Origin of the sequence: Sporosarcina cyprini, from assembly GCF_022048975.1 — a bacterium.
In the GTDB taxonomy this organism is placed as follows: Bacteria; Bacillota; Bacilli; order Bacillales_A; family Planococcaceae; genus Sporosarcina; species Sporosarcina cyprini.
In genome coordinates this window covers 57,672-114,964 of record NZ_JAKMHX010000024.1, presented here as the reverse complement: position 1 = coordinate 114,964, position 57,293 = coordinate 57,672, and the positions used below count along the sequence as shown (strand labels likewise).

Annotated in this window: 44 protein-coding genes, 1 pseudogene and 2 riboswitches (1 of these 47 only partly in view); of the genes and pseudogenes, 32 read left to right on the top strand and 13 right to left on the bottom strand. The window is 45.0% G+C overall.

Annotated features, from left to right (window positions below; all coding sequences use genetic code 11):
* A partial coding sequence (locus L7D49_RS10250) for an IS3 family transposase (protein ID WP_238080187.1) occupies nt 1-310 on the bottom strand: 310 nt, incomplete at its 3' end.
* Between the two features lie 11 nt (nt 311-321).
* The gene (locus tag L7D49_RS10245; RefSeq protein ID WP_238080188.1) at nt 322-612 is read right to left on the bottom strand and encodes a helix-turn-helix domain-containing protein; all 291 of its coding nucleotides are present in this window, start codon (nt 610-612) and stop codon (nt 322-324) included.
* A 469-nt stretch (nt 613-1,081) separates the two neighbouring features.
* On the opposite strand from L7D49_RS10245, the gene L7D49_RS20350 reads away from it, so the two are divergent.
* The 11 genes from L7D49_RS20350 (at nt 1,082) to L7D49_RS10190 (ending at nt 21,285) form a co-directional block, all read left to right on the top strand.
* The gene (locus L7D49_RS20350) at nt 1,082-6,772 is read left to right on the top strand and encodes a S8 family serine peptidase (RefSeq protein WP_336246385.1); all 5,691 of its coding nucleotides are present in this window, start codon (nt 1,082-1,084) and stop codon (nt 6,770-6,772) included.
* Nucleotides 6,773-6,891: 119 nt separating this feature from the next.
* Nucleotides 6,892-7,509, top strand: a complete 618-nt coding sequence (locus L7D49_RS10235; protein WP_238080738.1) for a 3'-5' exonuclease — start codon at nt 6,892-6,894, stop codon at nt 7,507-7,509.
* Nucleotides 7,510-8,039: 530 nt separating this feature from the next.
* Entirely contained in the window at nt 8,040-8,987 is a 948-nt protein-coding gene (locus L7D49_RS10230; RefSeq protein ID WP_238080737.1) for a nuclease-related domain-containing protein, read from the top strand.
* Between the two features lie 423 nt (nt 8,988-9,410).
* Nucleotides 9,411-9,734 carry a YhdT family protein gene (locus L7D49_RS10225; protein WP_238080736.1) on the top strand — a complete coding sequence of 108 codons (324 nt, stop codon included), beginning with the start codon at nt 9,411-9,413 and terminating at the stop codon, nt 9,732-9,734.
* Nucleotides 9,731-11,173 carry a sodium/pantothenate symporter gene (gene panF, locus L7D49_RS10220; RefSeq protein WP_238080735.1) on the top strand — a complete coding sequence of 481 codons (1,443 nt, stop codon included), beginning with the start codon at nt 9,731-9,733 and terminating at the stop codon, nt 11,171-11,173. Before L7D49_RS10225 ends, panF begins: the two co-directional genes overlap by 4 nt.
* Nucleotides 11,174-11,695: 522 nt before the next feature.
* Nucleotides 11,696-12,619, top strand: a complete 924-nt coding sequence (locus L7D49_RS10215) for a DMT family transporter (RefSeq protein WP_238080734.1) — start codon at nt 11,696-11,698, stop codon at nt 12,617-12,619.
* Nucleotides 12,620-12,689: 70 nt separating this feature from the next.
* Nucleotides 12,690-13,772, top strand: a complete 1,083-nt coding sequence (locus tag L7D49_RS10210; RefSeq protein WP_238080733.1) for a CAP and S-layer homology domain-containing protein — start codon at nt 12,690-12,692, stop codon at nt 13,770-13,772.
* Between the two features lie 157 nt (nt 13,773-13,929).
* Entirely contained in the window at nt 13,930-15,075 is a 1,146-nt protein-coding gene (locus L7D49_RS10205) for a S41 family peptidase (protein ID WP_238080732.1), read from the top strand.
* A gap of 139 nt (nt 15,076-15,214) precedes the next feature.
* The gene (locus L7D49_RS10200; protein WP_238080731.1) at nt 15,215-16,504 is read left to right on the top strand and encodes a nucleotide sugar dehydrogenase; all 1,290 of its coding nucleotides are present in this window, start codon (nt 15,215-15,217) and stop codon (nt 16,502-16,504) included.
* Between the two features lies 1 nt (nt 16,505).
* Complete coding sequence (locus L7D49_RS10195; protein ID WP_238080730.1) at nt 16,506-17,219, top strand: WecB/TagA/CpsF family glycosyltransferase; 714 nt, start codon at nt 16,506-16,508, stop codon at nt 17,217-17,219.
* A 514-nt stretch (nt 17,220-17,733) separates the two neighbouring features.
* On the top strand, nt 17,734-21,285 hold the full coding sequence (locus L7D49_RS10190) for an S-layer homology domain-containing protein (protein ID WP_238080729.1): 3,552 nt from the start codon (nt 17,734-17,736) through the stop codon (nt 21,283-21,285).
* A 633-nt stretch (nt 21,286-21,918) separates the two neighbouring features.
* Here L7D49_RS10190 and L7D49_RS10185 read toward each other — a convergent pair.
* Complete coding sequence (locus L7D49_RS10185; protein WP_238080744.1) at nt 21,919-22,572, bottom strand: response regulator; 654 nt, start codon at nt 22,570-22,572, stop codon at nt 21,919-21,921.
* A gap of 55 nt (nt 22,573-22,627) precedes the next feature.
* Nucleotides 22,628-22,710, bottom strand: a riboswitch (cyclic di-GMP riboswitch).
* Nucleotides 22,711-23,296: 586 nt separating this feature from the next.
* On the opposite strand from L7D49_RS10185, the gene L7D49_RS10180 reads away from it, so the two are divergent.
* The 5 genes from L7D49_RS10180 to L7D49_RS10160 all read left to right on the top strand — a co-directional run bounded on the left by L7D49_RS10180 (nt 23,297) and on the right by L7D49_RS10160 (nt 27,183).
* Nucleotides 23,297-23,911 (top strand): TasA family protein, encoded by a 615-nt coding sequence (locus L7D49_RS10180; RefSeq protein WP_238080728.1) that lies wholly within the window; start codon nt 23,297-23,299, stop codon nt 23,909-23,911.
* Between the two features lie 130 nt (nt 23,912-24,041).
* Nucleotides 24,042-25,268 carry a putative sodium/potassium/calcium exchanger gene (locus tag L7D49_RS10175; protein ID WP_238080727.1) on the top strand — a complete coding sequence of 409 codons (1,227 nt, stop codon included), beginning with the start codon at nt 24,042-24,044 and terminating at the stop codon, nt 25,266-25,268.
* Entirely contained in the window at nt 25,210-25,827 is a 618-nt protein-coding gene (sipW, locus tag L7D49_RS10170) for a signal peptidase I SipW (RefSeq protein WP_238080726.1), read from the top strand. The genes L7D49_RS10175 and sipW overlap by 59 nt, the downstream gene beginning before the upstream one ends.
* 36 nt (nt 25,828-25,863) lie before the next feature.
* The gene (locus L7D49_RS10165; RefSeq protein ID WP_238080725.1) at nt 25,864-26,523 is read left to right on the top strand and encodes a CalY family protein; all 660 of its coding nucleotides are present in this window, start codon (nt 25,864-25,866) and stop codon (nt 26,521-26,523) included.
* Between the two features lie 60 nt (nt 26,524-26,583).
* Nucleotides 26,584-27,183 carry a class D sortase gene (locus L7D49_RS10160; protein ID WP_238080724.1) on the top strand — a complete coding sequence of 200 codons (600 nt, stop codon included), beginning with the start codon at nt 26,584-26,586 and terminating at the stop codon, nt 27,181-27,183.
* A gap of 234 nt (nt 27,184-27,417) precedes the next feature.
* Here L7D49_RS10160 and L7D49_RS10155 read toward each other — a convergent pair whose 3' ends face one another.
* Nucleotides 27,418-29,409 (bottom strand): S9 family peptidase, encoded by a 1,992-nt coding sequence (locus L7D49_RS10155; protein ID WP_418895874.1) that lies wholly within the window; start codon nt 29,407-29,409, stop codon nt 27,418-27,420.
* 557 nt (nt 29,410-29,966) lie between these two features.
* Nucleotides 29,967-30,049, top strand: a riboswitch (cyclic di-GMP riboswitch).
* Nucleotides 30,050-30,119: 70 nt separating this feature from the next.
* Here L7D49_RS10155 and L7D49_RS10150 point away from each other — a divergent pair.
* The 4 genes from L7D49_RS10150 (at nt 30,120) to L7D49_RS10135 (ending at nt 33,250) form a co-directional block, all read left to right on the top strand.
* The gene (locus L7D49_RS10150; protein WP_238080722.1) at nt 30,120-30,755 is read left to right on the top strand and encodes a response regulator transcription factor; all 636 of its coding nucleotides are present in this window, start codon (nt 30,120-30,122) and stop codon (nt 30,753-30,755) included.
* A 466-nt stretch (nt 30,756-31,221) separates the two neighbouring features.
* Nucleotides 31,222-31,644 carry a hypothetical protein gene (locus tag L7D49_RS10145; RefSeq protein WP_238080721.1) on the top strand — a complete coding sequence of 141 codons (423 nt, stop codon included), beginning with the start codon at nt 31,222-31,224 and terminating at the stop codon, nt 31,642-31,644.
* Nucleotides 31,645-31,692: 48 nt separating this feature from the next.
* Nucleotides 31,693-32,463, top strand: a complete 771-nt coding sequence (locus L7D49_RS10140) for a hypothetical protein (protein WP_238080720.1) — start codon at nt 31,693-31,695, stop codon at nt 32,461-32,463.
* A 61-nt stretch (nt 32,464-32,524) separates the two neighbouring features.
* Nucleotides 32,525-33,250, top strand: a complete 726-nt coding sequence (locus L7D49_RS10135; protein WP_238080719.1) for a hypothetical protein — start codon at nt 32,525-32,527, stop codon at nt 33,248-33,250.
* A gap of 39 nt (nt 33,251-33,289) precedes the next feature.
* Here the strand turns inward: L7D49_RS10135 and L7D49_RS10130 are convergent, their stop codons facing one another.
* The gene (locus tag L7D49_RS10130) at nt 33,290-33,772 is read right to left on the bottom strand and encodes a VanZ family protein (protein WP_238080718.1); all 483 of its coding nucleotides are present in this window, start codon (nt 33,770-33,772) and stop codon (nt 33,290-33,292) included.
* Between the two features lie 310 nt (nt 33,773-34,082).
* Between L7D49_RS10130 and L7D49_RS10125 the strand changes: the two genes are divergently transcribed.
* From L7D49_RS10125 to L7D49_RS10115, 4 genes and pseudogenes are all read left to right on the top strand, one after another.
* Entirely contained in the window at nt 34,083-35,327 is a 1,245-nt protein-coding gene (locus tag L7D49_RS10125) for a CAP domain-containing protein (protein ID WP_238080717.1), read from the top strand.
* A gap of 41 nt (nt 35,328-35,368) precedes the next feature.
* Complete coding sequence (locus L7D49_RS10120) at nt 35,369-35,827, top strand: S-layer homology domain-containing protein (RefSeq protein WP_238080716.1); 459 nt, start codon at nt 35,369-35,371, stop codon at nt 35,825-35,827.
* Nucleotides 35,790-35,885: pseudogene (locus L7D49_RS20435) on the top strand (hypothetical protein); the annotation flags it as partial. The gene L7D49_RS10120 and the pseudogene L7D49_RS20435, both read left to right, overlap by 38 nt.
* A 213-nt stretch (nt 35,886-36,098) precedes the next feature.
* Nucleotides 36,099-36,362, top strand: a complete 264-nt coding sequence (locus L7D49_RS10115) for a hypothetical protein (protein ID WP_238080715.1) — start codon at nt 36,099-36,101, stop codon at nt 36,360-36,362.
* A gap of 723 nt (nt 36,363-37,085) precedes the next feature.
* Here the strand turns inward: L7D49_RS10115 and L7D49_RS10110 are convergent.
* The 3 genes from L7D49_RS10110 to L7D49_RS10100 all read right to left on the bottom strand — a co-directional run bounded on the left by L7D49_RS10110 (nt 37,086) and on the right by L7D49_RS10100 (nt 42,306).
* Complete coding sequence (locus tag L7D49_RS10110) at nt 37,086-38,621, bottom strand: hypothetical protein (protein WP_238080714.1); 1,536 nt, start codon at nt 38,619-38,621, stop codon at nt 37,086-37,088.
* Nucleotides 38,622-38,626: 5 nt separating this feature from the next.
* Nucleotides 38,627-40,300, bottom strand: coding sequence for a hypothetical protein (locus L7D49_RS10105; RefSeq protein ID WP_238080713.1), 1,674 nt, complete (start codon nt 40,298-40,300; stop codon nt 38,627-38,629).
* A 191-nt stretch (nt 40,301-40,491) separates the two neighbouring features.
* Nucleotides 40,492-42,306, bottom strand: coding sequence for an outer membrane protein assembly factor BamB family protein (locus L7D49_RS10100; RefSeq protein ID WP_238080712.1), 1,815 nt, complete (start codon nt 42,304-42,306; stop codon nt 40,492-40,494).
* 192 nt (nt 42,307-42,498) lie between these two features.
* Here L7D49_RS10100 and L7D49_RS10095 point away from each other — a divergent pair, with 192 nt between their 5' ends.
* Entirely contained in the window at nt 42,499-44,007 is a 1,509-nt protein-coding gene (locus L7D49_RS10095) for a DUF5050 domain-containing protein (RefSeq protein ID WP_238080711.1), read from the top strand.
* A gap of 171 nt (nt 44,008-44,178) precedes the next feature.
* Complete coding sequence (locus L7D49_RS10090) at nt 44,179-45,585, top strand: tetratricopeptide repeat-containing diguanylate cyclase (protein ID WP_238080710.1); 1,407 nt, start codon at nt 44,179-44,181, stop codon at nt 45,583-45,585.
* A 76-nt stretch (nt 45,586-45,661) separates the two neighbouring features.
* Here the strand turns inward: L7D49_RS10090 and L7D49_RS10085 are convergent, their stop codons facing one another.
* From L7D49_RS10085 to L7D49_RS10075, 3 genes are all read right to left on the bottom strand, one after another.
* A complete protein-coding gene (locus tag L7D49_RS10085) occupies nt 45,662-46,195 on the bottom strand; it encodes a hypothetical protein (protein WP_238080709.1) in 534 nt (177 codons plus the stop codon).
* Between the two features lie 798 nt (nt 46,196-46,993).
* On the bottom strand, nt 46,994-48,124 hold the full coding sequence (locus L7D49_RS10080; RefSeq protein ID WP_238080708.1) for a M24 family metallopeptidase: 1,131 nt from the start codon (nt 48,122-48,124) through the stop codon (nt 46,994-46,996).
* Nucleotides 48,125-48,142: 18 nt separating this feature from the next.
* Complete coding sequence (locus L7D49_RS10075) at nt 48,143-49,540, bottom strand: sodium:solute symporter family protein (RefSeq protein WP_238080707.1); 1,398 nt, start codon at nt 49,538-49,540, stop codon at nt 48,143-48,145.
* Between the two features lie 145 nt (nt 49,541-49,685).
* Here L7D49_RS10075 and L7D49_RS10070 point away from each other — a divergent pair, with 145 nt between their 5' ends.
* Nucleotides 49,686-50,558: a LysR family transcriptional regulator gene (locus tag L7D49_RS10070; RefSeq protein WP_238080706.1), complete on the top strand. Its 873-nt coding sequence runs from the start codon at nt 49,686-49,688 to the stop codon at nt 50,556-50,558.
* A 180-nt stretch (nt 50,559-50,738) separates the two neighbouring features.
* Here L7D49_RS10070 and L7D49_RS10065 read toward each other — a convergent pair whose 3' ends face one another.
* Nucleotides 50,739-51,647, bottom strand: a complete 909-nt coding sequence (locus L7D49_RS10065; protein ID WP_238080705.1) for a LysR family transcriptional regulator — start codon at nt 51,645-51,647, stop codon at nt 50,739-50,741.
* A gap of 136 nt (nt 51,648-51,783) precedes the next feature.
* Here L7D49_RS10065 and L7D49_RS10060 point away from each other — a divergent pair, with 136 nt between their 5' ends.
* Genes L7D49_RS10060 through L7D49_RS10040 form a run of 5 tightly spaced genes read left to right on the top strand, consistent with a single transcriptional unit; the run spans nt 51,784 to nt 56,913 of the window.
* Nucleotides 51,784-52,764 carry a Bug family tripartite tricarboxylate transporter substrate binding protein gene (locus L7D49_RS10060; RefSeq protein WP_238080704.1) on the top strand — a complete coding sequence of 327 codons (981 nt, stop codon included), beginning with the start codon at nt 51,784-51,786 and terminating at the stop codon, nt 52,762-52,764.
* Between the two features lie 16 nt (nt 52,765-52,780).
* Complete coding sequence (locus L7D49_RS10055; RefSeq protein ID WP_238080703.1) at nt 52,781-53,224, top strand: tripartite tricarboxylate transporter TctB family protein; 444 nt, start codon at nt 52,781-52,783, stop codon at nt 53,222-53,224.
* Nucleotides 53,225-53,252: 28 nt separating this feature from the next.
* The gene (locus L7D49_RS10050; protein WP_238080702.1) at nt 53,253-54,737 is read left to right on the top strand and encodes a tripartite tricarboxylate transporter permease; all 1,485 of its coding nucleotides are present in this window, start codon (nt 53,253-53,255) and stop codon (nt 54,735-54,737) included.
* Between the two features lie 17 nt (nt 54,738-54,754).
* Nucleotides 54,755-55,906 carry a M20 family metallopeptidase gene (locus L7D49_RS10045; RefSeq protein WP_238080701.1) on the top strand — a complete coding sequence of 384 codons (1,152 nt, stop codon included), beginning with the start codon at nt 54,755-54,757 and terminating at the stop codon, nt 55,904-55,906.
* A 59-nt stretch (nt 55,907-55,965) separates the two neighbouring features.
* Nucleotides 55,966-56,913: an AEC family transporter gene (locus L7D49_RS10040; protein ID WP_238080700.1), complete on the top strand. Its 948-nt coding sequence runs from the start codon at nt 55,966-55,968 to the stop codon at nt 56,911-56,913.
* Nucleotides 56,914-57,105: 192 nt separating this feature from the next.
* Here the strand turns inward: L7D49_RS10040 and L7D49_RS10035 are convergent, their stop codons facing one another.
* On the bottom strand, nt 57,106-57,293 hold the end of the coding sequence (locus L7D49_RS10035) for an S-layer homology domain-containing protein (RefSeq protein WP_238080699.1). 5,305 nt of this gene lie beyond the right edge of the window; 188 of the gene's 5,493 nt are visible here — the last part of the coding sequence; its start codon lies off the right edge, out of view; its stop codon occupies nt 57,106-57,108.

Genomic DNA, 57,293 nt, shown 5'->3' with positions numbered 1-57,293 from the left:
GAGGCTTCCTGCGTTGTGTCTTCAGCGGCAGATTGTACATCTTACGCATTCGGCGAATCCTCTTGATGTTCACCACAACACCGTACTGTCTGTAGAGTTCATTTTTGAACCTCACATCCCCCAAGTTTCCGCCGTGCGTAACATAGAGGGATAACATCTGATTCAACAAGGGCTTGTCCCGTTCCGCTTGTGTCTCCGTCTTTTCTTCTGACAGTAATTTATAGTAATAAGAACGGCTGAGCTTGGTGATGCTTGTCAGCAGACTGATCGGATATCGGTCCTTGTAGGCTTCAATAAACTCAAAATCCATCTGTGTTGCGTTCACCCCCTTTTCAATTGTAAAAGCTTTTTTAAATAGAGAATCTCTAGTTTCAGCCGTTCGTTCTCTTCCGCCAAATCTTCCTGCTTTATTCTTCCTTTGTTCATCTGTCCGCGGGTATCCCGCAGGGATTCAAACGATTTGGTATCCTGCACAATTTTAGCCCACTCATAGATTCTTCTCCGGTTTGATATGTTGAACCGTTTTGTGAGAGCACTCGCTTTGTGGCCTTCAAAAAACAATTCTACTACCTCTTTTTTCTCTTCAAATGTGTAGTTTCTCTTCTTACCCATAGTAGCAGCACTCCTATCTAACGTAGTTTCAGTATAGTGTGCGCTTTATAGATTGTCTCTTTAGATGGTATTATCTCACCCAGTCAAACCCGCGCAAAGAGTGCCCATACCCGCGCATACAGCCCCCGCACCCGCGCATACCCCACCCGCACCCGCGCATAACGCCCCCAATTCCAGCTATCCACTAAAACAGATTCAATCTATTAAAATAGTTCACTCCACAACCTAAATCTCCCAAAACCCTCCTTCCTCCCCTCCACCAAATGTCCCAAACTACCTCTCTAGTTAAAAAGTTGTCAATCCAACATTATCCATAAAACCTTAGCGCTACCCGAACTTTCCTGTTCCCATTCTTTCGAACGATATTTCAGAAAAATCAACAAAAACGGCACTAGGCGGTATTTTCAATCTATTTTAAATGTGCTATCTTTTGAGAGCACGACCAATTCATGTCAAGGGGGAAATAATATTGGAGAAAGCTAGATTTATGAAGCTGTTCAGTTCATTTCTGGCGTTCGTCCTGGTTCTCTCGCTACTCATGCCGTATGCTGCATCAGCGAATACGGTAGATGAACTGCAGAGTCTGACTGAGTCGACAGAGACAGCAGACAAGGCAGAAGGGGCAGCGAAGAAACCATTTAAAGAGGACGCGTACAGCGAAAGCATTATGCAGCAAAAGTCGGCGATTGCCGAACAGCTGAACCTGCTTGGCGGGGATGCGAAGCTGCATGAACAGCTGCAAAACGTATCGGGACAGCAAGAGGTTCCAGTCATCATTCATTTATCCGAACGATCCGTGGCTCTTGAAAAGGGGATCAAGAAGCTGAAAGGTCAACAACTTTCCAGCACGGAAGCAGCGGCTATTAAGCAAAAAGCACGCACGCAGCAAATTAATGCCAAGAAAGAAATGATGATCAAAGGCATTACGTTCAAAGAAGGATTTTCTTATGACACCGTCCTAAACGGCATGTCAGGCAAAGTAAAAGCTGACGACATTCCGAAATTGCTTGAGGTGACAGGCGTTAAGCTAGTAGAGCCTGACACGACGGTCTATGCATACGAGCTTGGCAAAGCAAATGCCAACTCCAAATTGAACAATCTTAAAAAGCCGGTTCCTGGCGAATCCAAATTGGAAGAGAAGGCAAAACCGGGTCTCGGCAGTCCAATTCCAGGGCAAGTAAGCCCAGCGATGGACACGAGCATTTCATTCCTCGGCATCGAACAGCTTTGGAATGAAGGAATCGAAGGACAAGGCATTAAAGTGGCTGTCCTCGACACGGGAATCGATAAAGATCACCCGGATTTCCAAGGCATTTATAAAGGCGGCAAAAACTTCGTACCACACAACGGCACAGATTATGCACGCCCTCGCGCAGATAACGACGGTTCTGAAACATCACCGGCCGATCGTCCATCACACCGTCCTGAATTCGATTCAGACGGCCGCGCATTCTACACATCCCACGGGACGCACGTTGCAGGAACAATCGCAGCGATCGGCAACAACCCGTACGGCATTAAAGGGATCGCACCGAAAGTTGACCTCTATTCCTACCGCGTTCTTGGCGCATACGGCAGCGGCTCCACTTCCGGCATCATTAAAGCGATCGAAACAGCAGTCATCGAAGAGATGGATGTCATCAACCTTTCACTAGGCGGCGGCTCCAACTCTGAAACAGACGGCGCTTCATTCGCAATCAACAACGCAATGCTAGCAGGCACAATCGCAGTCGTGGCAACAGGTAACTCTGGGCCAAACCGCGGTACAATGGGCACGCCAGCTACTTCACGTCTCGGAATTGCAGTCGGAAATACGACGAATCCGGAAGCTCACTATGACGGGCAAGTGAATATTACAGCAGGCGACTACAGCCTATCGAAAACACTTAACTTAATGGGTACGACATTTGGACAAGACCTTGCAGCACAATTGAACGGCGAATATGAAATCGTCGCAGTTCCTGGCGTAGGTAAGCCAGCGGACTACAACGGGCTTGACGTAAGCGGCAAAGTCGCACTCGTCTCCCGCGGCGAAATTGCATTCGTTGATAAAATCGCAGCAGCGAAAGATAAGGGTGCTGTCGCCGTTATCGTCCACAACTTTGCGGGCGGTTCCAACGCACCGGGTCCATCCGGCACGTTCCTTGGCGATTCATTCGACTTCATTCCGACATTTGATATGTCCCAAACGGACGGCGAAGCAATCCGTACAGCGCTTCAGCAAGCGAATGGAACAATTTCCTTCGGTTCATTCAATGTCACTTTGACAGAAGGGGACGAAGTGAACAACTCCAGTTCCCGCGGACCATCGAGACCGAACTTCGATATTAAACCGGACGTTACGGCTCCAGGAACGAACATTATGTCAACAATCCCGATGTATAAAGCGGATTTCCCGGATGCATCTTATGAAACAGCATTCGACCGCAAAACGGGTACATCGATGGCAACTCCGCACATCGCAGGAATCGCGGCACTCGTCCAACAAGCGAACCCAAGCTGGTCGCCATTCGACGTGAAAGTTGCGCTTTCCAACACAGCGAAAGTGCTTGATACGAAAAAGTATGATGTCTTCGCACAAGGCGCGGGTCGCGTTCAACCATACGCAGCGGCTCATCCGAACATCCTCGCTTATGCGATCGACACAGCGAACAACGACGGACAGATCGTCGAGAACCTAAAAGGGACAGTTACATTCGGCCCGCAAAAACTTGACCAAAACCTATCCGTCACGAAGCAGATCCGCGTAAAAGCGATCAATGGCGGCGGCACGTACAATGCGACAGTCGAAATGACAAAAACATTCGGCGATGCAACGGTTACAGTCGACAAGCCGACATTCACACTGTCCGGCGAGCAATTGCTCAATGTCACATTGACAGCTTCAAAGAGAAACACAACGGCTGGAGATGAAGTGCTCGGCTACATCCATATTACGGGTAACGGAGCTAACATTTCATTGCCATTCGCAGCTGATTTTGGCGGAATTTCTGCTACGGAAATCAGAGATATGAATATTAACGAAACGGATCTTTCCTTCAACGGCGACGGTGTGAAAGACGAAGCGATGCTTACGTTCAAGATCACAGGCGACGTGGGAATGAACTTCATTGAAATCTGGGATATCATGGATCCGGAAGGCGGCGTCTACGGTGACGGCTACATCGGTTACTTGCACGCAGGCCAATCGCTTGGCGCAGGCTCCTACCAGCTTCCGATCAGAGGCCAGTACAGCCCATGGTCCGGCGAACCGCAAACGACAATTCCAGATGGCTTGTACACAATTGACTTTACTGCACAAACAGCATCCGGCAACCCGCCAGTCATCAGTGACTACGTCGGCCCGGTCGTTGTGAAATCCGAAGCAGGCACGATCACTGGCGCTATCGAAGGCACAACAGCGACTGGCCAAATCGATGATGCCTATATCGGATACCAGCAAGAACTTGAAAACTATGGCTTAGGCTATGACATTAACACGAAATTGAAAGCGTCTTACGAAGTGAAAGAAGGGGAAGAAGTCGTAGCATCCGGCCAAGCGAAACTAGCACAGGACGGCGCGTACACATTCGAGCTTCCGGAACTCAACAAGGCGAAACACTCCGTCATCGTGAAATACGAAGACGCAGCTGGCAATAAAGCCCAAGAGATCATCTACAACGCAGGCGACCAAGTGGAAGACGAAGTCGACTACACGGTAAGCTTTGAAGCGGTAGAACTTGAACTTGAAGGTACAGAGCAGCTGACAGTAACAGAAACAATAACAAAAGCGGACGGCACGAAAGAAGAGAAGGACGTAACAGCAGAAGCGGAATTCGTCTCTGCGGATGAATCCATCGCAACTGTCGCAAACGGCCTCGTAACTGCGGTTGCACCAGGTACGACAGAAATCACCGTCACGTACAAGGAATTCACGAAGGCAATCCCTGTCGAAGTGAAAGAGCCTGCACAAGGTGAAGAGAAAGTCACGTACTCCGTGAACAAAATGAGCGTTAAACTCGGCGTGGACCAAACGGAGCAACTCATCGTCACTAAGACGACTGAAAAGCCGGATGGCACAATCGTTGAGGAAGACGTGACAGAAACAGGCAAATATAACGTCGTCAACAACACAATCGCGAAAATCAACAAAGGCCTCATCACAGCAATCAAACCGGGCAAAACAAAAGCACGCGTAATGATTCCTGGCCAAGAGACGATTTTCGTTGATATCGAAGTAACTGCACAAGCGAAAGATATCATCTCGTACTCTGTGAACAAAAAGAACTTGGTCCTAGGCGTCGGCCAGCAGGAGCAACTCTATGTTACACAGAAGACAGTAAAACCAGACGGCACGGTTGTTGAAAAAGACGTCACAAGCCAATTGCGCTATAACGTCGTCGACAACACGTACGCAACTGTTGTGAAGGGCACTGTCACAGCAAAACAAGCAGGATTGACGCAAGTGCGGATCCACAGCATCCCTGAACACGAAGACATCTACGTCTACTTGGAAGTAGTGGAGCTGCCGCAAAACATCGTCACGTATTCTGCGAATAAAACCCACCTGACAATCGGGGAAGGCCAGCAGGAGCAATTGTATGTCACAGAAACAACAGTAACTCCTGATGGTGAAGTGTTTGAACGCGATGTCACGGGCGCAGCTAAATACAGCGTCATCGATAACACGGTTGCGACAGTGAAAAAAGGACTTGTCTCCGCTGCAAAAGCAGGCAAATCTCAAGTCCGCATCGTAATCAATGAAAAAGAAACGCTTTACGTGTACTTGGAAGTAACAAAAGCACCACAAAACAAAGTCTCATACGAACTAAGCCAGACAGAATTAGTCATGGCAGTCGGCGAGCAGCTACAACTGAAAGTAAAAGAAACAACAGTGACACCGGAAGGCAAAACGACAGAGCGTGACGCGACAGTAGACACAACGTTCGAAGTAGTCAATGACGCAATCGCATCTGTCCAAATGGGCCTCGTCACAGCAAAAAAACCAGGCAAAACGCAAGTCCGTATCGTCCTTCCGAGCGGCGAAGCAATCCTCGCTTACTTGGAAGTGACGGGTGCAGCAGCAGCTCCTGACAGCGTCACATATGCTGTGAATCAAGAGCAATTTGCCTTGAACGCAGGCGACACGGCTCAGGTAGCAGTAACAGAAACGACAACGAAAGCAGATGGAACAGCAACTGACCGCGATGTGACAGGCGAAGCGACATTCACAAGCGGTGACGCGAGCATCGCAACAGTCGAAAACGGCACGATCACAGCGATCGGCGCTGGCACGACTACAATTACTGCGACATTCAAAGACTTCACTGCGACAATTGCAGTAGAAGTGGCAGCAGTTCCAGAGGTTCCAACTGATACAGTCGAGTACTCTGTGAATAAAACAGATGTTAACCTTGGCGTGGGCGAACAGGATCGTCTCCTCGTCCTCGAAACGACAACTAAACCTAACGGAGACGTTACAATGCGCAATATCACTGACGAAGCTTCCTTCGAAGTGGCAGACGCAAGCATTGCAGCGATCGACCGCGGAACAGTCGTCGGTCTTGGCATCGGCAACACAACAATTGCAGTGAAATACGCTGAGTTCTTCCAACTCGTGAACGTTTCCGTCGAAGGAGCACCGGTAGTTCAATCACCGGCTCAAAAAATTACGATGGACAGTATCGCTGCAGAACTTGACAATAATAAAAAGAATCCAATCACAATCGACCTCTCTTCAGCAGAAGCAACAGTGGAAGTCGAGATTGATGCTTCTGCATTAGAAGCCATTAAAAAATCGGAGAAAGACCTCATCCTTCAAAAGGATGGAGCGGTCATCACGTTCGAAGATGACGCAGTCGAAGAGCTGCTTAAGCAAACTCGCGGCGACGTTACGATCGTCATCACGAAATCGGACGCAAGCCATATTGATAAAGCAATTTCCGATATGTACTCACTGGAATTCTTCAGTGGTTTCGGAGACAGCAAGCAACTATTGGGTAGCTACAAAGAGGATATTGAAATCATCCTCCCGGTAGATGCATCCAAAATTGTGAGTGAAAACAAAGTTGCGGTCCTAAACGTCATAACAAACAAAACTTCTAATGCGAAGTACAAAAATGGCCAATTCACATTTAAAACCGAAAAAGCCGGAAGCTTCGTAGCAATCAACAAAAAATAATCCTAAAACAGCCTTTCCCTTAAATTGAGGGAAAGGCTGTTTTTCAGTTTAAGAGCCTAGGAATCGTGTATACTATCTATAACACTAGTAGGTCCAGGAGTGAAAGGAAGTGTCTACACATGACCGGTAAAGCCGAACAGCTCATCGAGCAGAAGACAGCCAATAATAACCGTTCCCGATACGGCAGCCAAAAGAAAAAATACAAAACGACGACCAAACCGCAAACCGACTATATCGTGCTAGACTTCGAGACGACCGGTTTCCGGGCAGGCGCCGACCGAATCATCCAAATTGGAGCACTCAAATTCATCAACCACGAGCAAGTCGAATACTTCAATACGTTCATCAATCCAGAGCGCTACATCCCGCCCAACATCACACGACTCACCGGCATCTCGAACGAAATGGTCGAATGGGCCCCGACAATTGAAAATAAAATCGGCGACCTCATCGAATTTATCGACGACCTGCCGATCATCGCGCACAACGCCGCCTTCGACATGAGCTTCCTTTACGCTCTCGACAACCTAGAAGGCATCGAAATCCCGGCCTATACCGTAATCGACACCGTCAAACTTGCGCGCAAAACGATCACGGCCACACCGAATCACAAACTGACAACACTCACAAAATACTTGCAGCTCGAACACGACGCCCACGACGCAATCGGCGACTGTCTCGCAACTGCCGCCATCTACCAATACTGCACCAACGCCAACGACCCTCACACCGCCTGAGGAACCTTCGTTGGTTTTTTATTTACATATAGGAGTAAATACGTCCCCATATTACCCACCCGCGAACCAATTCTCTGTCTCCAACAAGCCAGGCCGCGCATAAACTCCAGCTAGCCGCGCATACCCACCCCGCACCCGCGCATACCTCTTCAAAATCCGAGCATAACCATCCCATACCCGCGCAAACCGAACCAAAAGCCGCGCATAACACGTGTCCACCCGCGCATACTCAACCTCGAAAACTCCACAAACCACTCATTAATAATAGTCCCCTATGAATCAAACCCTAAATGGTCAAATGCATTCCTCGCGACATAGCAGTATCAACAAATTATCCCAAATCCGCGAATTGAATATGAAAACAATAAAACTATTAAAACTTATGGAACGTTCAAATCCAGGATTTGCCCCCGAAATGCCCGTGAAAACTTCGTTTTGCCCCAAAACAGCCCCTGATAATTCGAGCTTCATCCAAACCCTTCCAATCAATATAAACAACTATTAAACTATAAGAGAGGGAGGTGAATCGAATGATATACAAAAAACGGACAATGCCTACTAGATTACAAGCTCTTCTGGCTCTGGAGCGGCGACTTCCCCTTAATCACCCGCTCCAACGGCAAATCGCCCAGCACAAATACGAACGCCAAGCAGGGTACGCCGGAGAACTGGAATACGACAAATACCTAATTGAGTTCAAACCCGACTATTCACACGCCATACTGCATGATGTCACACTGCGACAAGATGGCATTTACTTTCAAATGGACTCAATACTAATTACCCCTGGTGAAGTCATCCTCTCGGAAATCAAGAACATTGCAGGTCGAGTCATTGTCAAACCCAATCCGCTGCAATTCATTAGAGAATCCCCGACAGGCGAGCGAACTACGATGCGAAATCCCGTTACGGAACTGGAACGGAAAACGCAATTGCTGAAAAAATGGATGCTTGAGCGGGGAATCAAAATGCCTGTTCGTTGCTTGGTCGTCTTTGCATACGAAAATGAATTAGTGATAGAAGCCAAATCCCCCGTAGATATTCTATTCACATATGAAGTTCCGATCTACTTAAGGCAGCTCGAAGTCAAACAGCTCATATCCACCCGTCAACTTCACAACATCGCGCAGACGATGAATCAAAACGATTGCCCATTCACCCCAACCCCACTAGTACAAACATACAAGCTAGATTCGAAAGAAATAAAACCTGGTATCCATTGTCCGAAGTGCAATCACACGGGCATGCATTGGATCAAAGAGGCATGGCACTGCCCACAATGTCGCTATCGTAATAGAGCTGAGCATACCGAAGCCATAGTAGATTGGTTCTTATTAATGGACCATAAACTGACGAATCAGCAATTCTGCAATTTTGTTGGTGCGCCCAATCGGCATATTGCTAGAAGAATGCTAGTAAGAAGTGGCGTGCAACTTGTAGGTAAACGTAAAACTGCTTACTATATTCGGAAGGAATAGAGAAGGGGAGAGGAAGAAAAGAGACGAAAGCTACTATAAATGTTCTCCACATATCCTCCAAAGACTCGTTGCGCTCCGTTGCTGGGAGCGTTTTTTAGTATGTCAAAATCATTCAGCGCGAATTAACTAACTCTAATAGAAGAAACTAGCCGCGCATACGGTTCACGCACCCGCGCATACGGGTCCCGCAGCCGCGCATACCCCCTCCGCACCCGCGCATACCAACCCTCCACCCACGCATAAATCCTCCACACCCGCGCATAACCAATCCAAACCCCTCCACCCACAAACCAACCCACAAAAATCCCTCTCCCAAACCCCTTCATATCCTGTATAATCAAACCCAGAGACCATAAAAATCAACCAGAAACAGTAAAACGCTGCACCACACCATACCCAATTCAAACAGAAAGGAGCAACGACATGACCCGCAAACAAACGAACCCCGCCCAAGCGACCGACCCGCGCTTTAAAATCGCGCATAGGGAAGCAATCATCGGCATCGCACTCGCCATCTTCAATTTCATCTGGTGGTTCGGCTTCGCCTACGGACTCGGCTCGCGCCCGCCGGAAGAGTACACCTATATCTGGGGCTTGCCTGACTGGTTCTTCTATAGCTGCGTGCTCGGCTTCATCATCATGTGCATTCTCGTCATCATCATTACGAAATTTGTCCTAAAAGAAGTTCCGCTCGATGCGGATCCAAGCAGCATCGACCAACCAAAGGAGGGGCCGGCAAAACAATGAATATCGAAGTCATCATCCCGCTCGTCATCTTTTTAATCGGGATATTCGCAATCGGCTTCATCGCCTCCAAACAAATGAGCGGGGAGGGGGGCTTCCTGCAGCAATACTTCCTCGGCGGACGGGAACTCGGCGGTTTCGTTCTCGCCATGACGATGGTGGCCACGTACGGAAGTGCCTCCAGTTTCCTCGGGGGACCCGGCACTGCTTACACGGTCGGCTTCGGGTGGATCCTCCTCGCCATGACCCAAGTCGTCACGGGTTATTTCGTCTTGCTTATCCTAGGAAAGAAATTCGCCATCCTCGGCCGCAAATATAACGCCGTCACGATGATCGATTTTCTAAAAGCTCGTTACAACAGCCCGCTCGTCGCCATTCTTTCCGCCATCGCAATCATCGTCTTTCTATTTTCCGCGATGACCGCGCAATGGGTCGGCGGGGGACGGCTCATTGAGTCGCTCACCGGGCTCCAGTACACGACGGCGCTCTTCATTTTTGCGATATCCGTCCTCGTCTATGTGACGATAGGCGGGTTTCGTGCGGTCGCGCTCACCGACGCGGTTCAAGGCGCTATCATGGTCGTCGGCACACTCGTCCTACTCATCGGTGTCATCATCGCGGGTGGCGGCGTCCCGGCAATCATGCAGGATTTACTCAATGAAAACCCGCGTCTCGTCACGCCGTACGGAGCAGACGGAACGCTGACCGCCGCCTACGTCTCCTCTTTCTGGATTCTCGTCGGCGTCGGGGTCGTCGGACTTCCGCAAATGGCCGTCCGCGCCATGAGCTACAAAAGTTCTCGCGCCATGCACCGGGCACTCGTCATCGGCACGATTGTCACCGGCTTTATCATGCTCAATATGCACCTGATTGGCGTCTTCGCACGTCCCATCATGCCGGGCATCGATGTCGGTGACAAGGTCATCCCGCTCGTCGCGCTCGAAGTCCTGCCGCCATGGCTCGCCGGCATTGTCCTGGCAGCTCCGATGGCCGCGATCATGTCCACCGTCGATTCGCTCTTGCTGCTCGTCAGTTCAGCCATCGTCAAGGACGTCTACTTAAACTTCATCAAACCGGAAGCGAGCGAAACAACGGTCAAACGCATGAGCTTCGGCGTCACAGGCATTCTCGGCATCATCGTTTTCCTGCTCGCCCTGCAGCCGCCCGAGCTGCTCATCTTCCTGAACCTGTTCGCCTTCGGAGGACTCGAGGCCGCCTTCATCTGGCCAGTCGTCCTCGGACTGTATTGGAAATATGGCAATAAATACGGCGCCATCTTCAGCATGGTTACCGGCATCGCCGCCTACATCGCCATCCATTTCTACAACACGGCGAACGGCAACCTGCTCGGCGTTCACACCGTCACCTTGCCCGTCCTCCTGTCACTCGCCGCCTATATCATCGGCAGCCTGGCAGTCAAACGGGAGGCGTATCAGTTTTAAATGAAAAGCGGATTCCCTATCACTCGGGGGATCCGCTTTTTAATAATTATTATTCAACCACTAGATTGTCAAAACACCAGCCCGTCCGCACATCTCCCTCCTTCAAATCTCGAAAGCATCTACCAAATCTAGTTTCTCTATTAATCAACCCTAGTTTGTCAAAACCATTCTATGCGAAGGATAAATTCTCCAACAAATCATCCTCCCGCGAGTCCTCACACGCCATCCATTACTGCACCCACGCATACCCGGCCCGTACCCGCGCATACCGTACTCCAACCCGCGCATACCAATCCCACACCCGCGCATACCCGGTTCGCACCCGCGCATACCGATCTGACACCCGCGCATACCAGTCTCATACCCGAGCATAACGCTTCCATACCCGTGCATAAACTCCACCACCACTACTTCACCATCCAACTCACTCCGCAAAACCCATCCCAAAAAAACCAAACCTTCCCACCCCACACCCCATCCTGTATAATCAACCCAAACACCACACGAAAGGCGGCGCGCCCCATGCTCAAAATCTACATGCTCCTCACCACCGTCATGCTCATTTGGGGACTCAACCTACCCCTCGTCAAATACTTGGTCGGCTTCATGGATCCCGTCACCATGACCTCCTTCCGCATTCTGCTCGCGGGCATTACCGTATTCGCCATCCTCACCCCTCTAAAACTAGTACGCAAGCCAACGAAACAAGAATGGCTCTACATACTCGGCGGGGCGCTGCTCAACGTCGTCCTGCACCATTACTTCATGAGCGTCGGCCTGTCCCGCACGTCCGCAACGAACACGGGGCTCATCCTCGGCATGGGGCCAGTGCTGACCGCCATCTTTACCGCACTACTTTTGCGCAACAACCCGTCCAAAATCCAGTGGATCGGTGCCGTAATCGGGTTTGCCGGCATCGGCTCCGTCGTCCTCGCGGGCGGGGAAGGGGTGAGCGGCCTCGCACTCGGGGATGCCTTCATCTTTTTCAGCATCCTCGCCCAAGTGCTTTCCTTTATGATCATCGCGAAAGCGGCAAGGACACTGGATCCCAGGTTGCTCACCGCGTACATGCTCGTCGTTGGCAGCTTCCTGCTTATGCTCATCAGCTACGTTCAGGAGCCCGGACAGATCAAAGCATTTGCCTCGGCACCGCCGCGCTTTTGGATTGCCTTTGCCGCCAGCGGCATGATCGGGACGGCAGTCGGGCACATGCTGTATAACTACTCCGTCGGGAAGGTGGGGCCAGCGAAAGCCGCTATTTTTATGAACTTGAACACCTTGTTTGGGCTCCTCGGATCTGCTATCTTCCTCGGAGAAGTCATCACCGGGCGGCATCTAGTGGGCTTCCTGTTCATTATTATCGGTGTCATCCTCGGCTCCGGCGCGGCGGAAGAATTACGAAAAAGAAAACAAAATCATGAATCTATCACAAAAGAGCCGGGCTAACCCTGGCTTTTTTTACTCTACTAATTCCCCTCAAATCTAGTATAATTACAGAAAAAGAGGAGGCAGACGTATGAAACTACGAATCTCAGCAACCGCACTCGCAGCAACTCTTGCACTTGCAACGCTCACCACTTCTGCGCAAGCCGCGACATTCAAAGATGTTCCGAAAAATCATTATGCATATGAAGCAATCGACGCCCTCTCTGATAAAGGAGTGCTCGGCGGCTATCCCGATGGAAATTACGGCATCAACCAGCCCGTCACCCGTGCCCAAGCGGCTAAAATCATCGCGCTCGCAACCGGCATGAAACCGTCGGCAAACTTCCAGCCGGATTTCCAAGATGTCTCCCCGGCGCACGGCTCCTACCAGCATATCCGGGCGCTAACAGAACGTGGGATTTTCAACAACGGCGAAAACTTCAACCCAAACGCGCCGCTCACCCGCGGACAGATGGCAAAGATCATCTCCCTCGCCTACGACATTATCGTCGATGACAACGATCTGATTTCCTTCCAGGACGTGAATCGGCTGAACGGCTATAAAGGATACATCATTACAATCGCAGAACTCGGGATCACAACGACTGCGGAAGGGGAAGCGTTCAAGCCGAATGACCACGTCACCCGCGCCCAAATGGCTGCCTTCGTCAAGCGCGCTATGGACTTCGACGCCAAGCGCAAATCCGGGGAAATCTATTACGATAAAACGCAGCAGCGCTATGTCGATAAGATCTACTCGACTCCTGAGCCGCCACCAGCCGTCAAAGATGACACATTCGCGGCCGACACCATTAATCTAGTAAACAAAGAACGAGCTTCCCAAAAGCTGACCGCATTGAAAGTAGACAGCGCGCTCAACAAACTCGCCCAGATGAAAGCTGAGGATATGGTGAAGAACAAGTACTTCGCCCACATGTCCCCAACATACGGCTCGGTCGGCACGATGCTTGATACGTACAAATACAGCTGGACTGCCTACGGAGAGAATATCGCGAAAGGCTACACCACTCCGGGTTCAGCAGTCGAAGGGTGGATGAACTCCAAAGGCCACCGCGACAACATCATGCAATCGAAGTTCACTAACATTGGCGCCGGCTTTGCGAAAGACGCAGACGGCACGACATATTGGGTCCATATCTTTTCAGCGAAATAAAACAGGGAAGGGGGCGGCACATGCTGCTTCCTCTCCTTTCACCTTCTCCTCACAGAAAAATTGCTAATTCTACCAAACTATTTTCCTCTAACATGTCTTTAAACCAGCAAAGCGGGTATAATCAATAACAAGGTCTATATGATAAGGAGGAACCGGCGTGAAACAACTGCAAGCCATTCTATTCGCATTCATTGCCATATTACTATTCTCCCCGGCTGCTGAAGCGGCACGGGTCGACGACATCAAATTCTTCGTTGAAAACTATTATTACGGCAAAATCCCGGACAACCTCGACTCGATGAAGACCGTCGATGAAGTGATTGACGCGCTCGACGAATACTCGCGCTACCTCTCGCCGGACGAATACACCTTCTACATGGCGGCAGTAGGGGCGGATGATGTAGCGGCTGTACATCTGGACGAGCCTGCCATTTCTTCTTCCATGCTGTACGGCAATATCGGGTACATTAAAATCCAAACGTTCTCCGCCAAGCTGAATCAGGAGATCATCGACCAATGGCTCGCCCTGAAAAAGCAAGGCGCGACCAAATTAATTCTCGACCTCCGCTATAATGGTGGCGGCTACGTAGATAGCGCCGAAAAATTCCTCGGTCATTTCGAGGGCGTGAAAGACGCGTACTACGTCACAACGCGGGAAGGCAGCCAAATGGTGAAGCCAATCCCATCCAAAGTGAAATTCCCGAAACAGACCTACATTCTTGTCAATAAATACTCGGCTTCCGCTTCAGAAATCGTGGCGGCTTCCGTTATCGACCAGAGCGCAGCAACTGTTGTCGGCGAAAAGACGAAAGGGAAGGGAACCATCCAGACCTTCTTTGAATTCGAGGACGGCAGTGCCTTGAAACTGACAGTCGGTGAGTTCACTGGACCGAAAAAGACGAAGATTCACCAAAAAGGAGTGCAGCCGACGATCGAAACGAAACCTGGCAAAGAGCTGACGACAATCCATGAACGGCTCCTGCATGATCACTTTGCCAGCAAGAAATACAAACCGCTCGATGCACTCGACAAAGTGGCGGCCGCTAAAACGTTCTATCTCCATTTCACGCAGCCGATGAACCTTCGCGCAACTCAGACGTCCAATAAGGTAGAACTCGTGAAAATGGGGGGCGTTGCGGTTCCGGTGAAGACAAGCATGAACAAAAACGGCCAGCTTGAAATAACGCCAGTGAAAAAGATGCAGCGTGGCGGCACTTACATGCTCGTCGTCCATCCCGGTCTGCCAGCCACATCCGGACGGACAACTAAGCAAGGTGTCTATTCACAAATTACGGTGCAATAACGTTTACTATAGGGCGGGTGTGGACCAAACACTTGGTTCAGGCCCGTCCGCTATGCTATAATCATCTACTGTGTAATGTGGAATCCAACAAGCGGTGAATAAGCCGCAAAAGCAGTCCCACAAAGAAAGGAACATACCAATGGATAAGAAAATCTGCGTTGTCGGCCTCGGCTACATCGGCCTACCGACAGCCGTCATGTTCGCCAACAGCGGCGTTCAAGTACATGGTGTCGATATTAACGAAACAGCTGTCAACATGATTGCCAATAAGCAATTACATATAGAAGAGAACGGACTCCAGGAACGTCTCGAGCGTGCAATCGACGAAGGGAAATTCACCGTTTCCACGACGCCGGTCGAAGCCGATGTCTACATCGTCGCCGTCCCGTCTCCGATCAATCCGGACAACACAGCAAACCTAGAATACATCCGCCAGGCAACGGCATCCATCGTGCCATTTGTGAAGCCGGGCGCACTCGTCATCTTGGAATCGACGGTTCCACCAAAAACTGTCGAAAACATTATGCTGCCGGAGCTTCGCAAATCAAACCTGACACTGGGCGAGGACTTATTTGTTTCCCACTCGCCGGAGCGCGTCATCCCAGGCAAGATTTTCGAAGAACTCGTAAACAACGACCGGATCGTCGGCGGTATTACGCCGGAATCTGCGCAAATGACGAAAGATCTTTATAAAACATTCGTCCAAGGAGAAATCCATTTGACAGACGCAACGACTGCGGAACTCGTCAAAGTAATGGAAAACACCTATCGTGACGTCAATATTGCGTTCGCTAATGAACTTGCGAAAATCGCTGAAACAATCGGCGTGGACATTTGGGAAGCAATCCGTTTCGCGAACTTCCATCCGCGTGTAAACATTCACATGCCAGGGCCTGGTGTCGGCGGACACTGTATCGCAGTTGACCCATGGTTCCTCGTAGAGCTGAACCCGGCAGAAGCGCAAATCATCCATAAAGCCCGTCTTACAAACGACGGCATGCCGGAATTTGTTGCAGAAAAAACGAAGGGCTTGCTTGATGATCAAAACATTAAAGACGGCAAAGTCGCTGTACTTGGCCTAGCATTCAAAGGCAACGTCGACGACATGCGCGAAAGCCCGTCGCTTACTGTCATTAAAGAATTGCAAGCTCGCGATATCGATGTGAAGTCTTTTGATCCTCATATCAAAAACGCGAAGCACGCAACACAAAAGGATACACTGGAAGAAGCATTGGCGGACGTCGACTTGATTATCCTGACGACGGATCACGATGAATTCAAACAACTGAACCCGAACCATCTTGTAACGAAAACACCGAAGCCGTTTATTTTGGATACGAAAAACGCACTGGACCGGAACAAATGGGAGCAAGCAGGCTTCCATTACTACAAGCTCGGCGACGGCTCTCCGGCAGGTGTCTTCAGCTAAGATGAAAGAACAAATACTAGGCGTCAGTGTCAACACGGAAAGCTATGACGAACTCATCCCGAAGGTTTTCCAAAACATTGAAGACAAAAAGAAATCACTCGTCGTCGCCATCAACCCTGAGAAACTCATGAAGGCGAAAGACGATCCCGAACTGAAGGCGTTGCTGAACCGTGCGGAATTCCAAATTCCGGACGGGATCGGCGTCATCATTGCGTCAAAAATGAAAAAAGGCAACATCCGCTCTCGTGTCACGGGCGTCGACATGATGGACCGCGTCGTAAGGGAAGCGGCACGTACTGGTAAACGCATTTTTCTATATGGCGCCAAACCAGGCGTAGCTGACCAGGCAGCCGCGAAACTAGTGGAAACCTACCCGGATCTCATCGTAGCCGGCACGCAAGATGGCTACGAAAAGGATACGGATAAAGTGATTCAGACGATCAACGAAGCAAAACCGGATATCCTGTTCGTCGCCATGGGCTCCCCGAAGCAGGAACTATGGATCGAACAATACCGGGATCAGCTTCATCCGATTCTCTACCAAGGAGTCGGCGGATCGTTCGACGTGCTCGCCGGCAACATTAAACGTGCACCGGCCGCCTTCCAAAAAGTCGGTGCCGAATGGCTGTACCGTCTATTGAAGGAACCAAGCCGCCTTAAAAGGCAAATGGTCCTTCCAAAATTTCTATTAGAAATTCTAACAGGAAAAAAATAAAACCATACTTGTAATCTACTAAATAGGATGATAGAATACGTAAGTGTAAGGATAATTTCCTCTGTAGCATATATAACAAACGCCACGCAGGACGAAAACGGTTGGTTGACCGCACAAAAAGCCTGGAACAGCTCCCATCTGTTCCAGGCTTTTTGCATGCCCATAATTAACTCCCCCAAGATCCAAATACTTATTATTCCAGTCATATTCCTGATCTTTCCTGCATAACGTCAATACGAAGACAAGCACTACAAATCTATGTCAAAAAACACAACCTACTAACTTCGACAGAAAAAACATAGAAATACTTGATATATATTTGAAATACGATAGAATAGTAGAAGCGGCGGATAAATTCAGAGCATTTCTACTCTATGAATCTGGAACATTACTAATTTGTAATTGACATCCAAGCCGTGAATATCTATACTTTATTGTGTAATGCCTTCTACTTCCATTTTGCCGTGGGGTAGTTGACAAATTATTTTTTTCAATAAGAGGAGGAAATTATTCAATGGCTAACCAACCAACGAAGTATCGTAAGTTTGTAGTTGGCGCTGCATCAGCTGCTCTAGTAGCATCTGCAGTTGCACCCGTTGCAAGCGCGAAAACATTTTCTGACACAAAAGGGAACACACACGAAGCAGCAATCGACGCACTATCTGATGCTGGCGTAATCACAGGTTACGAAGATGGATCTTTTAAGCCAAACAAAACTTTGACACGTTCTGACGTTGTTAAATTGATGGGTAAATGGCTTGTCTCTGAAGGCTACGAAGTACCTGGAGACTACAAAACAAATATGCGTTTCTCTGACTTGACTGCTTCTTCTAACGATGAGCTTTTGAAATATGCTGCAGTTGTTAAAGACAACGGCGTATTCAACGGAAGCAACGGCCGCCTACTTGCTGGCGACGACATCACTCGTGAAAACATGGCAGTAGTTCTTGTTCGCGCGTTTGACACAGTTAATGATATCAATCTAGTAGAATACGTTGAAGGTCAAGACTTCAAAAAAGAAGTAACAGACCGTAACTCTGCTAAATCTGAAGCACGCACTGCTATCGATGTTCTAGATTTCTTCGACATCACAACAGTTGCTCAGTTCAACCCTAAAGCAACTACAACTCGTGGACACTTTGCTACATTCCTTCACAACTTCTTGAAAGCTGATCTTTCAAAAGTAACTGGAACAGTTGCAGGTGTAGCTTCTATTACAGCTATTAACAACACACACGTTGAAGTGAAATTTGTTGAAAAGGTAGAAGATCTTGCAGCACTTAACTTCAAAATTGAAGGCCTTGATATCACAAACAAAGTTATCAAGCAAACTGATGCAAACACTGTAGTATTGACTACAGCTCCTCAAAAAGCTGGCGAAACTTACAAAGTGTCTGCAAATGATAAAGAATTGGGTTCATTCATCGGAGCAACTGCGGTTATCCCAACATCTATCCAAATTACAACTCCTTCACTACAAGGTACAATTGGTAAAGATGTAACAGTACAAGCTAAAGTTGAAGTTGCAGCAGGCGAAAAGAAAGATGGTATTCCAGTTACTTTCAATATCGCTAATGGTGCAAACAATCAATTGAACGAGAAAATTGAAGTTGTTGCTTATACTAACGCTGAAGGTGTAGCTTCTTATACTTACACACGTTACTATGCAATTGATGACAATGTTACAGCTTATGCTACTCAAAAATCAGACAAATCTTCAGTAGGTAAAGTTTACTGGGCAAATGCAAAACAGTTAACAATCACTGAAGCTTCAGAAGGTAACACACTTGTAAACGGTGCTAAAAAAGTTTACGAAATCAATGCACCTGGAAAAGCAGGTCAATACGTTTTTGTAGCATTTGAAGAGAACTTGAATGTTACTCCAGACAAGGCTGAAGGAAAAGCTACAGTTGAAGGAGTAACAACTTATGTTGTTGATAAGAACGGAAATGTCCTTCTTGGAAATGCAAGCTATCCTTATCAATACACAACTGGCGGTACTGCAGTAACAGCTGTTAAATTAGACAGCAACGGTAAAGCAAACTTAGTTGTATCTGGAAAGAACGCAACTGTAACACCTATCGTATATTCAGGTGAGTATGGTTTTGCAACAAATACAACTAATTTGAATAAGGTTCCACTTTATTCAAAAACTGCTTTGCAAGATAAAGGTGCTACAGTTAAGTTTGAACTTAAGCATGAACTTGGTTTGAAATTAGAAGCAGCTGGTAGCTCTAATGCAGCAATCTGGTTAAACGATGTTGAGACTGGTGGACGTAACTATACTGCAACTTATACAGATAAAGATGGTAAAGTTGCATCTCCAGGAACAACAGTACGTGTTGCACTTCCTAATACAACACCATCCGTATTTGTTTTAGATAAAGATGGAAACGAGGCTGCTTATACCTCTGATGCAAAATATAAATACTATGATTTGAAAGTTGGTAAAGATGGGCAAGTGACGTTTACTGTTGCTTCTAAATCTGTCAACGCTTATGTTTCACCAGTCGTATTCATCGAAAATGGTGACGCTGCTGGATTAGATGCTAACGATCTTCAAGCAACTGGTGAAATCACATACTTCGTAAATGAAGTAACATATAACGCTGATTTAGATGATGGTTTTGGCGGAACAATTCCATATCTTGCTGGTGAAGTTGCAACTGCAACATACACATTAGTTGATCAAAACTACAAACCACGTTCTTACACTCAAGATACAGTAGTTTCGTTTGAAATTAAGGCAGGTACAGGTAATGTTACTGTTAATACATCTGCTGGTACAAAAACAATTCTAGCTGGTACGACTGGTACAGTTAAAGAAACAATTACAGCAGGAAATGTTGATACTTCTATCAGAGTTTCAGCAGCAGATCCGTCTTCAGTGTCTATCAATGCTACAGGTTCAAGAGCTGGCGTTGTTTTACCAACAACAGAAACATTGAACCTTAAGTTCTCACAATATGGTTCTGCACCTATTACTGGTACAGTTTCAAGCATTGATACAACTAATAAAGTTCTAACAATCAATGGTGTTGTTTATAGTTATGCTACTGCAAAAGAATATCAGATTGCAGGAAGCAAAGTAACCCAAGCTGCATTTGTTAAAGAAATTACAGCTGGCGTTTCCAAAGTTTCTGTTACAGTAGATGCTGAAGGCAAATTGACGTTTAATGTTCTAACTTCTGGTTACTCGAATGTTGTTTCAGCAGTAAATAGCGCTACAACATTAAACCAAGTTAAAGCTGCATTGGCTGGATATCCGTCTTATGAAAAGTTGACTGATGCTGATAAAGATACTATGGCGGCAGCAATTCTTTCAGATCTACAAGGTGGAACTACATTCACAGCAGCTTCATTGGAAAATAAAGTAGCAGCTGCGATTAAAATTACAGCAACAGCAACTTATGCAGCTGGATCAGCAGCAGTTACTGGAGCCAAAGCAACAGGCGTTTATACTAATGCCACAACACCAGCAAATACCTTAACTGTTGAATCAGCAGCAGGAGATACTGCTTATAACGGTGTTAAAGTTGTATTTGAAAAAGCTACAACTGTTGGTAATACTGTTACTACATCTTATGATGGAACATCAAAAACACTAAAAGTAATTCTTCCAGTTTCTGATGCTGTAAATGGAACTCTTGATGCAGCAGCTACTATAGCAAATGTAGCAACTGCAATTACTAATGATACTTCTACTTCACTTACTGCTACGGCTGCAGGATTTGCTGGTACAGAATCAGCATCAGAGTTACTTGGTAAGACAATTACACTAAGTGGTGCTACTGCATCTACTCCAGCTGTTGATGGAACATTGACTTTAACATTCTCTGAAGCCATTACGGCATTCACTGGTATTGTTCTAAATGACGGTGCTACAACAGCAATTAATAATTCACAGGCTGTGCTTTCTGATGACGGTAAAAAAGTTGTAATCACTTTGACTACTGCACAAGAAGCAGTGGTAGCTGCTCCAACTACAACAGCTATTACAACTGTCACTGTTACTCCTGAAGTAACAGGTCAAACAGTTACAGTTCCTGTAACAATTAAGAAATAATTAATAAATGGTGCAAGTCACCAACACAATTCAGATAAATGGTCTGAATTATAGAACAGCCAACTATCCTTCGGGACGGTTGGCTGTTTTTCTTTATTTCTGTCTAAGTCTTTACCAATCCACAGCAGTTAACTTCTTAGAAATCAGCTTCTGAACTGTATGACTTCAATAACTTTCTACTTAGATTTCTACAATAGTAACTATCTATTTTTTCTAGATCAACAATTTAGGCTAGAATAGTATAAGGATCCATTTTATTTGCGATACAGTACCGTATTAGTGGAAACCGGCATGGTATCTCGGACAAATGGACAAGAACCTATATTAGTCCAAGGAAGTAAATAACCTTGTAAGACTTCTTTAAGTTAGTCCCCTGTATTCTCTATTAAATAGATGTATTTTGAGTTTATTATTATAATCATATGAACAGAAAATACAGAGGAATATATTTGGTTTTAGGGAAAGGAGCTGAAATAAACAAATGAATGAGAAATCATATCATTCGAGTCGCTGATATTATTTAACAACAAAATATAGTGCCTACACTTTTGAGCGTAGGCACTATAAGGTATACCGGGCGAGAGCAGTATATAGAAGTTGAAAGGGTATAAATTAGAATTTAGAATTCAAAATTTATATCAAAACATCATGCCTAGCAGGCACCAACCCCGTATAATTCGCATAAAGCGCAGCCTTAGTGCGATCCCCAAGGTTCAATTTGGCCAATACTTGACTGACATGCTTTTTGACTGTGTTCTCCGTAATGTACAAGTTAGCCGCAATTTGTTTATTCGACAGACCCATACCGATTTTTTCTAATACTTCTTTTTCCTTAGAAGTCAGTTGAGCGATATTCTTATCATCTAACTGGGGATTCTTTTGGGATTCAAGTAACAGATCGATAATGTCTGGATCGTAATACTTCCTTCCTCTTTGAATGACGTGAACCGCATAAATTAATTCCTCTGGATAGGCATCTTTTGAAATATAACCATCCACGTCCATTGATTTAGCATGCTGAAAAGTCAGTGCATCTGTGGAGTGCGTCAGGATGGCAAATTTGCAGGTTTCCCCAAGTTGCCTCGCTTCTGTGATGACATCCATTCCACTCTCATTTTCTAGTTGAAAATCTACAATCGCCAAATCGGGTTTTTCTTTTTCAATCAGATAAAGTGCTTCTTGCTTGTTTCTTGCTTCACCGCAAACTTCGATTGTGCCATGCATGGACAGTATGGAGACCATGCCTTTTCGGATGAGCGTTTGATCATCTACCACTACTACTTTCATCAATGTAGAGAGCCCCCTTACTCAAGATTGAAGGACGTTTTTATCGGACGTCCTTATGTAATGAGGCCGGTTGCACCACTGACTCCCTACATCCCAGGTGCCCAGATAGAGGATGTAGTTCCTAGTCTCCCACTAGTCATTTGTTTCTACATATTAAGTATAAGTTGTCTTTGTTGCGGAACTTGTCAGTTTATTAGAAGCGCGAACCATCTATTTTTGATTGCTTTTGGTTCATTTCGTCTCTTTTTGTCCATTCTGCACTTCAAATGGACTAGTACTTATAGTTTACATGAATAAACAGAAAATGGAATGGCACGAAAGTGTGCCTTTAGCGTCACTCGAAAGACGAATGGGAAGAAGCCAAAAATTACCCATTGGAGGTGCGAGAAATAGTTTCTGGCTGTTTATACTAAACGTAGTTCCATTCTCATAGCGAATGAAGCGAAGTCCAAAGGGGGAGATGGTCTGTAGAAGGTGATCCTATGTCAAGATTGATACTACAAGAATGCTTGTGACGTTGATGACGGTACATGGCATAAGTAGATCAGATTCAATTGCTCCTCTGAGTGGATATAGAGTCTACTTGGGACTAATAGTAACTATTAGGAGCTAAACTAACTGCCAGGCTATGAAATGGTACATGAAACTACTTTGGCTTACTTGCGAGAAAGATGGATGGATTGTAAGAAAACAAAAACTAGGAATCTTAGGGAGGCTAATAAGTATGAATCTTAAAAAGAAGTTAGCAATGGGTATCGCAACGGGTGCTTTGGCTGTAAGTATGATTGGCGGAGGAACGTATGCTTATTTCAATGATGTGGAAACAAGCACAAACACGTTTGCAGCAGGAACATTGAATTTATCACTAAATCCTCAAGAAATAATAAATGTTGATAATATTAAGCCGGGCGATTGGATGAATAGATCCTTTAAGCTGAAAAACGATGGATCTCTTGATATTGCCAAAGTGCTGCTGAAAACAAATTATGAAGTCACAGACAAAGAGGGGAACAATGTTGATGATTTCGGGAAATATATTCAGGTGAATTTCATGTGGAATGTAGATAAATCAGCTTTAGGACCAATTTTAGATAAAGATTTAGTTGTTTTTGAGACTACTCTCTTTGATTTGAAAAATATGACCCCCGATGCTGTTGCTAACAAAGTGTTTATTCCCCGTATTGAAGAAATAGGAGGATTGAAAGCGGGGGATTCTGACGATCTAGTTGTTCAATTTCAATTCATTGATAATGGAGAGAATCAAAATGAATTCCAAGGTGATTCTCTAAAATTAACATGGGAATTTGAAGCATTACAAGGAAAAGGTCAAGCGAAGTAAAACAATGGGAGGAGAGCCCTTCTCCTCCCTCATTTCATTTCACCAATCCGTAGGTGCCCTTCCTTAAATTCATTTCTCAATATATAACCTTATTTATGTTTTGAGGAATGTATTTACGGAACCCAGCGATATGAAATTGAAAGGCGGGATCGGATTGAAAAGCAAGCGCAGACGAAGGTATAAGAAGAATCATCGCGCTTTATTGTTTTATCTTAAGATAGCTTTGATCTGCTACTTATCCATATTTGGCGTTAGTTATATGTCGTCTGGCACTTCTGCGTTTTTGAGCAGCCGAGCGGAAGTTTCGCAAGGCATCACAGCTGGTATCTGGACTGAGCAGCAAGTCATTGTGAATGAATGCGGAGAGATTGAAATTATAACCGTAGACTTGCGGAAACAAAACGATAAAACTCCCGAGAAGCAAGATGAGGGAGCTTCGAAAGAATCAAAGGGCGAAGAGGCTTTAACGGAAGAGGAGAACGGTACCGAACTAGATGGTGAAGGTGAGAGTTCTCAGGAGACTTCGGAAGAAGCAGTGCCGATTGAGGTAATAGAGGATGAAGAGGCTAACGTAGAAGAGCCGCCTCTTCAAATAGTCGAGAAAGATCCTGCAACTGTTGAGGAAACGGTTGGGAAACGTGGTGATGAAGAGAGCACTGATGAAGAAAGCAAGGAAAATAGCGAAGAGCCAAATGGCGATGTAGATAGTTCTGAGGAAACATCGAAAGAAGAAGGGGCACCTGGTGAGGAAACTGCAGCTGAAGATCAAAAGAGCGAAGATGAACTAGCACAGGATAAAAGTGAGAAGGAAGCTGACTCGAACGACAAGAAAGAAAACGAGTGTGGGAAGAAAGACGGCGAGTCGGAGGAAGAGGACGACGCTAAAGATGCCTCTGACAATGACCAATGTACTCACGACGAGGAAAGACTGGTTGAAGAGGAAGAAGCAGATTCAAGTAAAACAGGCGAAAAAGAGTGCAAGAAAACAGAAGAACCTGAAATAGGTGCCGAAAAAGAAAAAGTTGTAGACGATACAGAAGCAACCGATCCTGGAGAAGAGGCTGATGACACTGATGATGCCAATCTGGATAGTGGAGAAGATGATGAGTCTAATGAGGAAAGCGTAAGTGAGTCGGATGACGATAATGAACAAGGAGATACAACTAAGAAAAATAAAAAGAAGAAAAAGGCTAAGAAACCGACTGACAAAAAGCCCGTAAAAGATCAAACGCCAGCAAACAAAGAAGATGAGAACGTAGCAGTAAAAGAACAAAAACAGAAAGTGGAAGGTGATTCGGATGAGAAAGAGAAGCAAAACACAGAAGGTAACGAAAAAGGTGACGAAGTGGGTCAATAATATCATTTCGGGAATTTTGATGTTGCTGCTGATCACTGTGGCGGCTGTCGTTGTCATATCAAAAGCGTCTGGCGGGGAGCCTGAGATTTTTGGCTATCAGTTTAAAACGGTTCTGTCGGGATCAATGGAGCCTGGCATTCAGACTGGGTCAATCATTGTAGTGAAAGCAGCTGAGGATAAAAACGCATTTAAAACCGGCGATGTCATCACGTTTCAAGAGGAAGAGGGTATTTTGATTACCCACCGTATTACAGATATCGTTAAAAGTGGAGATTCCGTCTTGTACCGGACAAAAGGGGATAACAACAATGGGGAGGACATGAACCCGGTTCTTTCGGACAATGTCGTAGCGGAATATACAGGCCATACGGTTCCTTATGTCGGCTATTTCATCAACTTCGCACAGTCGAAAAATGGCGCGTTTCTTCTATTAATACCGGGATTCTTGTTGCTCATCTATTCCGCGTTTACGATTTGGAAAGTACTTTCCGCAATCGAATTGTCTCCCAAGAAACAGGCAGATTTAGCAGGAGAAGAGGGTGGAAACCCCTCTTCCTGAATCGAACGGTAGGAAATGGAAGGAGACAGCACCGTAATGAAGCTTTTAAAGATTATTCCCATACTATTAATCGTTTGTGGGATTCTACTATTCCCGATCGCGAGCGTTTTGGCTGATGAAAATAATAGTGCGGACAATCAGGAGATCAACATCAGCCTATCTCCCAAAGAGACGTTGTTCGACGTAAGCAACATGAAGCCAGGTGACTGGGCTCCGCGTACACTTACAATCACTAATGCAGGTAACAAAGAGTTTGCCTACTACATGCAACTGAAGAACAACGGCGATGAAAAGTTGTTTAATGAACTGATGATGGAAGTAAAGGCTGGCAATGAAGAATTGTATAATGGAAAATTAGCTGCCTTTACGACGTTGCCTGCAAGAAACCTGGCGAGCGGAAGCGAAGAGAAATTAGATATTACCATCCGATTTCCAGAGCATCTTGGAAACGATTTTCAAGGATTGCAGGCAGCTTTCATTCTGAACTTTACAGCGGAAGGGAAAGCAAGTGCTTCTTCGCAAGCCGTAACAAAAGCCCGGATTGACAGTGGTGACGCTTCTTCATCAGGCGGTTTCAAATTGCCTGCCACCTCTACGAATATGTTCAATATTTTATTGCTCGGCTCTGTATTGGTTGTAGTTGCTATTGCAATCATGGTTGTCGCGTATGTTAGAAGGATGAAGGTTGCACAATAATATGGTTGAAAAAGCTGCCGTACTGTGCAGCTTTTTTGATTGGAGAGGAGGTGAGCTGGATTGGTAAAGAAAATAGCTTTGCTCTTGTTTGGAGTAGGCCTGTGCCTCATCGGGTATGCGCTTATGCAAATGCTCTCCTCTAATCAATCTGAAAAAGCTGCACTAGCTGAAGCGAAAGATTATTTGAAAATGGCTTCCTTGTTGGATGAGAAAACAATATTTGAAAAACAAGATACCCTCGAACTGTCATTCCAAAACGGAGAAACGATCGGCATACTCCAAATTCCGAACCTGGACAAAGAACTTCCCATCGTAGAAGGTACAGATGATATCGCTTTGAAGCAGGGAGTCGGTCATTACTCAGGCACCGTGTATCCTGGAGAGAAAGACCAGATTTTATTCTCTGGCCATCGGGATACTGTCTTTACTGGACTCGACAATTTGCAAAACGGAGATTCCATCATCGTGAAAATGGCTCATGGCACGTTTACGTATGCGATTGTGGGCACGGAGATTGTAGAAGAGAATGATGAAACGGTCATTCGCTCTACGGCCCCGGAGGAATTGCTGACTCTGTCCACATGTTATCCATTTCGGTATATTGGCAATGCGCCGCAGCGATATGTTGTGTATGCAAAGCTGGTTGAAAGTAGTCTTTGACAAGAGGCGAGAATATATTTGACTGTTTTGGTTAGCTGTTGATTCGGAGGAATTAGTCGTTATGCTCGCAGACGATTGTTTATGTGCGGGTCATCCTGTTTAATACGCGCATGCAGGTCTGTTGTTCGGGTTGGGTGATATTATGTGTAGAAACAGCTGGTATTGTGTGCGTATTAAAGTAACGATTACACTAAAAAAACGAAACGCTGTGTACCTCAAGCGTTTCGTTTTTTGTTACTTCAAATTTTTATCAAAGAAATCAATCATCGCGCGATAAAACTCAATTCGATTCTCCTCATTTCGGAAGCCATGACCTTCATTTTCCTTTAGCATGTATTCCACATCCACGCCTCGCTTCTGCAAAGCTTCCACAATCTGATCTGATTCAGCCTGATTGACACGCGGGTCGTTCGCACCTTGAGCTACAAAAAGAGGCGTCTTAATTTTGTCGACGTGGAAGACAGGCGAGATGGCTTCCAACAGTTCTTTATCGTCAATTGGATGTCCGACTCGTTTGTAAAAATCATTGCGAACGGTTTTCCAATAAGGCGGGATCGTGTCGAGCAATGTGAAGATGTTAGAGACACCCACATAGTCCACCGCTGCGGCATATAGATCAGGTGTGAACGTGATGCCGGCTAATGTGGCATAGCCGCCGAACGAAGCTCCATAAATGCCAATGCGGTCAGGATCAGCGATACCTTGATCGATGGCCCATTGTACGCCGTCCGTAATGTCATCCTGAATCTTTAAGCCCCATTGTTTATTACCCGCATCGGTAAAGGCTTTACCGTATCCAGTCGAGGAGCGGAAGTTTACTTGGAGTACAGCATATCCTCTGTTGGCCAGCAGCTGAACTTCTTGATTGAACCCCCACGTATCACGAGCCCAAGGACCGCCGTGAGGATTAACGATCAAAGGCAATTGCTCAGGCTTCTTATTTTTAGGAAGTGTTAAGTAACCATGGATGGTGAGGCCGTCTCGGCTTGTGTAGGAAATCGGCTGCATGTCTGCCATGGCGTTTCGGTCGAGCCAAGGGGCAAGCTCTGTCAACTTGGTTAGTTCTTTTGTTATCGAGTCATAATAATAGTAGGTACCAAATTCTTTATCGCTTGTTACGAGGACGATGAACTTGGTCATATCTTCATTATGGTCATCAAGAATTAATTCGCTTTCGCTCACTTGAAGTTCGTCCTTCAAATAGTTGAAAATGTTCTCTAATTCTTTATCGAAGAACACATAATGCAGTTTGTCCGTCACATACGTGGTTGCCAGAAGTGCATCCTTCTTTTTGTCATAGAGAGCGTCCTCCACGTCAACCTGTGGATTGGCATAAAGAAGTTTCTCCTTAGCATCCAAATCAAACACAACCAACTCCATCTTATCTCGTCCTTTATTGGTCAACGCATAAATGGATTGATTGTCTTTAGAGAAGGCAATCGGTGAAATCTCGTCACTTTTATTCGTTTGAAGAAACGGTTTGAAGTCATCCTCCTCGGTTGCACGGTAGAGAACGGTGCTATCGACCCCGTCCGTTTCGATCGCAATCCGAATCTTGCCGTCATGATCCGCAAGCCAGCTCACAATACTGCCAGAATTCTTTGCAACAAGCTTCATGTCACCAGTTTTGACATTCAATTTATAAACGTCAAAGACCGTCGGATCCGCTTTATTCAAGCCGATAAGAATTTCATTTGGAATACCGGATAAACGGCTGATCAGTTGAACTTTAACATTCGGAAATGGTGTCAAGTCCCGTTCTTCCTGCCCATTAAAGCTCGATGAATAGAGATGGAAGTTTTCATCACCGCCTTCATCTTTCAGATAGAGGATATGATTATCCTTCCAGAAGGAAGCAGCAACATCTCGATCTTTTGAGCTGCTTACTCGAACCGGTTCACCATCGCCATGCATCTTTTGGACATAGACATTCATTCGATTTTCCCAAGCAGAACTAAAAGAAATATATTCCCCGTCTGGTGACAACTCATAGTCAAGCTCACCTGGATTTCGCATAAAGTCCTCTACGGAGATTTCTTTTACTTCTTTGGTATTGGCCTCTCCATTGTTATTCTCCATCTTCTCAGCTGTAACAATTTCTTGAGATTGAGTCTTCAAAATTGGTGCATCCACTTCAACCTTTTCGGAAATCATTGCAATCACTTGATCAAGCGAATCGTTGGCCACAGTGCTGAGTGGATAGGCTGCGAGAAGTGTAAAAGCCATTGCTGCGGATATCCCGGATCTTCTCAATTGTTAGATCCCCTTTCGTGTAATGAGTTAAAGAAAATAGTGTAGTGCATTAATAAGACTTTCAGTCCTTAGTATGTCTCTTCTTTCAAAAAGTTGGGATGGGAAATTTAGGAGGAGTTAATCTGCAGAAGAAAAAAACAGCAAAATTAGAATTTTGTTAGTTACAATATACGAAATCCCGTTATTCGTGTTCATACTGTTGTTATAAGATGAGAAGGCAAACGAGGAATAAATATGGAGGGTTTTACAACCCTCTGAAACACCAGGGTATTCGTCGAGAAAAAGACTAGGCGGATTAGCGTATTACCAGCTGCACGAGCTCAATAACTTAATCATTAGTCCACACCAGTATGTCTAAACAACTATTCGTATCCAATAATAAGAAAATATAAAAAATAAAACCATCCAAAACCTGTTTTGCGACGAAGCACGACAAAATAGCAGGGAAAGCAACAAAACTAGAAGCAGAGCAGTCGCAGTAGCTGACAGGATATTCTAATTTCATCGCGTATACTAATAGTACAAGCTTAATAGAGAAGGAAACGTTGAAGTGCAACCCCCATCTGGGCACCTGGGTTGCATGGAGTGAGTGGTGCAACCGGCCTAATTGTACTCGGATTTTTCCGTGTATCATTGGGCCTTTTCCATTTGAGTGAAAATAATTGAGTTGAGGTGATTGTGCTATGAGAGTAGTCATTGTAGATGATCATCCAGTTGTCCGAAGAGGAATGGCAGCCGTTCTGGAACAGCTGGAAAAATTCGAGGTCGTTGGGGAAGCTTCGGACGGTAAGGAAGCGATCAAGCAAATTGCGGACAAATTGCCGGAATTAGCGATCATTGATCTGAGTTTAGGTATGGAGTCGGGACTGGATCTCATCGCAAAAATCCAGCAGCAAGGATTGCGTTGTCAGTTTATTGTCCTGACGGCTTCTCCGGACAAAGAAAGCTTTAAACAGGCGAAAGAATTAGGGGTTTCCGGCTATATTTCCAAGGAAGCTCTACCCGAAGAGTTAGTTCATGCCTTACAGATGGTAGGAAAAGGGCGAACGTATTATGATTCTCGTATTTTGGAACAGGTAGTCGGCATTCATTCCGAACGGGTTGCCAAGACGGATATACTAACGCCTAAGGAGACAGAAGTATTGATTGAACTGGGGAAAGGGCTTTCCAATAAAGAAATCTCCCAGATGCTTTTTATCACGGAGTACACTGTGAAAAAACATGTGAGCCAAGTATTAGGCAAATTGAATTTGGCCGATCGGACCCAAGCAGCTCTGTATGCGAATGCGATGGGGCTCGTCCGTTATGTTGTGAATTAATGAAATATTTTATTCAAAAATCTGCGCATTTACCGCAATTTTAATTCCTCTTCTCAATAATTTTTCCTTTTGAAGCGAGACCGCTATTTCAGATCCTGAATAGCGGTTTTGCTTTTTTGAATCCAGAGTGATCGTACTACTATTGAACCTTTCCTAGTCACCTTTCTCCTTATTTGTTAGTGCATTCCAACGGCTGCTTAAATAGAGGTATTTATAGTAATAAAGGACTGTTTATTGTGGGAAAAGTATTCATTTCCAACTTGATTGGTTCTAAAGTTTACTTCTCTTTCACTAAAGTAGAAGAGCAAGTAGCGAAAGTGTTATGGAAAAGTATTCCTCAGAGTGAGGAAGTCCTTCTATATTCGTCCTATACTAAAAATAGTTCCAAGCACATAAGTGGGGGCTCAATATAACTAGTTGGAGGAGATCTTATCTATGCCAGATTATTTCTAATGAGGTGTACTCCATGAAGAAGAAATTCGTTATTTTGTTTTCGATTATTTTTCTTGCAAGCGCTGGAACGATCTACGCAAATATCAACTCAGCTCAGATGATTTCACAGTGGTATGAGAAATCATTCAAAGAAAAGAGTGAAAGTGTAGGAGCTGAAACCGCGACTGCGTTGATTCGGATGCTGAGTGAACATCGGATGTTTGTTAAGGAAATGAACACTGCCTTGGAAACGGCGATTGCCGTACACCGTGACAGGACGACTGGCGACACGACGACTGGGATTGAAGACTACAAGAATGCTCTCATTAGAGACATGAACACAACGTCAGACGAACTGAAAAAAGAAACCTTTGAAGAATACGTCACAAACCGCAATATCGAGGAAGAAATCCAACTGGAATTCGAATCGATTCTGCAAGAAGTATTAAGCGAGTGAGCACATGTTTTACCAAATAAAATGGATGAAAAAGGGGACAGTCACATGTTGAAAAAAGCAAAAGGAAAAGTAATCGCAGGAACATTGGTAGTCGGACTTGTAGCAGGCGGAGGAGCAGTACTTGGAGCAACGGACGCAGGAGCGAATCTAAAGGCTTGGTATGATGCGCAGTTTGGGAAGGCGAGTAACAAGATAACAGAAGAAGTAGGCAGCTATGGTAATAGCAAAATTGAAGGTTTGACGGCAGAATATAATGGTCTCAAAGCAGAAGCAACCTCCAAGATTAATAGCAGAGGAGAGTCTGTTGGAGATACCACCAAGAAAAATGTTAAAGAGCAAAGCGATAAACATATTGATGCGATAAAGGAACAGAAAGCACATATTGAAACTTATTTAAGCGGGCAGTTTGATAGCCTTGCCCAATTTGCAAATGGATTAATTGAACAGTCTGGAAAAGATGCTTGGATATACGCGGAAAGTGATTTGAAGAAACATGCGGGGGATGCAGGAAAAGCAGCAGGTGAAAAGATGGAAGCAGATATTAAAGCAACGACGGCAGCTGCGCTAAAGGATTTGGAAGACACAATTAGATGGGCCAAGGAGGATCTTCAAGCGAAATTGGATAAGGAAACGGACCTAACAATCGAAGAAATTAAAGCAATGATTGATGCGAAGATTGTGGAGCTTCGAGGCAAAGTAACGGCCTTGAACAATAAGTTAGTGATGGAGCAAGACAAAATAATTACGATGAATGGCAAAATGCTTCTACTTGAAGCCCAAGCTCAATTAGATGCATTAGTCAACGGAATGAACAAGTAATCACCAAACGAGGGACCTTCTATGAAGAGGGTCCTTCTTGGGTATGAAAGGAAAGAGGAAAATGAAAAAGACTAACGAAACCCTGAAAAGAGTACTTCTATTATCAGCTGTCCTCCTTGTCACCGTGGCCCTCGGGAGCGGAATGAATAAAGTATGGGCCAATCAGGATATTCAGAGTCTACTGACCAACTGGTTCCATGGGAAAAAGACTGAATCCATTCAGCAGCTTGAACAAGCAATCACTAGTGAAAAAGAGCTGTTAATGGAAGAGTTGAGAGCGGCCTTGCAGGAAGAGATGAAAAAAGCGGAGGAAGAACTGGCTCGATACACAGAAGAAGAGACAGCAAAGCGGGTGCAGGAACTTCAAGATTACGCGGCCGGTCTAATGGCGAATATACAGATTGATACAACAACAAAGAAAGCAGAAATTTCAGCTGATCTCGACGCAGCCCTTGTGCAAGCGATGGGACAGTTGAATGGATCCGGCGGCGTGTGTACACCGAAAACAACACCACCAACACCAGCACCAATACCGGGTGAAGGCCAAGGAAATCCAGCTGACACGGATGAAGAAACAGCGGAGCCAGAAACGGAAGGGACAGAAACCGATTCATCTGAAGAGGCGAAATACGAGGCGCAGCAGCGAGAAAATGAATCCACAGAAGAGACAGAAGCTCCTTCCGTTCGACCGGAGGAAGAAGCAGAAATCTTGCCTTCAATAGAGGAGAAGGAAGAGAAGGATTCAACTATTGAAGTCGATATAAAAGATGAATTGAAACTAGACTAAATAACAAGCCAGAGAAAACCGTGTTGACCCTGATTAGGGTTAACGCGGTTTTTTGGGGGGGCGAATAAAGAATCGAACAACCTGTGATAACCGGAAAACAAGCAGGCATGTGAATGCACCGGCTGCATCCAAAAGAACATCATATCCGGAAGCGGTTCTTCCGCCTGTTAATGACTGATGAAATTCATCCGCTATGGCAATAAACACTGTGCCAAGAAGGGCAAAGAGAGTCCGGAATCGAGAAGATGGGAGAGCGAAATAAACACTGATAGCTAGCAGTCCGAAAGTGAAGAAGTGGGCTGCTTTTCTCACTAGAAATTCGACAAAGTAATAATAGCCACGCTCCTCCACGGAGACAATTCTGCCCCAATACGGTATTTGTAAATGAGACAGTAAGCCTTCTAGCGGTTTATTCGGGAGCCATTGTTTTAAGGTAGGAACGATGGTTTGCTGCTCATACGATTGACCGGATGAAAAAAAGAGGAGTAACAGGATTGCTAAAACGAATAAGTATTTTTTCATAAGTTGACTGTACCATATTTAGATACATTTTTGAAAATCAGTTACAACTTGATAGAGAAGTGTGACAGGTAGGCAAGATACATTGGGATTTGGAAACCTGGGAGTCAAAAAAGTTAGTTTGAAAAGACCTAATACATTTCCATTCGTTTTCATATAATTAGTTCTATTTTCATGGTATATTGAGAGTGGATAGATACTTGGATTGATTTACATATTGTTACACGGAACAAGAGTTAGGTGCCCGTTTAATTGATTGATAACGGGCGTGGATCGTGTTAGTAAACTAAATTTATTTAAAGGAGAGGGAAGTATGTACCGAAGAAGAATAGGATCCGCAATCATTTTTGTGTTCAGCTTACTAGCACTTGGACTTCTGGCGCCATCAACGACAGTGGCGGCAAATACTCTGGATACCTACAAGAAGGAAGAACAAAAGTTGCTGACAGAGGAACGTAAATTGTCCCAACAAATAGAACATGATCAATCCAAGCTCGATTCGTTACTGCGTGAAAGCAAGACAATTTCGCTAAACGCGCAAAAAGTGCGTGTAGAATTGGACGCGATACAAGCAAAATTGACAGAGCAAAGAAAACAAGTCTCTTCACTGAATCAGAAAATCAAAGAGTATAGAAAAAAGAACAAGGCGTTAGCAAGTGGAACGAAACAGCAAAAAGCAAAATACCAAAGGGAACTAGCTACCCTGCAAACAGACTATAAAAAAGTACAAGCAAAAGTGGAATCACTTGTAAAAGAAAGAGAACGAATCAACCAGCGATACACTGCGATTAAAAAGAAAGTAGAACAAAATCGAAATTCCATTACCAAGTCTCGCAATAGTCTCACTGCCAATAAAGGAAGAGCCGGGCAGATTGCGTCGAATCTTTCAAAAGTGAAGAATCAAATTCTTACGGAAGAAGCATTGATTGCTAGTAAACTTCCCGCTGGAGCCAAACCATCCAACTCTCAAGATACTTCAAATGCAAAGGAACCTGAATCGACTGGGGGTGCACCTGTATCATCTGGGTCACAAATGAAAGACAACTATGCAATTGATGCAGCAACGTTGACGGAGAAAGAAAAAGAACTCGCTAAGTTGATAAATGACTATCGTATCTCACTAGGTCTCAAGCCTTTACCGATCTCCAAATCATTGACCACGGTGGCGCGCACTCATGTAGTCGATTCAAATCAATACGCTCCAGAAAAAAATATGGATGTCCGGGGAGTGAAATGTAATCTACACAGCTGGTCCAGCAATGGGAAATGGAGTGATGTGTGTTATACGCCGGATCATGAGTACGCGAAACGCATGTGGGACAAGCCGAAAGAATTAACGAGTTATCCTGGAAATGGCTATGAAATTTCAGTTTATTATAGTGCAGAAATGAGCCCATCCATCGCCCTTAAAGCATGGCAGGGATCGCCTGGGCATAATAATGTCATCATTGGTGATGGGGCTTGGTCCAATTTATCGACTATGGGTATCGGGATTCATGGGAACTATGCACACGTTTGGTTTGGAAAAGAATCAGATCCTGCTGGGGAGATGAAGTGATGTAGCTCATTTTATTATGTAGTTTGATTGGAGGATTTAAAATGAAGAGAATGCTACTCTCAGTTGTATTCATAGTCCTACTTGCAGTGCCATCCATAATGGCTCCAATTTCTGCAGAGGCTAAAGTGAAAACATTTAATGATGTTCAAGCAACGCACGCGAACTACACAGAGATCATGGAGATGGCTAACAAGGGGATTATTAGTGGGTATCCTGATGGGACATTCAAACCAAACCAAAAAATTTCCCGTAAGCATGTGGCAACATTACTTTCACGTGCATTTCCAGAAAAACCAGTTCGTTTGTATCGTGCGGAGGATTTAAATAAAAGCGACCCTTACTACAACGATATCATGCGTGCACTGGGAAGCGACTGGCTACGAACGACTTCCACGTTTAAGGTTCGTCCGAATGACAATATGACACGTGGTGAAATGGCTATCGCATTAGGCGCCCTATTGCCTGACGACATGTATAAGGCGGGTTCGAAGAAGGTTTAAAGACGTTACGGGGCGTTACGAATACGAAGTTACCAAGATTGTAGCTGCCGGAATTGCAAATGGTTATCCAGACGATACATTCAAACCGGATGAGCCGTTAACTCGCGCTCACTATACGACTTTCATGTATCGCACGCTAGACTACTTAGCAAAGAATCCAGAGGCTAATGAATACGCAAAGAACCCATTATATTCGAACGCTTACATCATTAAGTTTCCTATGTTTGAGCTTCCTAATCCGAAAGGTCAAACCTATGAGGCGGCACAAGCGTTGATGAAGAAGTATAAAGATGCGATGCCTAGAGGTTCTTTCTGGGGCTTATATTCGACTGAATCTGAGATGTCGTACAACTCGATGCTTACACAAACAAGCAAAGCATCCGGTGTGTCTAAAGAAAGAGTTGCCGAAATGATAGATCAGGCAGCAAAGACAGGAGAAGTTATGAAATTCAAAGGAACGAATGGAAAATCATATTTCCTATTTATCCAATTTAGAACTTCCTCGGTGATGATCGGAGAAGATCACCTTAAATAAGTTGTACTATACTTTGGTCATGTCTGTATTTACAACTACCGGGAGAACAGCTTTTGCGGAAAATGCGACTAGGATTGATAAGATTGGAAACGTCATGTTGAGACCGGTAACTTCGCACATGTCAGTCTCGCATGTGCGCATTATCAAGTGTAATCTGGGCTTACTCCTTCACCCTCTACGAAATATGTACCGTGTGTGAAACCTGTAGATGGTGAAGGAGGGGTAAGCGGTAAGTAAAGATAGATTGATGAGCAAACAGAAACATAAAAAGTGCAGGCATGGCTAATAGTAGCATGCTTGCACTTTTTTATATGGTCTCATAGTGGTTTGTTCATAAGCCGTTGTTTCAAAGTAGGCAAAATGGTTTGCTGCACATACGTTTGACCAGATGAAAAAAAGAGGAGAGCCAAGATTGCTATAGCGAACACGTATTTTCTCATAATATGTCTTTACCATAGTAGGACACGACTTTAATAAACCTATATTCCTTCCTTGTGGGAAGAGGTGAAGAGTGATTCCGCAGATGGAACGGATGAAGGTCAAAAGGTGACCGAACGGAAGCTACTTCCGTTCGCCCTTAGGTGGAAGAATGAAGACCAGTGTCATAATAGAAACGGATAGAGTAAACGATTCAAAGACCGAATAGAATGGGAAATGAAATTTAGAAGAACCCACTTGACTAGTCATTATTAATAGCCAAGTGGGTTCTCACTTAAAATGATATTATTGTAATTCTCTATTCCCCCCAAACAACCGCTCCCACTCCTTCTCCACATCCCTCTCAAGCGCCTGCAAATCAATCCCTTTCTCCTTATACAGACTGCGCACTTCAAGAAGTCCGCTAAATGCTAACCTCGACCAGGCAACCATATTGAGCCGAGTGGCGAACAGAAGAGGGTTTCCTCCCGAGCGTAAGCCAGCATCAGTACCATCCAGCAGGCAAAGAGTGCCGTGTCCGACGAGGAGCATTCGTCTCAGTTCGGGTTTGCTGCCAATCGGTATGGACTCTTTCCAGCTTCTTTTGTGATAGAACTTGCTTTTCAGTGCCCATGCTAGGCGAATGGCTAATTCGTTGAAAATGACGGGAATCGCCATGGTGATTCCGAAACGGGCATCGTAGCCCGATTCGAAAACTGCGGTTGAAAACTCCGCAAATGTTTTACTTTGGCCGTTTACTTGGATAGAGCCAAAATCGCATAATTGGAACAGGGAGTAGAAGGGAATTGGAATGCCGGCACCCCGCCTTCCGTCCATATGTCCTCTCGTGCCGCTGGAGCCTGCAATGTCAGACATGAGGTGGCCCAGCCAGTTGGCAAACCCGCAGTACAGCTTGGCGATAAAGTTTCCGCCCCTCAGTTCAAATGTATCTGATCCTTCGATTGGCTGAAGGCGAATGATACGGCCGTCTGCTATGAAGCTGGCCTTTCCAGTGAACTGGTCCAGGATGGAGAAAAAGAGGCCAATGATGTCTGGCGAGTGGCCTAACGATTTTAGATGGTGGTCGCTCGGCCGCATGTTTAGCGTTGCATTCCCCATATGTAAGTCCGCTGCATAGCGAGCATCGTAGTTCACTTTGAATCTGCGTTCTAAGTATCCGATGGCTTGGGCTATATTTTCAGGTTCCGTCCGAAGCTGCGCACCGCCGTTTTTATCTGAACGCCAGACGGTTTTGGCAAACTTCACTACGACGTTGTCCACTTGCTGATCGGTCCATTTTCCTAATTTACTGTCGCCTGGTATGCCTACGAAAATGCTGTCAATCAAACCGGCGACTGCCCCACAAGAAGCGGCGATGATATAGTCGTATTTATCACAATTAGGGGAAGCCATTTTGTAATCTTCCCTGATTTGGCGGGTGAGTTCAGCTTTTTCCTTTGTGCTTAATAACTGATCGAACGGATCTTGTCGTGTATCGATTCCACGAGCAGACCCAAAGCCTTCCATCTTCGCGAGGAAGTCTTTCCATGCCTCATGATCTGAAGTTTCTACAGTATCTAATCGTTCATAGTTGTGCCAATTCAATTCAGCGAATTTAGGAGTTGCTACGGGTTCAATCAACTGGTCATTGGCTAGTTGCCCGGCTCGTCTTAATAGATCGTCTAAGGCGTCACTTTGCGCGTCTTGCAGTTCACTGAGCTGTTGTAGATCATCTTGGACATGTCCGATCACTTGCCCAGCCTGATCCGCCATATGTTTCTGAACGAGCAGCACTTTTGCACTCTCATCAATTGCTTTCGAAGACAAATGATTGTTTTTCATCCGCATCACCTAAATAAGTTTTTCGCTTTTGTCGTAGCGCTTGCAAAAACAGCCTGTGTTACTTTATTGTATTCGATTTCTGTAAAGCAATTGTGGAGGCTTTCCACTTCAGAGAGTGTAAGCCCTTCACGTAAAGTGAATTCAGGTTTTATTGTAGATTGTTCATTGCCTTGGACAACAGGTAACGCTTCGTAACAGGACAGTATGAATTGGCGGACTTTCTCGAGTGTCGGTTTGTTCGTTAAGCCCATGAGCCGGTCCATATCTAATTTTGGAGGCAATTTTGTAATTACCTGTTCGATTTGAGATGTATTTTGCTTTTCCGCACTCATTTGAGCCCCTCTGCTTAACATGTCGAGCATTTTGGACAACTGCTGGATCTTCTCGGAATTCTCATTGCTTTTTTTCATTTCCACCATTAATTGCTGTGTGATCGCATTAATGTCCTCGATTAAATAGGAGAGGGACTTTTGCGAATTGCGGATGATGGCCTGTAACATGAATTCCCGCTGTTTATTGTTCTCTAAATCACTGATGCCGCTCACTTTCTTTAATCCGTGATAGGTGCCGACGCCTAATATGACGAGTGTCCCGATCCCAGTGAACATGCTAGAGAATCCAAGAAGCCCTCCCATCCCCATAGCCGCAAGGCCTGACGTGATGCCCGCCGCACTTAATCCGACAACGGATCCGGAAAAGTAGATAGCCGCCATCGGCAATCCTACGGCCACAGCTTTAGCGGACAGGTCCTTCATCGACTTTTTAATTTGGGAATCATTTTTACGATGCTTCAGGATATCCTCATCATTTTTGATGGCGGCGATAATCAATTCGATTTCCTCAGTGGTAATACAGAGTGAACGGGCTAGCTCAGTTAAAAACGAGTTTTGGGTCCACTCCTGGATGTTATGCTGTGTTCCAAATATGTAGAGGATATCTTTAAATAAAGACTTGCTTAAAATCTCGAAGCTGCCTTCTTCAACAGTATCTTGTAGTGCAGTAAGCAATTCTTCGGTAGATAACATATTTTCCACATGACTCAAATAACTTCTGATTTCCAGCCGCCTCGATGAACTGAGTTCAATCCGGGAAAGAAGGGAGATGATTTCGGTGTATTCATAGACATCGATGGTTTGATCATCAGAATAGGCAAAGTTTGCGACAAGTTTAATGTAATTCACCTTAATCTCCTCGGTCATCTCGGAAAGAGGGGTGATTTGTGATGTATTCACAAAGTCTTTGCCGTTTTCCGCCACTGCCAATATGCCGTTGATCAATTCCGCAAAGCCTTGCAAGTTAACATTCAGTAAAAGGGATGTTAAGTCGTGCGTAGTGCCATCCTTCATGATCGCTTCCACTTGTTCAACACGCTTCAGTTTCCCAAAGCTTCCTGCCTTTTCAAAAGTCGAATAGGAAACGGACTCAATCGAGGCGTATTCCAATTTGAGAGGCTTCTCAAAGGCGGTCTTTAAATAAACGGCAGCACCCAGAAATAAGCAGCCTTCTTTTCCAGATGAAAGAATGGATGTGTCCTGGAGGGCAACAACGTGTTCCAAATTCACGTCTTGTGCATAAGAAGTGATAGCGCCGTTTAGTTTTTTGTCTGGGATGGAGGGTGCTGTATACGTACTATTTCCTAAGAGATCGATATGCTCTTTAATGTATTTCTGAATGGACATTTGGTCCTCCTAAATGATTGATTTTTATTATTCTTTTCAATTATACATACAAATGAAGTTAATGTGATTTGTACAGGCATTCAGACTTAGGTGTCTCTTCCAATTGTCCAAATCGAGAAGTTGGAAGTAATGAAAACCACTTGGCCAAGCGTAGCAACCAAGTGGTTTTAAACAATTAATCCAAATACAAATTACTCCCCAAGCTTATAAAGTCGATTATACGCCTCATGTGAAACAGCCAAATAAACCGACCGATCATGGCCAATCAACAAGTTACTGTCAGCTTCCTCATCCACATTCGGAAGTGTGTATTTCTGCAACATGTGGCCGTCGCCTGTAAAGGTAATAATCGTATCAGCGGAATTGTACAGTTTCCAGATGCTGTACAAAGTGCCGTTTGCATCAACCGTGAGAGCGGCTTGGCCGAAGTCGTCTGTATTTTCATATGTCCAAGCAGTTTGCCCATTTGGATTAAGAGCTGCAATTTTGTTATGTCCAGCGACATACAGCAGTCCATTCGGGCAGGCAATGATAGATGACAAGGTGGTTGGTTCGACTGCATCGCTGCGCCACTTCTCCTTGCCGTCCGGAGTAATAGCCACGATACCACCGTTTGAGATGTGATCATCTGCTTCGAGTGCGAAATAGGTCGCTGCGATGTAAACCGTACCGTCCGGGCCAAGTGATAAGGTGCCGTCATATGCTTTTGTTTGAGTTACCCATTTCGTTGTGCCATTTGGCGCAAGGGTAAACAGATTGCCGGTGCGTCCCAGCATATAGATTGTTCCGTTTTCGGCGACAACCGGATAACGGCTGGCAGCGGATCGTGAGTCTTCGTCGATCGCGCGGCTCCATGCTTCTTTTCCGTCAGGCTGGATAGCTGCAACCTTCAGTCCTTCTCCGACAAATGGCGTGTAGGTGGCGATGACACGTCCTTCGCTATCCAGCGTGAGCGATCCATTCACGCCTAATTTCTTTTCCCATTTCATTTTTCCGCTCGGAGAGAATGCGAATAGAGACACGTCTCCATACGCGTAAATCGTTCCGTCTTTCCCGATAACTGGGGAAGCTTTTCCTGATCCGATCGTGCGCTCCCATAGCAGTTTTCCGTTCGGATCAATGGCGTACAGCTTGCCAGCCTCGCTCGGGTCGTATAAAAATCCTTCTTGCACATACAGCGTGCCATCCCTGCCGATGACAGGCGAGTGGGTCAAAGTGAAAAGTGAGCCAGGTGCCCGGTCATAGTCGAAGGAAATATGCCACGCTTCCTTGAATTTCGCCGGCCCGCTGAATCGGGACAAACGATTCCAGGCAGTAGCGGTTGGTTGAACTGCTGTCGTGTCAAAGCCGTTCGCAAGCCCGGTGCCTGATCTGAACGGAGGCACGTTGAGCGGTTTAGAATCTGTTGCTACTTCGTCCTTTTCAGCCGAGTCTGCAGGTTTTGAGATGCCGAGATTCGACAGGCGCTGGAAGAAGGCGGCTGCATGGGCACGCGTGATCGTACCATTCGGATCGTATTGGTCAAGTTTTGAACCTGTGCCAGTACGTCCTGTCGTGATGCCCTGTTCATACATCCAGTCCACGATATCCGCAAGATTGCCTTCCACGCCATTGAGTTTTCCCAATATCTCCGCGTACAGACCGCGAGTGGCGGGTTCGTTCCGCTTTTGAAGGGTTTGATATCCTTTAAGCGGCAGCCCATATTGTTTCGCTGCGGCATAGTAAGAATCTGACCAATGCTTTTGATTGGCAACGGCCGACACTTCATCATTCAAAAAATAGCGGAAGGTAATCGCGACTAGCTGCGCTTCTGTCAATTTAGAATTCGGCTTGTATGAGCCATCCGCATATCCCTTCACAAGCCCGTTCGCATGGGCCCACATAATGGCGTCGGAAGCCCAGTGGGATGCGGGAACATCTTTGAAAGGCGCTTTTTGCGCTTTCGCGGTTACAGATGTGAATAAAAAAGGAATGAGCAATAAAACCAGGAATCTTCTTAATTTCAAGGGACCTCCTCCTTATGAATAAAAATACGTACATACTGTACCATGATTTATAGGGAGGAATCCTCTGTTGATTTCACTATTATTAAACAGTTAGTTCTATATTTTTATCTTGTTTATAGTCAAATAGTCACTTAGATTTCAAATGAAGCGACAGTATAATTAGCATATAAAAATACGAAGGAGGCACACCACTTGAAAGGAAGGATCGCAGGGATCATCGCAATCGCACTGTTAGTCGGCGGTTGTGCGAAAGAAACAGCAGAGAAGGAAATAGCAACGAAGCCATCCGTTGAGAAAGTAGAAGCGGCAGTCACCGAAAGCAGGGACATGACGAATGAGGCAGACTTATACACGGAAGGGACAGTCCTGCCGGCACGCTTAGTTTGGGAAAGCGAATCGCGGCTGTTCAATACAAATCAGGCTATGCTGTTTAGTGACAGCAAAGAGGAAGGCGGCAAGAATTATTTGCTCGACGAAGTGACCGATGGCGAATCGAAAATCACTTCATTGACGGTAGATGGCGATTGGGTGTATTACATGAAAGGCAATGCGCTTTGGAAAGTGAAGCGCAACGGGCGGGATAAGCAGGAATTGCGGATTGAGGATGGAAAAGAGCATTTAATCATGACATACCTGGCGTATCAAGACCATCTGTATTTCATCAGCAAAGAAAGATTGGCAGACAATGCCTCTGCAGATGTGCTCATGCGCATGGACAGCAATGGCGGGAAACTAACGACGCTTTTTGATGATCCAGCAGAGGGGATCATCAATGACATTTATATTCGCGATGGACAGCTCTACTTTACAACAACGCAGCTGAAAGGGTCATCCTATGTTACCTTCCTGCATACAATCGATGTGGAAACGGGAGGGCTAGCAACTGTTATGGAAGTGAGCGAGCTATCTTCCTATCAAATCGTCGGGGACTGGGTATATTTTATTGAGAACGAACGACTGTTTAAACGGAAGCTGGACGGAACGAAAAAACTTCATTTGCTGGAAGATCCAGTTGTAAACTTCGTTATCTATGACAACCGGATGATTTTGCAGCAACCGCAAGGTGTATACATAACGATAGGATCGAAAACACTCGACGGCATGCCCATCACGGCAGTTGAGGCCAAGGCGGCTTTTATCAGCCCGCATTCAACAGGAGTTAACTATTTGTTGCTCAATGGCGATCAATTTGATTTGTATGGGATTGATTATGAAGACATTGACGAACCGGAGTCCGATGTCGCTTGGGATGACCTTGCAGATGATGATTTCCACGCCCAGCTCTATAGCATCTATGACGAATTGCTAGCAAGACGCGATTCATTTACTATCGCGGAGATGGAGGAAGAGGAATCCACCCGCTTAACGGGCGGCGATAATTACTTCGACAATGGCCATATCCTCGGGGCGACTAAGACGTTGCTGTATGCGATGATCAACTTGGACGCAGAACTGCTTCGCAGCATTACCGTAGATGAAAACGACATGAAAAAACTGGCGGCCTACGGAGTGAATTTCGAAAAACGTGGACAGCCGTACGGCGGGTATGCAGGATACCGTGTGAAGGCAGTGGACGAAGATACGATCCACGTCGAGCAAGGGGATATCGAGGTGGATATCACTTTCAAGCTCATTGGCGATACGTATTATTTTGAGGACATGACAGGGACGAGATTGATGGTCGTCCCACCTAAGTATTAATAATTAGAAAGGACTTCATCTAGATAATTGGATGAAGTCCTTTCTAATTTCCTTTATAATGAAAATACCAATGGATAATAGTTTCACTATCAAGAATGATATGATACTATAGTAATAATATAGTTCATCTTTTATAGTCCGTTTTTACTACTACATGTGAGGTGCAGATCCATGGAGAAAGAAGAATTGAGGAGCTTACAACAAAAAGCATCCCAACTACGGGTGGAAGGAAAATATAAAGAAGCAATTGAATGTAGCAATGAACTTCTTGAGCAAGGGCTCGCATGGGAGGATCACAAATCTGTCTTAACAGCTTATATCATCCTGGCCGCCTCTTATTATTGCCTGGGTGACATTTCGGAAGCTTTCCATGTCATCGATCTCTATTTGGAATATGTCGCGGATCATGGAGATAGAAATGACCATTTAAATGGATTTAATATCTTGTTTTTATTGTACGAGCATAACAAAGAATATGGTAAAGCGAAGGATACACTGGAAAAGGTCATTTCATTAGGAATCGAGCTGGGCCATTACAATATTGTCAGTAATGCTTACAGTAATTACAGTTCGGTGTATGCATCAGAAGGCGATTATGCATCCGCATTAGAACAGGCACTCCACGGGTGGGAAGCAGCCAAAAAGCATGAACCGGTAACGCCCATACTGGAATACCGAGTGAAATTGAATGTTGTGAACGCACACATCGGACTGAACCAATTGGATGAAGCGGGCCGAATGGTAGAGGAGATGGTGAACAGCCCGTTGCTCGATTCCTTCCCGCGGGAAAAGGCGCAAACATTTGACCTGTACGGCCGGTACTGGATGGCGAAGGAAGAATACCTCGAAGCCCTTCATGCGTTGAATAAGTCAAAGGAAGTGGCGGAAGAAATCAGTGATACGAAATTACTGAAGAACATCCAGAACAAGAGGATGGAACTGTGCAAGCTGACCGGAGACATGGAGCTCGGTTACAAGGTGCAGCAGGAATATATCGAGCTGCTGCAGGACATTCGCGAGCATGAAATCGCATTGACGGTGGCCCGGATGGAAGTGAAGCACAGCCTGGCAGAAATGGAGAAAAAGGTCCACCTCGATTATTTGACTGGCCTGTACAATCGCCGCTATATGGAAGTGACTGCGAACGAATGGCTGCAAAATGCGGTCCAGACAAAGGAAAGCATTGTCTGCATTGCGCTCGATCTCGACAATCTCAAGACGATGAACGACACATATGGTCACCTCTTCGGGGATAACGTCATTAAAGAAATGGGAAGGGCCTGCCGGCAACAACTGCGGAATTCAGACTTAATGGCACGTTTTGGCGGCGACGAGTTCGTCATCTTTTTGCGCCATATGCTAGTAGAGGACGGCCATCGAAAGGCGCAGCAATTAATCAAAGCGATTCAAGAGCTGAACATCAAGGCAGATGGCGTGTCCATCCCGATCACCTGCAGCATCGGAATCGCAGATAATCAGCACGGCCATATTTCAACATTCGATGAATTGTTCCATCTCGCAGACCAGGCACTGTATCAGGCAAAGCAGGAAGGGAAGAACCGGATTTGTTTGGTGTGAAATAGAATTTCTCCATACGACTAAACAGTTCAACTTAAAAAAAGCATCCCGCCAGTGGCTGGGATGCTTTTGCCTCTTACTTCAAATCAATTGTAACTTGATGTTTTTCTTCGAAATTATCGTCTTCCCAAGAGAAAATATAAAGGATCATTTCAAGATTTTCCTCAAGCGCAGGCAGGTCGCCATCGTAGTTCTGGATCGTAAGAACTGCGTCAGCCTTCTTGCCACCCGACACTTCTGTGCTCATGTTCAGCATCGAGTCATCTACCATTTTTCCATCAGCGGATACTTCCCGAGCTTGGACTTCAATCGTATCTTCCCGTTTATTTTCTACTTCAAAGTTTACGAGAAACTTTTCTTCGTCCCATTCTTTGTCCACTACTTTTTCTACATTCAGTAATGTTACCTTTACATTCTCAGTATCTGCGATGGCTTGATTCAATTCTTTCTTTTGATTGTCATCTGCAGCTTCATCCGTTGCTTCGGTCTTCTGTGTTTTTTCTTCCCCTGAAGCGGATTTGATCTCTTTTTCCGAAGAGCTCGATGTGCTGCTACAAGCCCCAAGCAAGAGCAATAGAGCAACCAAGGATAGACTGATAAGTTTCTTCATTTGTACCACTCCTATGTATGTTTTACGCATTTCTTCTATGTAAATGCCTTCTAATTTTAGTGAATAAAGCTAGTGTTGGCAAACGTAATTATTGTCGGCAATGCATATTGTTTCCTGCTGTATTAATTAAAATAAACGCCTAATTTTCCTCTTTTTTCTATTTCTACTACCCCCAGTAATCAATTCATGATAAAATGCTCGTTTGGTTGTAGTGACCGTCGTCATGCCGAACGTAATTATCAATGCAGATTTTATTATTGGTGATCATGTCATTTTGAACACGGGGTGCGTTGTTGAGCATGATTGTTTTGTCGGAGATTTTGTTCATATCTCACGACTAGCTTTTATTAATGGTGGAGTTTAGGATGGCGAAGGTTCACATATTGGGGTAGGTGTGTCTATTATTCCTGTGGTTCAAATTGGTCGATGAGCGACTGTAGGAGTGGGGACTTCGGCGATTGAAAATAATAGCAAACGAGTAACAGCGGTTGGAAATCCGTCTAGAGTGATAAAGAGAGAAGGATGAAAATTGACGAATCGAATTTTACCCTCTCCCCCTCAGATGAGTGGAAAGGAACAAAAATACATAAGTGAATCATTCAAAGTTGTGTTTGAAAGATATGTGTAAGCTATAGGGAACATTGAAGGCGTCAAATTTATATCGGAATTGGAAGAGACTTATTCGAATCGATGGCTGACGGTCTTGACGTTGGATCAAGGCGTGATTCAGGTAAACCCTTACGAATTGCATAAGAAACGGGAAGCCGCTATTAGATTGGCTTCCCGCTATTATGTTAATTAAAATAGCAACTCCTCAATCCCCCAAGGATACTCCGTAATCAACTCAGTCCCATCTTCTGTAAGAATAACCGTATCAGAATGCCTGAATCCTCCTACACCAGGTACATAAATCCCAGGTTCTACGCAGAAGACCATTCCCTTTTCCAAGACTAATTGGTTATCAAATCGAAGCGAAGGCTCTTCGTGTAAACCAATTCCAATGCCGTGGCCCGTGCGATGATTCATATATTTTTCGAGGCCGGCATCTGCGATGATTTGGCGTGCTATTTCATTTACTTCGCTTGCCAGCATGCCGATTTTGATTTGCTTCAAGGCTTCCGCTTGTGCTTTTACAGCAATGGAAAATATGTTTCTTTGGTCTTTTGTCGGCTCTCCGAGGAAAAATGTCCTTTCGCATTCAGCCCGATAGCCATTGAATCCCACTTGTCTGCTGTGAATCACAATATCATTTTTCTCTAATTTCCTAGTGTTTGAAAATACATGGGGCATGTTCGTCCGTTTCACGCCGGAAGGGGACATTGCGAAAAAATCCAGTGTGGAATTAGGATGTTTTCTTGCTACCTCTTGAAAAAGAGCGGTATTCCCGAACTGGTCCAGTTCGATTTCTGTTATTCCTTCCTTTGCATTCTCTAAGGAGTTTTTTAAGGCTAAGCTTACTAGCCGGCCTGCTTCTCGAATTAGCTTTAGTTCTTCATCGTCTTTGGTAAATCGCATTTCTGCAATGTGCCTATCTACATTTACTAACGTAAAGCCGTTATCAGCCAAGATGTTCCTGAGTATTACCGGACAGGACGAATACTCTACACCGACGTGGCAGTGTTGCGGGAAATGTGCGATCAGTTTTACGAAGTAATCCAAGTAAGATTCCCCTTCGACTGATGCTAGTTTTGTTTCATGATATACATATAGGTTTTCAATAGCTGTTTTATCCTTGGCATGTTCTTCTTCTAGAGAGGGGATGACCAGATACGTTTCCCTCTGGTCCATACCAAGCACAATGGGGCGAGAGTAGGTTATTGCCTTCAGTCCGGAAAAGTAAAATTGGTTTTCGAAATTCATGATAATCGCTGCATCGATTCCTAATTTGGGAAAGTCATTTCTAAGTTTCTGTACTCTATTGTTAAACATCAAATCTTCCTTTCTGAATTAAACTGATTGTGGTTGTAGTTTGTTTCTTGTTGCGAGTGTTACAATAACCAATGCCAGGATAGCGACCGGGATTGAGATCAAAGCGCTATTGATGCCGAGTGGATTCCCCGCAAACTCCCAGCCTAGAGTTGTCAAAACTCCAATTATCATCGAAGTGATTCCTGCTTGCTTTGTGACACTCGGCCATATGAAGACAGCCAGCAACGCGGGGGTTATGCCTGCCCCATATACCGTGTAGGAATACATTTGAATCGCCAAGACGGAAGGGAAGAAAGTCGTTAATACAAACGCAATAAGCCCGAGTACAGGTATTAGTATTTTTGTAAAGAGTAACTTCTGTTTATCTGTGGAGTTTTTATTAATATATTTTCCGTAAATATCATATGTAACGTTCGTAGCTGCGGACAGTAAGTATGAGTTGCCAGTCGTTACAATGAATGCAGTAACAGCTGCTATTAGTAAGCCGCCAATAAAAGTTGGGATTACTAACGTAGTTGCGATCAATGCCATGCCCGGGTCAATATCAGGAAAGATTGCTCTTGAGCTGAATGCAATCACAGCTACGAGTGGTGTGGAAATGAGCATGCCGATAATCCACCCAGTTGTACCGATTTTAGTCGTGCTGTCACTTTTTGAAGCTGATATCCTTTGGTACATATTTTGATCACCCAGTAATAAAAAGAGAACAGGTATATAAAAGCCTAAGAATTGAAGGGGAGTCAGGCTGCCCAAAAGATTTAAGTTTTCAGTAGGAACAGCTGACGTGATTTCACTCCAGCCACCGCCTACTGAAATGACAATAGGGACTGCAATAATGAGACCAATCAAGATTAAAAAGGCACTAAACGCATCGGTAGGAGCAACAGACATAAGCCCTCCAATTGTAGCTAAGAAAATAATGATGGCCGCTCCTATCAATGTTCCAGTTTCTACGGAAACACCAGTAGAAACATGGAGGATGAAACCGACTCCTTTAAATTGATAAGATACAATACCGACATAGGCCAAAATAATAATGATGGCTGCGGCCATGCTTGCAAACTTTCCGTATTTTACTTCCAGTATTTCTGAAATTGTATATTTCCCGTAATTTCTAATTTTAGATGAGATAAGAAACAATACGACTATGCCGATTAGCGAAGGTAAAACATAACCGACGGCAGGCCATAATCCATACGAATACGCGATCGAGTTCGGTCCCCCAGTAACTGTTCCACTTCCTACCCAAGTCGCTAGCAACGTACCCATCAACACGACAGGCCCCAGCGATTTTCCTGCCAATATGAAGTCATCACTTGTTGATACTTTTTTTGAATACACAATCCCCAAGATGATCATGAAAATGCCATAGCCGATTACATACCACAATAAATTGGGGTTAAAGTCCATTCCCATATCCATTCCTCCTTTTGTATGCGCTACCATTTCGACTGAATAATTGCTTACTATTCTTAAAAATTAGTTTATGTTATATTGATTAATATTACCAATTCGATTTTTATTGATTATTAATACGAAAAACGACTTAGTGGAGGTCATTATGGAAATTCGTCAACTCATGTACTTTGTTGCAGTTGCGGAGGAATTGCATTTTGGGAAGGCGGCGAAGAGGTTAGGCATGACGCAGCCGCCATTAAGCCAGCAGATAAAGAAGTTAGAGGAATATCTAGAGGTGGAATTATTTTATCGCACCAAGCGAAAAGTGGCGCTTACTGAAGCAGGGCGGTATTTCTATCGTGAAACAATGAAGATAAACACCGACCTAAACGCAGCCATTCAAAACACGAAGTTAATCAACAGTGGCATGCTGGGGTCGTTGAAAATTGGATTTGGTCCCGATTATGGCACTTTGACGAAAATCCTTAAAATGTACGAACAAAAATATCCGGACGTCCAAATACAATTGGAACAAATGCCAACGTCCGAACAATTAATCGCTTTGGACAAAAAGGAAATACACATCGGTCTTCTTCCTGGACCGATCGAAAGAAAAAACATTCAATCGAATGTGGTAGCTGAATATCCATATCAAGTCGTCCTCCCGATCAACCATCCATTAGCTAAAGAAATAGAAGGAATTGATTTGTTACAACTGAAAGATGAAAATTTCATCATGACACCACGTGAAATTGGCCCGGCATACTATGATGCCATTATCAACATCTGTAATACGGCAGGCTTTAATCCTCATATCAGAAAGAAAACCCATGAACTGCAAACTATCCTACCTCTTGTTGCAGCCAATATGGGTATAGCGATTGTCCCAGCGTTAATAAGTTATTTTAATAGAGGGGAAGTGGTGTTCCTGCCAATTCGGAATTGTGATGTCACAATGAAGAACTGTATTGCTTGGAATACAGAAGCGCGTTTGCCGATTGTTGATTTGTTTATTGAGATGGTGGGGGAGATATAAATAGTGGGAAGGGTTCGACCTTCTCAGATCGAAAAAATTATATATACTATACTTCTATAGCAATTAATCTCTTTGTGAGATTGTAAAAACTTGCAAATCTACATTAGAATGCTAACCAAAAAGCCTGCATTTAGTTATTTTTGCAGGCTGTATATATCTTTTCTTGTTACCCCATGTACTTCATTTCCTTTCAATCGGCAACTCCTCAATTACTTCCTTCGTAACCGCCAAAAATTGTTCAGTGGCAGCTGTTTTTATACTATTTTTCAAGGTAACTAAATTTAGCTTGGCTTCAATAGTTGGATTTGTAAGTCTCACGAGTGGCGGCAGTTTGAAGTAGTTGATATTCCGAAAGAGAGAGGGGGCGAAGGCAATCCCCAGATTCTCATAAACCATGTTCAGCATAGGAAATGTCTCAGTTCCCCAATAGATGACATTTGGTGTGAAGCCTGCTGCATCGCAGCCCTCTAATATGAAGTCTGAAATACCATAGCCAAGTGTTGTGTGGGGCATGAGGAAGTTCTCTCCCTCCAGTTCTTTTAATTCCACCGTTTCTTTGTCTGCTAACGGATGCTCAGGTGGCAATGCCACATAAAGTGGCTCTGATAAAAGAGCGGTTGTATGGAAGTCTTTTTTGTCAAAGATGTTTCGAACGAGCCCGATATCCATCTTATGGAGACGCAATTGTTCCAAGATGAATGCAGTATTGCCTTCAAAGACACGTGTTGTAATGCGAATGCCTCGTTCGTTCAAGCGTTTGACGACTTCAGGGATAATCGTGATGTTGGCGATCGTGGAACAGCCAATGGTTACAGTACCATGCCGGACGGAGTCGTATTCGGCTACCTCTTTCTTAATTTCCATCGAAGATAATAGCAGTTCTTTCCCTCGCTCATAAAGAAAAAGCCCAGTTTCCGTTAAGGTCAACCTTTTGCCGTTTCGGCTGAATAGCTCTACGCCTAGTTCCTCTTCCAATTTGCGAATTGCGATGCTAAGGGGAGGTTGTGTCATGTTGAGAGATATGGCGGCCTTTGAAACAGAGCCTGATTCAACCACTTTTACAAAGTATCTTAACTTTTCTAGATCCATCGGACACCCCTCTTATATATAAAAGATATATATTTCAGTCTTATTATATATTTTACATGTAACCGTTTGCAATATAAAATTCTAATAAGTATCAATATTGCTCATTGATTCAATTGATGAACTAGGAGGAAATCACATGAAATTATTTAAGAGTCTTAAAGTGTTGACCCTTGGTGTGTTGGTAATGGGGATGGCTGCATGCTCAAATACAGGTGGAAAAGTGGAATCAGCTGATAATTATCCATCACGAGCCATTTCATTGACCATCCCATATGCAGCAGGGGGAAGTGCTGATCTGCAGGCAAGGATTGTGAGTGAAGTTGTTCAGAAAGATCTTGGTGAAACGGTAAATATTATTTCGAAACCGGGTGGAGCTGGTTCTACTGGAATGACTGCCGTAAAGTCAGCAAAGCCGGATGGCTATAATATCATTCTAACAGCGGTTGGACCTTCCACGCTCACCCCGAATGCCAACAATGTCGGGTATGACGTGACAACGGATTTTAAGCAGATTGCTCAGATTTCTGAAGCTCCATATGGTATTGCGGTGAATTCAGATTCTGGAATTAAAACATTGGAAGAGTTGATGAATTTCGCTCATGAGAAAAAAGTGACCTATGGAACGACAGGTGCAGGCCTTCATCAGCACGTGGTGACAGCTGCATTCGTAAAGAGTCAGGGTGATCTCGATATGGAGCATATTCCCTTTGAAGGCGGTGCCGAAGCTGTAACTGCGTTGCTTGGCAACCATATCAATGCTTCAGTGAATACGATTTCCGAATTGCTTCCCCACGACGGCAATGGTCTTACGATCTTAGCGGTAACCTCTAAAGAGCGATTGGAGGAATTGCCGGATGTGCCTACCTTTGAGGAGCTAGGCTATGATTTGATCGGGAATGGGGCATGGTTCGGGATGATGGCGCCGAAAGATACGCCGGACGATATTATTTCCAAGTTGGATGAAAGCATCCGAAAGGCGCTTGAAGATCCAGGTGTAATAGAACAGTTTAAAAAAGCTGGTATCCCAATTGCGTACTTAAATGCTGAAGACTTTACAAAGAAAGTGAAAGACGAGAACGAAAAAAATAAAGAAGTAGTTACATCGCTGAACGACTGATGAGGAGGGTGTGACGATGAGGAAAGAGATAGTAGATATTTCGGCGGGGGGAATCCTGTTGCTGTTTTCAGTAGCGGGGTTCTTGATGGCCAACCAACTAGGGAACGGACAGCCATATGGGCCGGACTTCTTTCCCAAACTTATTTTGGCCCTCTTGGCAATTGCATCTGTGTTCCTTGTGACAGGCGCAGCTTTTCGAATGAGACAAGAGGCCGGCCCCTCTCCGACTCAATTTGACCGTGCAGCTATCGGTAAAATCCTTGCATTGATTGTGGTTCTCATTGCTTATATCCTATTATTCTCTGTGACTGGATTCATTATATCCACCATTCTGTTCTTGCTGGTGGCTCAGTGGATTTTTGGAATCCGCAAAATTTTGTTGCTCGGTACCGTCTCTATTGTTGTACCAGTGGTGCTATACATAGTGTTCACTATGGCATTTAAAATTCCATTACCTTAAATAAATTGATTGGAAAGGAGGACAACCTATGTCAAGTGAAGTGATAGCAGGTTTATTGTTCGCATTAGCCCCTGCTGCGATTCTTGCAAACCTTATCGGTGTAGGTCTCGGCATCATTTTTGGTGCTCTTCCGGGATTGACAGCCACGATGGGGGTCGCACTTCTGATTCCACTCACGTTTGGCCTAGATCCTGTCGTTGGATTCAGTGCACTTCTCGGTGTCTATGTCGGAGCTGTTTATGCAGGATCCATCACAGCGATACTTGTGGGAACTCCGGGGACTGCTGCAGCTGCTGCAACCTTGCTGGAGGGCCCAGCTTTGACCAAAATGGGGCAAGCCAAAAAGGCATTAACGATGACTACTGTGGCTTCGACGATCGGGGGATTGTTTAGTTGCGTCGCTCTTATTTTCATCGCTCCGCAGCTTGCCAAAGTGGCTTTGTCGTTTGGTCCACCTGAATATTTCGCTCTTGCTCTGTTTGGAATTTCCATCGTTGCGGGTGTCTCGGGCGACTCGCTGCTGAAAGGAGTTATGGCAGGACTCATTGGTCTTTTCATCGCCGTGATTGGCATGGATCCCATTACGGGAACCAATCGCTTCACGTTCGGGAATGCAAATTTGCTGAATGGAATTGATGTGGTTCCTGCCCTTGTTGGTTTGTTTGCGATTTCCGAAGTCCTGACCCGACTGGAAGGAAAATCAGAAGAACTGAGAAGTAAAATAGGAAACTCCTCTATAGGCCTCAAGGCTGCAGAATTGAAACGAAACTGGTTCAATTTATTACGCTCATCGGCCATCGGTACATTTGTCGGCATTATCCCGGCAACCGGATCTGGAGTAGCTTCCTTTGTTGCCTACAATGAATTGAAACGTGTGTCGAAGGATAAATCAAAATTCGGCAAAGGGAATATTGATGGCATTGCCGCAACTGAATCGGCAAATAATGCTGTCACCGGCGGAGCGCTTGTGCCACTGTTGACCCTCGGTATTCCGGGAGATGTCATTACAGCGGTCATGCTCGGTGCGTTAATGATACAAGGTTTGACCCCTGGACCGATGCTCTTTACGACAAACGGAGATATCGTCTATGGAATCTTTATGGCATTGATTGTCGCCAATGTCTTTATGCTGATCCTTGGTCTGGGGGCATCAAAGGTTTTTCCTAAAATCTTAAAAATACCGGAAGAAATTCTGATGCCTGCAATTGTAGTTCTTTGTGTGCTTGGTTCTTATTCGATTGCGAATTCGACGTTTGATGTACTCGTGATGCTCGTCTTCGGACTAATCGGCTATGGCATGCTCAAGGTTGGCCTTCCGCTAGCGCCAATGTTATTGTCATTGATTTTAGCGCCAATTATCGAAACGAATTTCCGACGTTCCATGCTGTTATCACAAAATGATTTTTCTATTTTTGTGACACGACCGGTGAGCGTTGTCATATTGGCCATCACATGCATCATTTTTGTTGTGATTCTCTTAAGTGAATGGAAAAAGAGAAAAGCGCATGGGTGAGGAGGGGAAGTGCAAGAATGCAAGATATGAAGAAATTTCTAGAAGAACGGCAAGCTTCCGCTATCGATTTTCTTGAGAAATTAGTGAATACGGATAGCTCTGCAACTGACAAGCATTCAGTCAATCAGGTTGGGGAATTAATTCGGCGAAGGCTTGAGTTAGAGGGTATTAGCTATGAAGTAAAGCGTAATGAAGATTTTGGAGATACGATTATCGCGACTATTCCCGGTAACCGACCTGGAAAGGTTTTGCTTATGGGGCATATGGATACCGCGTTTCCTATCGGTACGGCAAAGGAACGGCCATTCAGCCGGAAAGGCGATTTATTACATGGACCCGGCGTGTCAGATATGAAATCCGGACTTGTAATCATGATGGAAGCTGCCGTTGCACTGAAAGAATTGGCGGGCGATAAAATATGTGATCTTGAGCTTCTATTTACGCCTGATGAAGAAATCGGATCGCCTCTTTCCAGAGCAACCATTCAAGAACGTGCAGAAAATGCGCTTGCGGTATTCAACCTGGAACCGGGTCGTCCGGACGGTTCGGTAGTTACTGCCCGAAAAGGGTCGGCCCATCTGAAAATTAGTGTAGAAGGGAAGGCCGCGCATTCCGGGGCTTTTATTGAAAAAGGCATCAGTGCAAACGATGAGCTCGCGTTGAAAATGATTGAAATAAAGAAATTGATGGATGTTGAAAAGGGTATTACAGTGAATTTTGGAAAAATCGAAGGAGGGATAGGGAACAATGTGGTTTCCCCGTCCGCGTCTGCAACAATACATCTTGCTTTTTGGACGGAGGAACAATATGACCAAACAGTGGGGGCCATTCAGAAAATCGTGGATCATTCCTATGTTTCTGGATCAAAAAGTACGCTGTCTGGCAAAATCGGCATGTTGCCGATGGAAAAACATGCGGGAGTGGAAACTCTGTTTAGGGCAGTAGAACGGGCTGGCCGAGAACTGGGACATAATGTGACCGAGCAACGGACGAAAGGAGCGGCCGACGCGGGGTTCACGGCCTCTCTCGGCATTCCAACGATCTGCGGAATGGGCCCGGTCGGCGGGAACTGGCATGGCGTAGATGAATATATGGAACTTGAAACATTTGGTCCACGAACACTATTGCTCGCCACTTCCATCTTGCAATACCTAAAACAAGTAGACTGACACTGAAACACTGTGCATCTTGCACAGTGTTTTCTATAGAAAGAAAGGAGGGTTATCTGTTGGCGCTCGGTCTTATTCTGCATTCGATTGGGATTATCACCCTAATGATAGGCATTGGTGTTCTACTGGCAAGGACATTTCATTTTAATGCAGATACACGAAATGTCTTTATCAGTTTAATTGTCAATGTGGGAATGCCGTGTATCATCCTTTCGAGTATTTTTCAAATCGAAATTGACGGCAGTCTTCTCAGGAAGATCGGCTTTGTTTTCCTCTTCTCCATTGGGTTTAATGTAATCGGCATTGGGATTGGCTATCTGTTCGCTATCCTATTTCATAAAAAGGTGAACCGGGCTAGAGAACTCGCCATTCTTTCAGGCTTAGGCAATACAGGGTTTATTGGCATACCGCTCTGTGCCGTTTTGCTAGGTCCGGAAGGGGCATTATATGCAGCGATATTCGATGCGGGTGTGGACTTTACTATCTGGACAGTCGGCGCCTTGCTATTGCAAAAAAATCCTCGTATCGGTCTAGGGATGCTACGTACGATGATCAACCCACCGCTGCTTGCCATTATTATTGGCATGGCAATGGTAGTCATCGGCTATCATCCACCTTATTTGCTGCAAGACCTATTCGATCGTCTGGCAGCCATTGCAGCCCCGCTCGCCATGTTTTATATCGGAATCATGATTATGAGTCTAATCCAAACAAGCTCTCAAAGTATTAAGAACTCTCGTTCCACGCTGTGGCTACCGATATCTGTAAAGTTAGTGCTCATGCCGATTTTCGCCGTAATGGTTGGGAAGGCTCTATCACTAGATAATATCATGTTGCAAACAATGCTCATCCAGGCTGCAATGCCGACACTTACCCTTTCATCTATTCTTTTTGCGAAGTATTCAGCTGATGAGGAGATGGGAATAGTTACGACAATCATCTCCACTCTCGCTGCATTGTTTACTATCCCGGTAATAATATATTTGCTGAATTTATATTTGCTATAGTGGACCAGTTGTACTCTTCATAAAATCATAGGGGAATTTTCAATGGGGAAAATTCTAGTTTGGAACATTCCAGCAGAGCAACATATATAAGCGGGAATTTGAGGGGTGAAGTCAGTAAGTCAGTAAGAAGGTAACACAAAAAAGGCTACCCGGAACGCCAAATATCGTTCAGGGCAGCCCAACTCCTATCTATTAATCCTTCTTAACTTCCAACAGCCTCCAGAGAATCACAGCTGTTTCGCCGCGGGTGATGTTGCGTTTTGGCTGGAAGGTGCCATCTTCAAGGCCGTTCATTAAGCCTGCCGCTGATACTTTGGCTACGGCGTCTTTCGCGTATCCGCTTATGCGTTTCTCGTCTTTGAATTTCTTCTTGGACGCGT

Bases quoted from the DNA above. Each gene is read 5' to 3' on its own strand.
- L7D49_RS10110 (WP_238080714.1), bottom strand. From the start codon at position 38,621: ATGAAAAACAATCATTTGTCTTCGAAAGCAATTGATGAGAGTGCAAAA.
- L7D49_RS10175 (WP_238080727.1), top strand. From the start codon at position 24,042: ATGAAATTGAAAGGCGGGATCGGATTGAAAAGCAAGCGCAGACGAAGG.
- L7D49_RS10225 (WP_238080736.1), top strand. From the start codon at position 9,411: ATGACCCGCAAACAAACGAACCCCGCCCAAGCGACCGACCCGCGCTTT.
- L7D49_RS10190 (WP_238080729.1), top strand. From the start codon at position 17,734: ATGGCTAACCAACCAACGAAGTATCGTAAGTTTGTAGTTGGCGCTGCA.
- L7D49_RS10075 (WP_238080707.1), bottom strand. From the start codon at position 49,540: ATGGGAATGGACTTTAACCCCAATTTATTGTGGTATGTAATCGGCTAT.
- L7D49_RS10070 (WP_238080706.1), top strand. From the start codon at position 49,686: ATGGAAATTCGTCAACTCATGTACTTTGTTGCAGTTGCGGAGGAATTG.
- L7D49_RS10045 (WP_238080701.1), top strand. From the start codon at position 54,755: ATGCAAGATATGAAGAAATTTCTAGAAGAACGGCAAGCTTCCGCTATC.
- L7D49_RS10080 (WP_238080708.1), bottom strand. From the start codon at position 48,124: ATGTTTAACAATAGAGTACAGAAACTTAGAAATGACTTTCCCAAATTA.
- L7D49_RS10235 (WP_238080738.1), top strand. From the start codon at position 6,892: ATGACCGGTAAAGCCGAACAGCTCATCGAGCAGAAGACAGCCAATAAT.
- sipW (WP_238080726.1), top strand. From the start codon at position 25,210: ATGAGAAAGAGAAGCAAAACACAGAAGGTAACGAAAAAGGTGACGAAG.
- panF (WP_238080735.1), top strand. From the start codon at position 9,731: ATGAATATCGAAGTCATCATCCCGCTCGTCATCTTTTTAATCGGGATA.
- L7D49_RS10180 (WP_238080728.1), top strand. From the start codon at position 23,297: ATGAATCTTAAAAAGAAGTTAGCAATGGGTATCGCAACGGGTGCTTTG.
- L7D49_RS10200 (WP_238080731.1), top strand. From the start codon at position 15,215: ATGGATAAGAAAATCTGCGTTGTCGGCCTCGGCTACATCGGCCTACCG.
- L7D49_RS10090 (WP_238080710.1), top strand. From the start codon at position 44,179: ATGGAGAAAGAAGAATTGAGGAGCTTACAACAAAAAGCATCCCAACTA.
- L7D49_RS10245 (WP_238080188.1), bottom strand. From the start codon at position 612: ATGGGTAAGAAGAGAAACTACACATTTGAAGAGAAAAAAGAGGTAGTA.
- L7D49_RS10055 (WP_238080703.1), top strand. From the start codon at position 52,781: ATGAGGAAAGAGATAGTAGATATTTCGGCGGGGGGAATCCTGTTGCTG.
- L7D49_RS10145 (WP_238080721.1), top strand. From the start codon at position 31,222: ATGAAGAAGAAATTCGTTATTTTGTTTTCGATTATTTTTCTTGCAAGC.
- L7D49_RS10105 (WP_238080713.1), bottom strand. From the start codon at position 40,300: ATGTCCATTCAGAAATACATTAAAGAGCATATCGATCTCTTAGGAAAT.
- L7D49_RS10195 (WP_238080730.1), top strand. From the start codon at position 16,506: ATGAAAGAACAAATACTAGGCGTCAGTGTCAACACGGAAAGCTATGAC.
- L7D49_RS10130 (WP_238080718.1), bottom strand. From the start codon at position 33,772: ATGAAAAAATACTTATTCGTTTTAGCAATCCTGTTACTCCTCTTTTTT.
- L7D49_RS10185 (WP_238080744.1), bottom strand. From the start codon at position 22,572: ATGAAAGTAGTAGTGGTAGATGATCAAACGCTCATCCGAAAAGGCATG.
- L7D49_RS10210 (WP_238080733.1), top strand. From the start codon at position 12,690: ATGAAACTACGAATCTCAGCAACCGCACTCGCAGCAACTCTTGCACTT.
- L7D49_RS10230 (WP_238080737.1), top strand. From the start codon at position 8,040: ATGATATACAAAAAACGGACAATGCCTACTAGATTACAAGCTCTTCTG.
- L7D49_RS10125 (WP_238080717.1), top strand. From the start codon at position 34,083: ATGTACCGAAGAAGAATAGGATCCGCAATCATTTTTGTGTTCAGCTTA.
- L7D49_RS10215 (WP_238080734.1), top strand. From the start codon at position 11,696: ATGCTCAAAATCTACATGCTCCTCACCACCGTCATGCTCATTTGGGGA.
- L7D49_RS10135 (WP_238080719.1), top strand. From the start codon at position 32,525: ATGAAAAAGACTAACGAAACCCTGAAAAGAGTACTTCTATTATCAGCT.
- L7D49_RS10060 (WP_238080704.1), top strand. From the start codon at position 51,784: ATGAAATTATTTAAGAGTCTTAAAGTGTTGACCCTTGGTGTGTTGGTA.
- L7D49_RS10150 (WP_238080722.1), top strand. From the start codon at position 30,120: ATGAGAGTAGTCATTGTAGATGATCATCCAGTTGTCCGAAGAGGAATG.
- L7D49_RS10085 (WP_238080709.1), bottom strand. From the start codon at position 46,195: ATGAAGAAACTTATCAGTCTATCCTTGGTTGCTCTATTGCTCTTGCTT.
- L7D49_RS10120 (WP_238080716.1), top strand. From the start codon at position 35,369: ATGAAGAGAATGCTACTCTCAGTTGTATTCATAGTCCTACTTGCAGTG.
- L7D49_RS10065 (WP_238080705.1), bottom strand. From the start codon at position 51,647: ATGGATCTAGAAAAGTTAAGATACTTTGTAAAAGTGGTTGAATCAGGC.
- L7D49_RS10155 (WP_418895874.1), bottom strand. From the start codon at position 29,409: ATGGCTTTTACACTTCTCGCAGCCTATCCACTCAGCACTGTGGCCAAC.
- L7D49_RS10050 (WP_238080702.1), top strand. From the start codon at position 53,253: ATGTCAAGTGAAGTGATAGCAGGTTTATTGTTCGCATTAGCCCCTGCT.
- L7D49_RS10165 (WP_238080725.1), top strand. From the start codon at position 25,864: ATGAAGCTTTTAAAGATTATTCCCATACTATTAATCGTTTGTGGGATT.